At 70.9% G+C, this 56,902-nt stretch carries 53 protein-coding genes; 20 read left to right on the top strand and 33 right to left on the bottom strand.

All coding sequences use genetic code 11. From position 1 onward, the window contains the following. Positions 1–16 precede the first annotated feature (16 nt). The 7 genes from ccsB to hemL all read right to left on the bottom strand — a co-directional run bounded on the left by ccsB (position 17) and on the right by hemL (position 8,217). Positions 17–1,156: a c-type cytochrome biogenesis protein CcsB gene (gene ccsB, locus OO63_RS31000; RefSeq protein WP_030361127.1), complete on the bottom strand. Its 1,140-nt coding sequence runs from the start codon at positions 1,154–1,156 to the stop codon at positions 17–19. Further along, complete coding sequence (gene resB, locus OO63_RS30995) at positions 1,153–3,009, bottom strand: cytochrome c biogenesis protein ResB (RefSeq protein ID WP_030361126.1); 1,857 nt, start codon at positions 3,007–3,009, stop codon at positions 1,153–1,155. The genes ccsB and resB overlap by 4 nt, the downstream gene beginning before the upstream one ends. A 3-nt stretch (positions 3,010–3,012) precedes the next feature. Beyond that, positions 3,013–3,735 (bottom strand): cytochrome c biogenesis CcdA family protein, encoded by a 723-nt coding sequence (locus OO63_RS30990; RefSeq protein ID WP_051811357.1) that lies wholly within the window; start codon positions 3,733–3,735, stop codon positions 3,013–3,015. A 62-nt stretch (positions 3,736–3,797) separates the two neighbouring features. Then, positions 3,798–4,442, bottom strand: coding sequence for a TlpA family protein disulfide reductase (locus OO63_RS30985; protein ID WP_030361124.1), 645 nt, complete (start codon positions 4,440–4,442; stop codon positions 3,798–3,800). 66 nt (positions 4,443–4,508) lie between these two features. After that, on the bottom strand, positions 4,509–5,795 hold the full coding sequence (locus OO63_RS30980; protein ID WP_033264636.1) for a polysaccharide deacetylase family protein: 1,287 nt from the start codon (positions 5,793–5,795) through the stop codon (positions 4,509–4,511). A 392-nt stretch (positions 5,796–6,187) separates the two neighbouring features. Further along, on the bottom strand, positions 6,188–6,886 hold the full coding sequence (locus OO63_RS30975) for a histidine phosphatase family protein (RefSeq protein WP_030361122.1): 699 nt from the start codon (positions 6,884–6,886) through the stop codon (positions 6,188–6,190). After that, positions 6,883–8,217, bottom strand: a complete 1,335-nt coding sequence (gene hemL / locus OO63_RS30970; protein WP_030361121.1) for a glutamate-1-semialdehyde 2,1-aminomutase — start codon at positions 8,215–8,217, stop codon at positions 6,883–6,885. The genes OO63_RS30975 and hemL overlap by 4 nt, the downstream gene beginning before the upstream one ends. A gap of 366 nt (positions 8,218–8,583) precedes the next feature. Between hemL and OO63_RS30960 the strand changes: the two genes are divergently transcribed. Next, entirely contained in the window at positions 8,584–9,021 is a 438-nt protein-coding gene (locus OO63_RS30960) for a hypothetical protein (RefSeq protein WP_016640275.1), read from the top strand. Between the two features lie 60 nt (positions 9,022–9,081). Here the strand turns inward: OO63_RS30960 and OO63_RS30955 are convergent, their stop codons facing one another. Continuing rightward, on the bottom strand, positions 9,082–10,557 hold the full coding sequence (locus tag OO63_RS30955; RefSeq protein WP_030361120.1) for a peptidoglycan D,D-transpeptidase FtsI family protein: 1,476 nt from the start codon (positions 10,555–10,557) through the stop codon (positions 9,082–9,084). A 13-nt stretch (positions 10,558–10,570) separates the two neighbouring features. Continuing rightward, positions 10,571–11,623, bottom strand: coding sequence for a CE1 family esterase (locus tag OO63_RS30950; RefSeq protein WP_030361119.1), 1,053 nt, complete (start codon positions 11,621–11,623; stop codon positions 10,571–10,573). 85 nt (positions 11,624–11,708) lie between these two features. Between OO63_RS30950 and OO63_RS30945 the strand changes: the two genes are divergently transcribed. Then, complete coding sequence (locus tag OO63_RS30945) at positions 11,709–12,677, top strand: LysR family transcriptional regulator (RefSeq protein WP_106983453.1); 969 nt, start codon at positions 11,709–11,711, stop codon at positions 12,675–12,677. Next, positions 12,674–13,549: a serine hydrolase gene (locus tag OO63_RS30940; RefSeq protein ID WP_397622199.1), complete on the top strand. Its 876-nt coding sequence runs from the start codon at positions 12,674–12,676 to the stop codon at positions 13,547–13,549. The genes OO63_RS30945 and OO63_RS30940 overlap by 4 nt, the downstream gene beginning before the upstream one ends. A gap of 109 nt (positions 13,550–13,658) precedes the next feature. On the opposite strand, the gene OO63_RS30935 is transcribed toward OO63_RS30940, so the two are convergent. Continuing rightward, entirely contained in the window at positions 13,659–14,258 is a 600-nt protein-coding gene (locus OO63_RS30935) for a TIGR03086 family metal-binding protein (protein ID WP_030361117.1), read from the bottom strand. A 103-nt stretch (positions 14,259–14,361) separates the two neighbouring features. Between OO63_RS30935 and OO63_RS30930 the strand changes: the two genes are divergently transcribed. Then, on the top strand, positions 14,362–15,195 hold the full coding sequence (locus OO63_RS30930; RefSeq protein WP_051811352.1) for a helix-turn-helix domain-containing protein: 834 nt from the start codon (positions 14,362–14,364) through the stop codon (positions 15,193–15,195). A 92-nt stretch (positions 15,196–15,287) separates the two neighbouring features. After that, positions 15,288–15,830, top strand: a complete 543-nt coding sequence (locus OO63_RS30925; RefSeq protein WP_051811351.1) for a GNAT family N-acetyltransferase — start codon at positions 15,288–15,290, stop codon at positions 15,828–15,830. Positions 15,831–15,877: 47 nt separating this feature from the next. On the opposite strand, the gene OO63_RS30920 is transcribed toward OO63_RS30925, so the two are convergent. After that, positions 15,878–16,417, bottom strand: coding sequence for a hypothetical protein (locus OO63_RS30920; protein WP_397622200.1), 540 nt, complete (start codon positions 16,415–16,417; stop codon positions 15,878–15,880). Positions 16,418–16,659: 242 nt separating this feature from the next. Here OO63_RS30920 and OO63_RS30915 point away from each other — a divergent pair, with 242 nt between their 5' ends. The 3 genes from OO63_RS30915 (at position 16,660) to OO63_RS30905 (ending at position 18,663) form a co-directional block, all read left to right on the top strand. Further along, positions 16,660–17,436 carry an SDR family NAD(P)-dependent oxidoreductase gene (locus OO63_RS30915; protein WP_030361113.1) on the top strand — a complete coding sequence of 259 codons (777 nt, stop codon included), beginning with the start codon at positions 16,660–16,662 and terminating at the stop codon, positions 17,434–17,436. Beyond that, positions 17,436–17,645 carry a hypothetical protein gene (locus OO63_RS30910; protein ID WP_030361112.1) on the top strand — a complete coding sequence of 70 codons (210 nt, stop codon included), beginning with the start codon at positions 17,436–17,438 and terminating at the stop codon, positions 17,643–17,645. The genes OO63_RS30915 and OO63_RS30910 overlap by 1 nt, the downstream gene beginning before the upstream one ends. Positions 17,646–17,835: 190 nt before the next feature. Beyond that, positions 17,836–18,663 (top strand): hypothetical protein, encoded by an 828-nt coding sequence (locus OO63_RS30905; protein ID WP_030361111.1) that lies wholly within the window; start codon positions 17,836–17,838, stop codon positions 18,661–18,663. A gap of 46 nt (positions 18,664–18,709) precedes the next feature. Here the strand turns inward: OO63_RS30905 and OO63_RS30900 are convergent, their stop codons facing one another. Beyond that, positions 18,710–19,903 (bottom strand): RtcB family protein, encoded by a 1,194-nt coding sequence (locus OO63_RS30900; protein WP_030361110.1) that lies wholly within the window; start codon positions 19,901–19,903, stop codon positions 18,710–18,712. 233 nt (positions 19,904–20,136) lie between these two features. Between OO63_RS30900 and OO63_RS30895 the strand changes: the two genes are divergently transcribed. The 4 genes from OO63_RS30895 to OO63_RS30880 all read left to right on the top strand — a co-directional run bounded on the left by OO63_RS30895 (position 20,137) and on the right by OO63_RS30880 (position 24,754). Beyond that, a complete protein-coding gene (locus tag OO63_RS30895; RefSeq protein WP_030361109.1) occupies positions 20,137–21,087 on the top strand; it encodes a hypothetical protein in 951 nt (316 codons plus the stop codon). 124 nt (positions 21,088–21,211) lie between these two features. Continuing rightward, positions 21,212–22,135 (top strand): hypothetical protein, encoded by a 924-nt coding sequence (locus OO63_RS30890; protein WP_030361108.1) that lies wholly within the window; start codon positions 21,212–21,214, stop codon positions 22,133–22,135. A 224-nt stretch (positions 22,136–22,359) separates the two neighbouring features. Continuing rightward, positions 22,360–23,988 (top strand): DUF2637 domain-containing protein, encoded by a 1,629-nt coding sequence (locus OO63_RS30885; protein WP_037631360.1) that lies wholly within the window; start codon positions 22,360–22,362, stop codon positions 23,986–23,988. A 157-nt stretch (positions 23,989–24,145) separates the two neighbouring features. After that, positions 24,146–24,754 (top strand): hypothetical protein, encoded by a 609-nt coding sequence (locus OO63_RS30880; RefSeq protein WP_030361106.1) that lies wholly within the window; start codon positions 24,146–24,148, stop codon positions 24,752–24,754. Between the two features lie 96 nt (positions 24,755–24,850). On the opposite strand, the gene OO63_RS30875 is transcribed toward OO63_RS30880, so the two are convergent. After that, positions 24,851–26,710, bottom strand: coding sequence for a trypsin-like serine peptidase (locus tag OO63_RS30875; RefSeq protein WP_030361105.1), 1,860 nt, complete (start codon positions 26,708–26,710; stop codon positions 24,851–24,853). A gap of 179 nt (positions 26,711–26,889) precedes the next feature. On the opposite strand from OO63_RS30875, the gene OO63_RS30870 reads away from it, so the two are divergent. Then, complete coding sequence (locus tag OO63_RS30870) at positions 26,890–27,396, top strand: hypothetical protein (protein ID WP_157854087.1); 507 nt, start codon at positions 26,890–26,892, stop codon at positions 27,394–27,396. Between the two features lie 33 nt (positions 27,397–27,429). Here OO63_RS30870 and OO63_RS45660 read toward each other — a convergent pair whose 3' ends face one another. The 3 genes from OO63_RS45660 to lysS form a co-directional block, all read right to left on the bottom strand. Continuing rightward, complete coding sequence (locus OO63_RS45660) at positions 27,430–27,585, bottom strand: hypothetical protein (protein ID WP_157854086.1); 156 nt, start codon at positions 27,583–27,585, stop codon at positions 27,430–27,432. A 60-nt stretch (positions 27,586–27,645) separates the two neighbouring features. Further along, positions 27,646–27,849, bottom strand: a complete 204-nt coding sequence (locus OO63_RS30865; protein WP_030361103.1) for a hypothetical protein — start codon at positions 27,847–27,849, stop codon at positions 27,646–27,648. A 136-nt stretch (positions 27,850–27,985) separates the two neighbouring features. Then, positions 27,986–29,734 (bottom strand): lysine--tRNA ligase, encoded by a 1,749-nt coding sequence (gene lysS, locus OO63_RS30860; RefSeq protein WP_030361102.1) that lies wholly within the window; start codon positions 29,732–29,734, stop codon positions 27,986–27,988. Positions 29,735–29,939: 205 nt separating this feature from the next. Here lysS and argS point away from each other — a divergent pair, with 205 nt between their 5' ends. Further along, positions 29,940–31,703, top strand: coding sequence for an arginine--tRNA ligase (gene argS / locus OO63_RS30855; protein ID WP_030361101.1), 1,764 nt, complete (start codon positions 29,940–29,942; stop codon positions 31,701–31,703). A 23-nt stretch (positions 31,704–31,726) separates the two neighbouring features. Here argS and OO63_RS30850 read toward each other — a convergent pair whose 3' ends face one another. Continuing rightward, positions 31,727–32,929, bottom strand: a complete 1,203-nt coding sequence (locus OO63_RS30850; RefSeq protein ID WP_030361100.1) for an aminotransferase-like domain-containing protein — start codon at positions 32,927–32,929, stop codon at positions 31,727–31,729. A gap of 101 nt (positions 32,930–33,030) precedes the next feature. Then, complete coding sequence (locus tag OO63_RS30845; RefSeq protein ID WP_397622201.1) at positions 33,031–34,563, bottom strand: helix-turn-helix domain-containing protein; 1,533 nt, start codon at positions 34,561–34,563, stop codon at positions 33,031–33,033. Between the two features lie 223 nt (positions 34,564–34,786). Here OO63_RS30845 and OO63_RS30840 point away from each other — a divergent pair, with 223 nt between their 5' ends. The 3 genes from OO63_RS30840 to OO63_RS30830 all read left to right on the top strand — a co-directional run bounded on the left by OO63_RS30840 (position 34,787) and on the right by OO63_RS30830 (position 37,256). Beyond that, a complete protein-coding gene (locus tag OO63_RS30840; protein WP_030361098.1) occupies positions 34,787–35,515 on the top strand; it encodes a DUF4232 domain-containing protein in 729 nt (242 codons plus the stop codon). Between the two features lie 117 nt (positions 35,516–35,632). Beyond that, positions 35,633–36,169, top strand: a complete 537-nt coding sequence (locus OO63_RS41735) for a DUF4232 domain-containing protein (protein WP_030361097.1) — start codon at positions 35,633–35,635, stop codon at positions 36,167–36,169. 178 nt (positions 36,170–36,347) lie between these two features. Further along, positions 36,348–37,256: an NAD(P)-dependent oxidoreductase gene (locus OO63_RS30830; RefSeq protein ID WP_030361096.1), complete on the top strand. Its 909-nt coding sequence runs from the start codon at positions 36,348–36,350 to the stop codon at positions 37,254–37,256. A gap of 28 nt (positions 37,257–37,284) precedes the next feature. Here the strand turns inward: OO63_RS30830 and OO63_RS30825 are convergent, their stop codons facing one another. The 7 genes from OO63_RS30825 to OO63_RS30795 form a co-directional block, all read right to left on the bottom strand. Continuing rightward, positions 37,285–38,277 (bottom strand): zinc-binding dehydrogenase, encoded by a 993-nt coding sequence (locus OO63_RS30825; protein ID WP_030361095.1) that lies wholly within the window; start codon positions 38,275–38,277, stop codon positions 37,285–37,287. A gap of 103 nt (positions 38,278–38,380) precedes the next feature. Then, positions 38,381–39,370: a porphobilinogen synthase gene (gene hemB / locus OO63_RS30820; protein WP_030361094.1), complete on the bottom strand. Its 990-nt coding sequence runs from the start codon at positions 39,368–39,370 to the stop codon at positions 38,381–38,383. 290 nt (positions 39,371–39,660) lie between these two features. Further along, the gene (locus OO63_RS30815; RefSeq protein WP_033264632.1) at positions 39,661–41,322 is read right to left on the bottom strand and encodes a bifunctional uroporphyrinogen-III C-methyltransferase/uroporphyrinogen-III synthase; all 1,662 of its coding nucleotides are present in this window, start codon (positions 41,320–41,322) and stop codon (positions 39,661–39,663) included. Then, positions 41,319–42,278: a hydroxymethylbilane synthase gene (hemC, locus tag OO63_RS30810; RefSeq protein WP_030361092.1), complete on the bottom strand. Its 960-nt coding sequence runs from the start codon at positions 42,276–42,278 to the stop codon at positions 41,319–41,321. The genes OO63_RS30815 and hemC overlap by 4 nt, the downstream gene beginning before the upstream one ends. Beyond that, a complete protein-coding gene (locus OO63_RS30805; RefSeq protein WP_051811349.1) occupies positions 42,275–43,942 on the bottom strand; it encodes a glutamyl-tRNA reductase in 1,668 nt (555 codons plus the stop codon). Before OO63_RS30805 ends, hemC begins: the two co-directional genes overlap by 4 nt. Further along, positions 43,939–44,703 carry a redox-sensing transcriptional repressor Rex gene (locus OO63_RS30800; RefSeq protein WP_030361090.1) on the bottom strand — a complete coding sequence of 255 codons (765 nt, stop codon included), beginning with the start codon at positions 44,701–44,703 and terminating at the stop codon, positions 43,939–43,941. Before OO63_RS30800 ends, OO63_RS30805 begins: the two co-directional genes overlap by 4 nt. A gap of 332 nt (positions 44,704–45,035) precedes the next feature. Next, positions 45,036–45,323, bottom strand: a complete 288-nt coding sequence (locus OO63_RS30795; protein ID WP_030361089.1) for a glutaredoxin family protein — start codon at positions 45,321–45,323, stop codon at positions 45,036–45,038. A gap of 141 nt (positions 45,324–45,464) precedes the next feature. On the opposite strand from OO63_RS30795, the gene OO63_RS30790 reads away from it, so the two are divergent. The 3 genes from OO63_RS30790 to OO63_RS30780 all read left to right on the top strand — a co-directional run bounded on the left by OO63_RS30790 (position 45,465) and on the right by OO63_RS30780 (position 49,206). Next, on the top strand, positions 45,465–46,430 hold the full coding sequence (locus tag OO63_RS30790) for an HAD family hydrolase (RefSeq protein WP_030361088.1): 966 nt from the start codon (positions 45,465–45,467) through the stop codon (positions 46,428–46,430). Positions 46,431–46,850: 420 nt separating this feature from the next. Next, positions 46,851–47,624 carry an ECF subfamily RNA polymerase sigma factor, BldN family gene (locus tag OO63_RS30785; RefSeq protein WP_030361087.1) on the top strand — a complete coding sequence of 258 codons (774 nt, stop codon included), beginning with the start codon at positions 46,851–46,853 and terminating at the stop codon, positions 47,622–47,624. Positions 47,625–47,928: 304 nt separating this feature from the next. After that, on the top strand, positions 47,929–49,206 hold the full coding sequence (locus OO63_RS30780) for a DUF5667 domain-containing protein (RefSeq protein WP_033264631.1): 1,278 nt from the start codon (positions 47,929–47,931) through the stop codon (positions 49,204–49,206). Between the two features lie 273 nt (positions 49,207–49,479). On the opposite strand, the gene OO63_RS30775 is transcribed toward OO63_RS30780, so the two are convergent. The 8 genes from OO63_RS30775 to OO63_RS30745 all read right to left on the bottom strand — a co-directional run bounded on the left by OO63_RS30775 (position 49,480) and on the right by OO63_RS30745 (position 56,791). Beyond that, positions 49,480–50,625 carry a lysophospholipid acyltransferase family protein gene (locus OO63_RS30775; protein ID WP_030361086.1) on the bottom strand — a complete coding sequence of 382 codons (1,146 nt, stop codon included), beginning with the start codon at positions 50,623–50,625 and terminating at the stop codon, positions 49,480–49,482. A 14-nt stretch (positions 50,626–50,639) separates the two neighbouring features. Further along, entirely contained in the window at positions 50,640–51,767 is a 1,128-nt protein-coding gene (locus OO63_RS30770; RefSeq protein ID WP_030361085.1) for an NAD-dependent epimerase/dehydratase family protein, read from the bottom strand. 314 nt (positions 51,768–52,081) lie between these two features. Then, positions 52,082–52,180, bottom strand: coding sequence for a 30S ribosomal protein bS22 (locus OO63_RS44085; RefSeq protein WP_003948845.1), 99 nt, complete (start codon positions 52,178–52,180; stop codon positions 52,082–52,084). A gap of 131 nt (positions 52,181–52,311) precedes the next feature. Then, positions 52,312–52,521: a helix-turn-helix domain-containing protein gene (locus tag OO63_RS30765; RefSeq protein ID WP_157164103.1), complete on the bottom strand. Its 210-nt coding sequence runs from the start codon at positions 52,519–52,521 to the stop codon at positions 52,312–52,314. Positions 52,522–52,650: 129 nt separating this feature from the next. Next, positions 52,651–53,466 (bottom strand): phosphatase, encoded by an 816-nt coding sequence (locus OO63_RS30760; protein ID WP_030361083.1) that lies wholly within the window; start codon positions 53,464–53,466, stop codon positions 52,651–52,653. Between the two features lie 190 nt (positions 53,467–53,656). Next, positions 53,657–54,829, bottom strand: a complete 1,173-nt coding sequence (locus OO63_RS30755) for an acetoin utilization protein AcuC (RefSeq protein ID WP_030361082.1) — start codon at positions 54,827–54,829, stop codon at positions 53,657–53,659. Next, positions 54,780–56,036 carry an MFS transporter gene (locus OO63_RS30750; RefSeq protein WP_030361081.1) on the bottom strand — a complete coding sequence of 419 codons (1,257 nt, stop codon included), beginning with the start codon at positions 56,034–56,036 and terminating at the stop codon, positions 54,780–54,782. Before OO63_RS30750 ends, OO63_RS30755 begins: the two co-directional genes overlap by 50 nt. Before the next feature lie 110 nt (positions 56,037–56,146). Further along, positions 56,147–56,791 carry an HAD family hydrolase gene (locus tag OO63_RS30745; RefSeq protein WP_030361080.1) on the bottom strand — a complete coding sequence of 215 codons (645 nt, stop codon included), beginning with the start codon at positions 56,789–56,791 and terminating at the stop codon, positions 56,147–56,149. Positions 56,792–56,902 lie beyond the last annotated feature (111 nt).

Here is a 56,902-nt window from a genome sequence, read left to right as displayed (position 1 = left end):
CCTGTCGGCCGCCGGATCAGACCCCGGCGTACGAGTGCTTGCCGCTCACGAAGATGTTGACGCCGTAGTAGTTGAACAGCCAGCAGCCGAAGGCGATCAGGGCCAGGTAGGCGGCCTTGCGGCCCTTCCAGCCTGCCGTGGCGCGGGCGTGCAGGTAGCAGGCGTACGCCACCCACGTGATGAACGACCAGACCTCCTTGGGGTCCCAGCCCCAGTAGCGGCCCCAGGCGTCGCCCGCCCAGATGGCGCCCGCGATGATCGTGAACGTCCACAGCGGGAAGATCGCCGCGTTCATGCGGTACGTGAACTTGTCGAGCGAGGCCGCGGCGGGCAGCCGCTCCATCACGGAGGTGGCGAAGCGGCCGGGCTTCCCGCCGGCCTGCAGCTTGGCCTCGTAGCTGTCCTTGAAGAGGTACGCGCCGGTGGAGACCGCGCCGACGTAGAACGCGGCGCCGCAGAAGATCGCCGTGGACACGTGGATCCACAGCCAGTACGAGTGCAGCGCCGGGACCAGCTGGTCGGACTCGGTGTACAGGACGGTGACCGCGAGGCCGAGGTCGAGCAGGATCGAGGTGATCAGCGGCAGGCCGATCCAGCGGACGTTCTTCTTCAGGGCGAGCAGCGTCAGGAAGACGCCGACGGCCACCGAGGAGAAGGTGATGTTGAACTCGTACATGTTGCCCCACGGCGCGCGCTGCACCGACAGGGCGCGGGTGACGACACCGCCCACCTCGATGAGGAAGCCGAGGGCGATGAAGGAGACCGCGATCCGGCCGTACAGGTCGCCCTGCGCGTCACCGGCGGCGGCACCGGGGCCGTCCGGCACGTCGCGGCTGCCCGCGGCGGCGCGGGTGACGACCTTCGGGGCCTCCTTGGCGGCCGACTTCGGGCGCTCCAGGGTGGCCGTGCCGCCCTGGGAACGGACCGTGACAGCGGGCGCGGCGGACGCCTTGGCGGCGGACTCGCCGGCCCGCTCCGGCTGCTCGGTGAGCGCGGCGGCCGTACGGGCGACCTTGCTGCGGCTGCCGAACAGCCACTCCGCCATGAGCGCGAAGAAGGCCAGCAGATAGACGGCCATCGCGGAGTAGATCAGCACATTGCTGATGTGCGCGAGGTTCTCGTTCGGCTCGGCGGCGAGGGTGGTGGCGAGAGTCACTTCTCAGCCCCTTCGGCAGGAACAACATCGGGGGTGGGGTCGGGGTCGGACGGAGTGTCGGCCTCGGGGTCGGTCTTGGCCTCGGCGGACTCGGCGTCCGCGTCGGGGGCCAGGTCGGCGTCAGCGGCGGGCTCCGGGTCGGGGTCCGCGTCGGGCGCGCTCGGCGCCTGTTCGTGCAGCTGCGCGGCCAGCGCGCCCAGCTCCTCGGGCACCTTGGCGGACTCGCTGCGGCCGAGGCCCGCCATCTCCACGACGGTGACGCCGTCGGCGCCCGCCGTGGCCCGCACCCACACGCGGCGGCGCTGGATGAACAGGGATCCGGCGAGGCCCGCGATGGCGGCGATGGCGCCGCCCAGGGCCCAGCTGCTGCCGGGCTCCTGCGAGATCTGGAAGGTCGCCCACTGCTTGAGCTCCTTCTCGAAGGTGATCGACCCGGCGCCGTTCGGCAGCTTCATGGTCTCGCCGATCTTGAGCCGCTTCTTCAGCAGCTCGCCCTTCGCGTCCTTGAACTTCTTCATCTTCCGCGTGTCCAGCTGGTACACGTTCTGCGGAACACCGGAGTCCACACCCAGGCTGCCGTGGTACGCCGACAGCGCGAGCCGCGGATTGAAGGGCGCGGGGAACTGGGAGAACATCTGGCCGTTGCCCTCACCGGCGAAGGTCGGCACGAAGAAGGCGTTGAAGCCCAGCTGTTCCTTCTTGCCGTCCTTGTTCCGGTAGCCGTCGAGGATCTTGATGGCGCCGGTGGCCGTACCCATCGAGTCGATGGGAAGGAGCGGCACGGAGACCCGCTGGACGACCTTGCCCTTGCCGTCGCGGACGGTGACGGTGGGCGCGTAGCCGTGGCCGATGAGGTAGACCTTCGAGCCGTCGACCTCGAGGGGCTTGTTGACCTCGATGGCCTTCTTCTTCTCCGGCCCGTGGGCGCCCTCGCTGTAGGTGACGTGCGCCTTGTACGTGCGGGCGGTGCCGCGCTCGGGACCCGACATCTCGTACGAGCCCTCGAAGCGGTCCAGCTTGAAGCTGAACGGCGCGAGTTCGTCGGTGTCGAACAGGCTGCCCGACTTGAAGTCGTCGTACTGCGTGAGGGTGTTGGAGAAGCCGTCGCCCTCCATGATCAGCTTGCCGCCCTCGGACTTGAAGAGCTGTCCGGCGGCGAAGGCGAGCAGGAGCACGATGAGCGCGATGTGGAAGGCCAGGTTCCCGGCCTCGCGGAGGTAGCCCTTCTCGGCGGCGACCGAGCCGCCGACCTGGTGCGAGCGGAAGCGCCGCTGCTTCAGGAGCCGCTGCGCCGCCTCGTGCACCTCGTCGGGCGTGGCCTCGGTGCGCCACGTCGTGTACGCGGGCAGCCGGGTGAGCCGCTTGGGCGCGGCCGGCGGGCGGCCGCGGAGCTGGCCGACGAACTGCCAGGTGCGCGGCACGATGCAGCCGATGAGCGAGACGAACAGCAGGATGTAGATCGCGGAGAACCACACCGAGCTGTACACGTGGAACAGGCCGAGCTTCTCGTAGATCGGCCCGAGCGTGGTGTGGGCCGCCTTGAAGTCCTCGACCTTCAGCGCGTCGGGGTTCTCCTGCGGGATCAGCGAGCCCGGGATCGAGCCGAGGGAGAGCAGCAGGAGCAGCAGCAGCGCGACCCGCATCGAGGTCAGCTGCCGCCAGAACCAGCGGATCCAGCCGATGACGCCGAGCGCGGGCATGCCGGGCCCGGGCGTGGGGCCCGCGGTGTCGTCGAGGGGGGCGGTGGAGAGCTGCGCGCCCGCGGCGCCGAGCTCGCCGAGTTCGTCCGGGGCGCCGGCGGTGTCGCGGTCGGCGCTGGCGGCGCTGGCGGCGCTGGTTGTGGTCTTGCTCATGGATCAGATCCCCACCGAGTAACCGTTGCTCCAGACCTGCATCTGCTGAAGCACGCTGTCCCAGACGCCGGTCAGCATCAGCAGCCCGGTCACGATCATCATGCCGCCGCCGACGCGCATCACCCATACGTAATGCCGCTTGACCCAGCCGAAGGCGCCGAGCGCCTTGCGGAAGGCGACCGCCGCGATGATGAACGGCAGCCCGAGTCCCAGACAGTACGCCACGTTCAGCAGGGCCCCGCGTCCGGCGCTCGCCTCGCTCATCGCGAGCGCGTTCACGGACGCGAGCGTCGGTCCGACGCAGGGCGCCCAGCCGACGGCGAACAGCGCGCCGAGCAGCGGCGCGCCCGCGAGCCCGACGGCGGGCTTCTTGTGGAAGCGGAACTCGCGCTGGCTGAGCCAGGGCATCAGGCCCATGAAGAAGAACCCGAGGACGAGCATCAGGACGCCGAGGACGCGCGTTATGACGCTCTGGTAGTCCTGGAGGTTCTGGCCGAAGTAGCCGAAGAGGGCGCCGCCTGAGACGAACACCACGGTGAAGCCGAGGACGAACAGGGTGGCGCCCGCCGCCATCCGGCCGCGCCGGGCGTCGGCGAGGTCGGTGCCGCTGACGCCGGTGACGTACGACAGATATCCGGGTACGAGCGGCAGGACGCAGGGCGAGAAGAACGACACGAGCCCGCCGAGGACGGCGATCGGCAGGGCGAGCAGCAGCGCGCCGCTCATGACGGTGTCGTTCTGGCCGTACGCGGCCAGCGTCGTGGTGGCGAGGGTGGCGGACAAGGCGCTCACTTCTCCGCGATCAAGGGCTCGACCATCTTGCGCAGCTTCTCCTCGTTGAGGGGCTGCTGGGAGCGCGCCGCGATCTTGCCGTCCCGGTCGACGACGATGGTCGACGGGATGAACTGCGGGTTCAGCGTGCCCTTGGGGAAGCGCAGCATCAGCTTGCCCATCGGGTCGTACAGGCTCGGGTAGCGGACCTTGTAGTCCTTCTCGAAGGAGATCGCCGGGCCCTTCTCGGGGTCACGGGCGTTGATGCCGACGAACTGGACGTCGTCCTCGGTGTCGGCGGCGACCTTCACGAAGTTCGGTGCCTCGGCCCGGCAGGGCGGGCACCAGGAGCCCCAGACGTTCAGGACGACGACCTTGCCCTTGTAGTCGTCGATGCTGAGCTGCTTGCCGTCGAGGGTCTTGCCGTCGATGGCGGGGGCGTCGTGCCGGTCGCTCTTCTTGACGGTGGCGATGCCGTCCTTGCCGGTGATGAAGTTCGTCTTCCCCGAGCCGCCGGAGGTGCCTCCCGAGCCGCACGCCGAGAGGGTCAGCGCGGCCGCCGCGGCGCCCGCCGCCAGCAGCGTCGCACGACTGCGACGGCTGCGGACGCTTCGGCGGAGGCTGCGGTCCTGGCTGCGGGGGGCGCGACGGGCGGCACTCATGTGAAAAGTTTCGCATGCCCGTTCCGGGGATCTTCGACGCCCCCCGCGGTAGCGGAAAGTCCCCTTTCAGGCCGCGTTGCCGGTGTCCTTCTCGGCGTCGCCCTGGCTGGCCGAGGAGCCGCCCGACAGGTAGCTCTTCCAGCCACCGGCCGGCTTCTGGCCGACCTCCAGGCCGCGCAGCTTGGCGAGGACGTCCGGCTTCTGCACGTCCAGCCAGTCCACGAACTGCTTGAAGGACACCAGGCGTACGTCCTTCTTCCCGGCCATGCCCTTCAGGGCCTCCTCGACGGCGTCCATGTAGATGCCGCCGTTCCACTCCTCGAAGTGGTTGCCGATGAAGAAGGGCGCCCGGTTGGACTCGTAGGCGCGCTCGAAGCCCTTGAGGTAGGCCTGGGTGGCCTGCTTGCGCCAGCCCGGGTAGTTGGACGGCGGGGCCTTCGTGGAGTTCTTCGACTGGTTGGCGAGGATGTTGTAGTCCATCGACAGGACCTCGAAGGTGTGGCCGGGGAACGGCACCGCCTGCAGCGGCAGGTCCCAGATGCCCATCTTCTTGTCCGGCCACTTCTGGCGGCCGCCCGGCGAGGACGCGTCGTAGCGCCAGCCGAGCTTCTTGGCGGTCGGCAGCAGGTTGTCCTGGCCGAGCAGGCAGGGGGTGCGGCCGCCGACGAGCTCCTTCTCGTAGTCGAAGGGCAGCGGCGGCAGGTCGTCCCAGCCGGTGTTGGTGCGCCACTTCGTCACGAACGACTTCGCCTGGTCGATCTCGGACTGCCACTGGGCGGGCGTCCAGTTGGCCACGGAGCCGGTGCCCGCGCAGAAGTGGCCGTTGAAGTGCGTGCCTATCTCGTGGCCCTCCAGCCAGGCCTGGCGCACGTACTTCAGGGTGTCCTTGATGTGGCCGTCGGTGAGGTAGCCGATGTCGGAGGCTCCGACGCCGTTGTTCGGCGGCCGGTAGAGCCGCTTCTTGGACTCGGGGAGCAGATACAGCCCGGAGAGGAAGAACGTCATCCCCGCGTCGTGCTCCTTCGCCAGCTTCAGGAAGCGCGGGAACAGACCGTTGCCGACCTCACCGGCGCCGTCCCAGGAGAAGACGACGAACTGCGGCGGGGTCTCGCCGGGCTCCAGCGGGCGCGGCTTCTCGGGCTGGTTCGGCTGCTTGCCCGTGAAGGCCGTGGAACCGTCGCCGATCGGCTTCGCCGGGCGGCTCGGCGTACCCGGCTTCCCGGCGCCCTTGCCGTTGTCCGCGGCCGATCCCGAGTCACCGGAACCGGAACCGCAGGCCGAAAGGCCGATGGCCGCCGCCGCGCCGGCCCCCAGGCCGAGCGCACCCCGGCGACTCAGGGAGGTCCGGCGCATCGCCGGCACTCCGCGTCCCCGGTCCGTGCGGCTGTCGTCGCGCATTCCAACCCCATTCGTCGCGCTTTTGGTCCTCCTGGCTGAAGGACAACCCCTTAGAGGGTGCGACGAAGACACGGGTTCCGAACAGGACCACCAATATGGGGTCTATTACAGAGAAGAGACATTCGGCATCATAGGGTGTTCACTCAATTACCCGCCGCACACAGCGAACACACAGCCAACGCATAGCGAACACCCGACGTGACAGACGCGCCCCGAAAGGAGCGCGGACAGGGGGCGCGCCCCTGAAAGGGGCGCGGGGAACTGCGCGACCAGCCACAACCGGCCCGCAGATTCCCCGCGAATACAAGCCCCCACACCGAGCCCGTCCTACAGGCACAGCGCCAGCGTCACGCTCCGAATGCCTTGCTCTTCCCCTTCACAGGCTTAGCGCCAGCGAGAAGGTGCTTAGGGACAAGATTTCGGGCAGGCTCCGAGTAACCCACAGAGACGATCTTGTCGCCGCGATAGGTGAACGTCGTCAAAGAGGCGAGCGTGCACTGCCGCTTGCGCGGGTCGTGCCACAGCCGCCGCTTCTCCACGAAGCTGCGCACGATCCAGATCGGCAGCTGATGGCTCACGCACACGGCCTCGTGCCCGCGCGCCGCGTCCTTCGCCGCGTCGAGCGCGCCCATCATCCGCACGACCTGCTCGACGTACGGCTCGCCCCAGGACGGCTTGAAGGGGTTGACGAGGTGCTTCCAGTTGTCCGGGTTCTTCAGGGCGCCGTCGCCGACGCCGAAGGTCTTGCCCTCGAAGACGTTGTCCGCCTCGATGAGCCGCCCGTCGGAGGCCAGGTCCAGGCCGTGCGCCTTGGCGATGGGGGTCGCGGTCTCCTGCGCCCGGTCCAGGGGGGAGGCCACGACGTGGGTGATGTCCCTGGTGGACAGGTGCTCGGCGACGCGGTCGGCCATCTGCCGGCCGAGGTCGGAGAGGTGGTAGCCGGGAAGGCGGCCGTAGAGGATCCCGTCGGGGTTGTGCACCTCGCCGTGGCGCATCAGATGGACGACGGTGATCTCGCTGCCGGCGCTCGTGCTGCCCGCGGTCATGCGGTGGCCTCCGGGGAATTCGTGGCTTCGGCCGCCGCGCGCGCGGCGGCCGGCAGGGCGGCGGCGACGCGCTCGACGGCACGCTCGTCATGGGCGGTGGAAACGAACCAGGACTCGAAGGCCGACGGCGGCAGATAGACGCCCTGCGACAGCATCGAGTGGAAGAACGCGGTGAAGCGGAACGACTCCTGGGACTTGGCGTCGTCGTAATTCCGCACCTCACGGTCGGTGAAGAACACGGAGAACATATTGGAGGCGTTCTGCACGCGGTGCGCGACACCTTCCTTGTGCAGCGCCTCGCTCACCAGGCCGCGCAGTTCGGCGGAGACGGCGTCCACCTTCTCGTACGCCGCGTCGTCAAGGAGGCGCAACTGCGCGAGACCGGCGGCCGTGGCCACGGGATTCCCGGACAGCGTGCCCGCCTGATAAACGGGGCCGACCGGCGCGAGATGCCCCATGACGTCGGCGCGGCCACCGAAAGCGGCGGCGGGGAATCCGCCGCCCATGACCTTTCCGAACGTCATGAGATCGGGCACCACCCCGTCAACTCCGAACCATCCGGCTTTACTTGTCCGGAATCCGGTCATGACTTCGTCGGAGATGAACAGCGCGCCGTTCTTCGCGCACGCGGACTTCAGGCCCTCGTTGAAGCCGGGGCGCGGCGGCACCACGCCCATGTTTCCGGGCGAGGCCTCCGTGATCACACAGGCGATCTCGCCGGGGTGGGTGTGGAAGGCCTCGTGCACGGCCTCCAGGTCGTTGTACGGAAGGACGATGGTGTCGCCGGCCTGGGCGCCCGTGACGCCCGGCGTGTCCGGCAGGCCGAGGGTCGCGACGCCCGACCCGGCCGACGCCAGGAGCGCGTCCACGTGCCCGTGATAGCACCCGGCGAACTTGATCACCTTGGCGCGGCCGGTGAAGCCGCGGGCGAGCCGGATGGCGGACATCGTCGCCTCGGTGCCGCTGGAGACCAGGCGGACCTGCTCGACCGGGGCGATCCGGTCGACGATCTCCTCGGCGAGGGCGACCTCGCCCTCGCCCGGCGTGCCGAAGGAGGTGCCGCGGGCGACGGCCTCCTGGACGGCGGCCGTGACCTCGGGACGGGAGTGCCCGAGGATCATGGGTCCCCATGAACACACGAGGTCCACGTACTCGCGGCCATCGGCGTCCGTCAGGTACGGACCGGTACCGGACACCATGAAGCGGGGCGTACCGCCCACGGCGCGGAAGGCGCGTACGGGCGAGTTCACACCGCCGGGCGTCACGGCCGCCGCACGGTCGAAAAGAGTCTGCGAAACTGGGGCGCTATACGGGAAGCTCACATGAACCATGGTGTCAGAGGGTCCGGACATCCTGGCCGGGCCTCCTGTGCGGCGGTTTCCGCGCTGCCGGCCTCGCCGTGGGGCCGTTGTGCGGAAATCCTGTGGACTGGTGTTTCACCCCACGTTTCGGCGGGTGACCGTGGGGGAGGTCACTGACACGATGATCGGGTTGCGCGGCGGGGTCCGCGCGCTCTAGAAAAGCAGTCGGGTGGAGATATGCAGCGCGGTGGCGGACTGGGCGAGGGGACCGACGGCCTGGGTCCCCGGCGTGCCCGGCGGGGCAAGCACCGGCGAGAGGCAGAGGCGGTTCCGGCACCCGAGCAGCGGACGCCGGACAGAGTGCAGGGTGAGCGGGCGGGAAACAGGAGCGGCGGGGTGGGGGTGACCTACAAATACTTCGGCGCTCCCGACGGCGCCACGGCGGCACGGGTTCCCATCTCGATGCGCCCCGAGGAGCTCGGCGGCGACGAGCTGGGCATGGGCGGCATGTTCACCAAGATCAAGCCGGAGACGATGGCCGCGATGGTCCTGACCGGCATCGAGGGCATACCCCTGCACAAGGTCCCCCCGCTGGAGCTGGTCGTCCTCCACCCGGACTACGCCGTCGTCAAGCTCCCCATGACGGTCGTCGACCCGCTGCGCGGCATCGGCGAGGAGTCGGTCGGCGCGGCGGCCTTCATCTGGTCCACGGTCCCCGACCGCGGCGGCCCCCGGGACGCCTTCAACGTCTATCAACTCCTGCACGAGTGGCAGGACTTCAGCCACCGCCTGCACGACGCGGGGCACCAGGCGTACTGCCTGGTGTGGCCCTGAGCCCGCAGGCAGCGGCCACACCGGGCAGCGCGGTCCCGGTCCCGGACAGGCAGGGTCCGGTCAGGACTTCTTCAGGACCGCCTTCATCACCGCCTTGGCGATCGGCGCGCCCAGCTTGCCGCCCGCGATCTCGGAGCGGGTGATGTCCATGTCCTCGGGGTCGACGAGCACGGCGACCGCCACCGGTGAGGTGCCGTCGGACTGCTTGGCGTAGGACACGAACCACGCGTACGGCCGCTGGTCGCGCACGTTCGAGCCGTGCTGGGCGGTGCCGGGCTTGCCGCCGACGGTGACGCCGTCGATGGCCACCTTGTCGCCGGTGCCGTCGGTGACCGTGTACTCCATCATCTCCTGCACCTTGCGCGCCGTCTCCGGCGAGACGGCCTGCTCCAGCTCCTCGGGCTTCGCCTTCTCGACCGTGGAGAGGTCGGCGCCGCGCAACTCCTCGACCAGGTACGGCTTCATGACCTTGCCGTCGTTGGCGAGGCCCGCGGTGACCATGGCCATCTGGAACGGCGTGGTGGTGACACTGCCCTGGCCCATGCCGGTGAGCGCCGTCCCCGGCTTGTCCAGCTTCTCCGGATAGCCGCTCGCGGCCGTCCGTACGGGCATGAACTGCTCCTCGTTGAAGCCGAACCGCTCCGCCGTCTCGCGCATCTTGTCCTTGCCGGTCCGCAGCGCGGCATCGAGGAAGACGTTGTTGCACGACCACTGCATCGCGGTCTTCATCGACGCCTTGTCGCACATGGCGTTCGGCACGACGTTGCCGATCTCCGTCGAGCTCTGCGGCAGCCGGTAGGGGGCCCGCGCACGGGACCGCTCGTTGATGTCGTCTACCGTGCCGTGCTCCAGGGCGGCGGCCGCGGTGAGGATCTTGAAGGTCGAGCCCGGCGGGTACGCCTCGCGGAACGCCCGGTTGTTGAGCGGCTTGGCCTTGTCCTTCTGCAGCTTCTCGAAGGCCTTGCCGTCCTTGCCGGAGATCCCGGAGAACACCGACGGGTCGTACGACGGTGTGCTCGCCATCGCCAGGATCTTGCCGTTGCGCGGGTCGATGGCGACCACCGCGCCCTTGGCGTCCAGGTCGGTCAGGCCCTTGTACGCGGCCTTCTGCGCCTTCGGGTCGATGGTCGTGACCACGTCGCCGCCCTTGGGCCGCTCGCCGGTCAGGGTGTCCAGGGGCGAGCCGAGCAGCCTGCTGTCCCTGCCGGTGAGCAGGTCGTTGTGCACGCCCTCCAGGAACGTCTGCCCCTGGGACTGCGAGAAGAAGCCGGTCACGGGCGCGTACATGGGGCCGTCCTTGAAGACCCGCTTGTACTTGAAGTCCGAACCCGGCGTGGTCACGGAACCGGTGACGGCCTCGCCGCCGACGATGATGTCGCCGCGCGGCTGGCCGAAGTCGGCTATCTTCACGCGCCGGTTCTGGTCGTGCTCGGCGAGGGTCTCGGCGCTCACGAACTGCACCCAGGTCGCGCGGACGAGGAGGGCGAGGACGAGCAGCCCGCAGAAGACGGCTGCGCGGCGGACGGTCTTGTTCATCGGTCGCTCACGTTCATCGGTCGCTGTGCTCCTGGGTCTTGGCCGCCCCGTGCGGGGGCCGGGGGCTCTGGTCGGTGAGGAAGCCGAGGACGGTGCCGGTGGTGTCCAGCGCCTTGCTGGCGGGGCCGAAGCCCTCGGGCGGGGTGACGCGCGTTCCGGGCCAGGTGTGGCCCGCGTCGCGCACGACGAGGAGTTCGGCGGGGACCGTGCCGGGTCCTGGCCGCCACACGGTGCGGTCGTAGCCCTTCCGGGGCCGCTCGACCGGTGGCTTCGTACGACCGGCCGTGGCAAAGGCCTTGACGCTCGAGCGGGCCGACTTGGTTGCCATGATGGGCTCCTGGCCCTTGGGGGCGGGCCCCGGCTTCGCCAGGCCCGTCACCGGCCGCACCGGGTCCTTGGCGCCGTAGACGACCATCACCGGCACCGGCCCCGTCGGCCGCACCTCGTCCCGCCCGGTGGGCAGTTGCCCCGCGACGGACACCGCCCCCGCCACCAGCTTCGGCCGGTCCGCCGCCACCCGCAGCGCCATCGAGCCGCCGTTGGAGAACCCCACGACGTACACCCGCCGGGGGTCGGCCCGCTCCGTGCGGACCAGCTTGTCGACCAGGGCCTGCGTGAAGCGCACGTCGGCGTCGGGGTCCGGGCGGAGGCGGGACGGCGCCGCGCCCGCGCCCCACGTCTTGCGCAGGGCCTCCGGGTAGGCGACCAGCATCCCGCGCGCCTTGGCCGCCTCGTTCAGGCCGGTCAGCTCGCGCATCTCGGCGGGGTCGGCGCCGCGGCCGTGGAAGGCGACGACGAGCGGGCGGGGGCCCGAGCCGGGCTTCGTGGGCTTGTGGAGGAGGTAGTCGCGGGTGGTGCCGTCCACGCGCAGGTGCTCGCGGGTGTCGGGGGCGGCCGACGGATCGGAGGACTTCGAGGACGTGGCGGAGCCGGAGTCGGAGTCGGCGTCGGTGGAGCAGCCCGCGGTGAGGGCGAGGCCCACGACGAGGACGCCGGACCAGCGGCGCGCCGTGCTCCGCCGACGTACGCGGGCGGAGGCGGGCCGTACCGAAGAGAGCGAGGTCATGCACCGAGCAGATCAGCGCCGGGCACCGTATGTCCAAGTTCGATATCACTTACGTACTCATTAATCTGCGATATCGTCCCTGTTCGTGGACCTGATGCGGCACCTGGAGTGCTTTGTGGCTGTTGCGGAAGAGTCACATTTCGGTCGGGCCGCCGAACGCCTCGGCATGGCCCAGCCGCCCCTGTCGCAACGCGTCCAGCGCCTGGAACGCCACCTCGGCGTGCGCCTCTTCGAACGCACCAGCAGGCAGGTCACGATCACCAAGGCCGGGACGCTCCTCCTAGACGAGGCCCGCGAACTCCTCGCCCGCTCCGAGGCACTGCTCGCCACCGCCCGCCGCATCCGCGACGGCGAGAGCGGCCTGCTGCGCGCCGCGCTCCCACCGGACATCGCGGGCGAGACCGTCGCCGCGCTCCTCGCCGACTTCCGCCGCCACCACGAGGGCGTCGAACTGGAACTGCGCGAGCTGACCACCGCCCAGCAGCTCGACCAGCTCGCCGCCCACGACCTGGACGTCGGCCTCATCCACCACCCCTGCGACGTCACCGGCCTCGAACTCGGCCCGGTCCTTCGCCGCGAGGTCGGCGTGCTCCTTCCGCGCGGCGCCCCCGCCGCCGCCCTCACCGAGGTCCCCCTCACCGCCCTCACCGGCTACGACCTGGTCCTCTTCCACCGCAGCGCCGCCCCCGCCCTGCACGACGACCTCCTCACCACCTGCGCCCGCGACGGCTACACCCCCACCGCCGTCCGGCACGGCCAGGGCGCCAGCTTCGTGCGCGGCCTGATCCTGTCCGCGCACGCCGTCGCCTTCAGCCCCAAGGACGCCCACCCCGCCCCGCCCGCGGGCACCGAACCCGACATCGTCTGGCGGCCGCTCGCCGGTGCCCCGCTGGCCTGGCGGCACTCGGTGGCCTGGCCGAAGGGGCGCGGCGACACCGCCGTGGTGGCGTTCGCCGAGGCCGTCACGCGCGCCCTGCACGACACCGCCGCCCTGACCGCCGACGCGCCCCCACGTCCGCTCCATCTGCGTCCGACCGCGGAGTACTGGCTGTGACCACGACCCCCATCCGTCTCCAGGACGCGTTCACCGAGGCCGGCGTCACGGGCCGGCTGCACGCCGTCGACATCGACTCCGGCGCGGAGGTCGGCGTCGGCGCCGACCAGCCCGTCGTCACCGCGAGCGTCCACAAGCTGTGCGTCCTCGTCACCCTGCACGAGCAGGCCGCGGCGGGCCGCGTCGACCTGACCGAGCAGATCGAGTGCCCGCCCGAGGGCCGCACGTCCGGCCCGACCGGGCTCGCCGCGATGCTCGACCCCGTACGGATGTCCCTGCGCGACGCCGCGTACCTGATGATGGCCGTCAGCGACAACACCGCCGCCGAACTCCTCCTGGACCGCGTCGGCCTGGACGCCGTCAACGCCACCACCGCCCGCCTCGGCCTCACCCGCACCCGGGCCGTGCACAGCTTCCGCGAGATGTTCGCGTCCATGCGCGAGGACGCGGGCCCCGGCGGCGCGCAGGCCCTCACCGACCCCTACGTCATCGCCCGCCTGCGCGCCCTCGACCCCGCCCGCACCAACCACAGCACCCCGCGCGACATGACCCGCCTGCTCGGCGCGGTCTGGCGGGACGAGGCCTGCACCCCCGAGCACGGCGCCGCCATGCGCCGCGTCCTCGGCCTCCAGGTCTGGCCGCACCGCCTCGCCGCCGGATTCCCCTTCGACGACGTCCACGTCGCGGGCAAGACCGGCAGCCTGCCGACCGTGCGCAACGAAGTCGGCGTCGTCGAGTACCCCGACGGCGGCCGCTACGCCGTCGCCGTCTTCACCCGCGCCGCCCGCACGGCGGCGACGCTGCCATCGGCGGACGCGGTGATCGGGACGGCGGCGCGGATCGCGGTGGAGGCGCTGCGGGCGCCGTCGTGAGGGCGGGGGCGGCCCGGGCGTGAGGGTGGATGCGGCCCGGGCGTGAGGGTGGATGCGGCCCGGGCGTGAGGGCGGGTGCGGCTCGGGGTGCGCCCCCCTGCGGCCAGGGTCAGCTCCAGTACGGGTCACGGCCCGTCGCCGCGAGCAGCCGGTCGAAGTCCGACGCGTCCTCGCGCACCGGCACCGGCTCCCCGAAGACACCCATCGCGCGGGCCGTGGGGCCAAGGTCCGCGACGGCCGCGCGCAGCGTGTCCACGACGTCCGGCACGCCGCTCGCGGGCGCCTCGCCCGTCCCGTACTCCTGCCCCGACGCGCGCGCCAGGTCCCAGGCGTGCACCGTCAGATCGAGCAGGACCATCGAACCGACCGTCCGCGCGGGCATGCTCATCGCCCCCGTGGTGCCCTCGTCGGCGCCGGGCGCGGACCACGCGGCCACCAGCCGCTCCGTCTCGGCCGCGAACCGCTCGCGCCAGTCGTCGCCCTCGGCCACATAGTCGGGCGTGTCACCGCCGAAGTCGGCGTTCCGCTTGGCTGCCAGCTCCTGGAACTGCACCACGACGTGGAAGAGGTGGTTCACCAGGGCCCGCACGTCGTACTCGGCGCAGGGCGTGCGGGCGCCGAGGCGGTCGTCGGGGAGGTTCCGCACCACGGGCAGGGCGTGGGCGGCCGCGACGGCCAGGAGGTCTCCGGTCTTGTGGGTGGTGTTCATGCGACGACGGTAAGCAGCCGGGGTCCGGCCCGTCTTGAACAAACACGACAACCCCCGGTGCGCGCCCCGGCCCGCTGTCAGACCCCCGCCCTACGATCACGCCATGCCCGGCCCCTCCGCCTCTCCGCCCCCCGGCACGCCCCGCCGCGACACCCGGGGCATCGTCGACGCCTCCGGCCTGCTCACCCGCGTACGCTTCCGGCGCCACACGCCCGCCGAGCCGCTCCGCCCCTACCTGGAGCACTACTGGCTGATCGACTGGGACCTCACCGAGCCGTACGTGACACACGTCGTGCCGCACCCGTCGGTGAACGTCGTCTTCCAGGACCTGCCGGGGCGCGGGCCCTTCGGGGAGGTCGCGGGCATCGGCCTCGGCCTGTTCAGCAAGGAGCTGACCGGGCGCGGACGGGTGTGCGGGGTGCAGTTCCGTCCCGGCGGCTTCCGGCCGTTCGCCCCGGGGCGCGCGATGGCGGACCTGACGGGGCGGGAGGTGCCCCTGGGGGACGTCTTCGACGACGTACGTCCGGACGCGGCGGCCACCGTCCTCGGCCCCGACGACGAGCACGCGCGCGTGGCCGCCCTCGACGCCTTCCTGCTGCGCCACGGCCCCGCCCCCGACCCGCAGGCCGACCTCGCCATGGAGCTGGCCGACCGCATCCGCGCCGACCGCACCGTCCGGCGCGTCGGCGACCTCGCGCGCGAGGCGGGCCTGTCGGTGCGGGCGCTGCAACGGCTGTTCGCGGCCTACGTGGGCGTCGGCCCCAAGTGGGTCGTCCTGCGCTACCGCATCCACGAGGCCCTGGAGCGCGCGGAGTCGGCGGCGGCGGTGGACTGGGCGGACCTCGCGGCGGGGCTCGGGTACGCGGACCAGGCGCATCTCGTACGGGACTTCACGGCGACCGTGGGGGTGCCGCCGACGGCGTACGCGCCGGGGTGAGGCGGGGCGCGGCGCGGTGAGGCGGGGCGGGCGACGGGATGCCGCGGCCGTCGGCGCCGGTGAATGTCAGACCCTCCGCCTACCGTGAGGTCATGGAGAGAACACAGGCTCAGAACGTCCGCCTCGCGCCCTGGTCGGAGGGCGACTTCGAGCTGCTCGTCCGGCACAACTCACCCGAGATGACGGCACACTTGGGCGGCCCCGAGACCCACGAGAAACTGCTCGACCGGCACCGCAGGTATCTGGGCCTGGACGACGGCCGCGGCGGCCGGATGTTCCGGATCACGGCGGGCCCCGACGGGGCGTCGGCGGGCATCGTCGGCTTCTGGGAGACCGTCCACGGGGGCGAGGACGTGTGGGAGGCCGGCTGGGGCGTGGTCCCCGAGTTCCAGGGCCACGGCATCGCGGGCACAGCGGTCCGCCTGGTCGTGGCCGAGGCCCGCCGCGAGGCCCGCCACCGCCACCTGCACGCGTTCCCCTCCGTGGACAACCCCGCGTCCAACGGCGTGTGCCGCAAGGCGGGCTTCACGCTGCTCGGGGAGGAGGACATGGAGTATCCGAAGGGGCACTGGATGCGGTGCAACGACTGGCGGCTCGACCTGACGGACACGGACGGGGCGGGGCAGCAGGCGTAGCCGGAAGCGGCCCCGGGACGGCGCCCGGCCCGGCGAGCCGCGGCGCATCAGAAGTAGTACGAGTCCCCCGTGTCCAGGACCAGCACCGCATGCTCGTTGTTGCGCGGATTGTGGTCGACGGCGCCGCCGTTCCAGACGGTGCCCACCGTCACCGTCACCTCGCGCGGCGCCCCGCGGAGCCGGACCGCCAGATGCAGCCGTTCACCGCGCCCGCCCGCGGGCAGAGCGCCCGTGCGGCACAGCACCCCGCGCTCACCGGCCCGCACACAGGTGTCCGGCAGCCGCATGCCGTCCTCCAGGGGCACCGACCAGACGAGGCGGACCGTGGCACCGGGCACGTCGTCCGGGCCGTGGTTCTCCGGCGTCAGGGACACCGCCGCGAGCCCCCGGGTCATGGCCACCTGCCCGTGATACGCGACATCCGCCTCCGGCACCACGTCCCCATCGGCCACGGCACCCCCGCTCCCCCACAGCACCGCCCCCGCGACCACGGCCCCCACACACAGCACCCGCACGACTACCTCCACACCACCGACGTCCATGGCGCCGACATCCACACCACCGGCGTCCACACCTGACCCATCCATGCCACCCACCACGGCTCCGGACCCGCCGACACCCCACATGCCACCCTGTTGACCACGCGCGCCGCCCGCTCCGCCGCCCCTTCGAGGTCGGCGCCGCCCGTCCGGACCCGGCGGGCCGCGCCTATGCTGACCGAGCAGCAAGGAACGCACGTACGAAACGAACCCGGCCCACCCCGGGCCGACCGGAACCACCCGAGTCGGCCCGAACCAGCCCGCCACGGCCCGACCCCCAGGGAGCCCGCATGTCCGCCGCCGCAACGCCCCGCAAGCCCGGCATCGCCGTCGTCACGGGCGCCAGCGGCGGCATCGGCGCGGCCACGGCCCGCGGCCTCGCGACAGCCGGATACCGAGTCGTCCTGACGGCCCGCCGCAAGGACCGCATCGAGGCCCTCGCCGCCGAGCTGACCGACGCCGGGCACAGCGCCACGGCGTACGAACTCGACGTCACCGACCGCACGGCCGTCGACACCTTCGCGACGGCGTTCCGCGAGATCGCCGTCCTGGTGAACAACGCGGGCGGCGCGCTCGGCGCCGACCCCGTCTCGACCGGCGACCCATCGGACTGGCGCCAGATGTACGAGACCAACGTCATCGGCACCCTGAACGTCACCCAGGCCCTGCTCCCCGCCCTCACCGCGAGCGGCGACGGCACCGTGGTCGTCGTCTCCTCCACGGCGGGCCACGGCACGTACGAGGGCGGCGGGGGCTACGTCGCCGCCAAGCACGCCGAGCACGTCCTCGCCGAGACCCTCCGCCTGGAGATCGTCGGCACCCCGGTCCGGGTGATCGAGGTCGCCCCCGGCATGGTCAAGACCGAGGGCTTCGCACTGACCCGCTTCGGCGGCGACGAGGAGAAGGCCGCGAAGGTCTACGCGGGCGTGGCCGAGCCCCTGACCGCCGACGACGTGGCGGACACGATCACCTGGGCGGTCACCCGCCCGCCGCACGTCAACATCGACCTCCTCGTGGTCCGCCCCCGCGCCCAGGCGTCCAACACGAAGGTCCACCGGGAGCAGTGATGACCTACGCCGCCGACGACCCCGGCACCCCCGGCGGCTCGCCCGACTCCCCCGACCCCCTGGACCGCCTCCTCCACGAGCAGGAGTCCCGCCAACTCGCCCAGGAGAAGAAAAACGAACGCCTGGTGTGGTGGTACCTCGCCTACTTCCTCTTCGGCATCCACATCGTGGCGTTCATCATGATCTACGCGGTCATGCACGCGAAGTAGGCGTCCCGCCTTCCGCAGCACCCTGCCCCACCCCGGACGCGAGTCACCCACACCGGTGAACGCGTCCTATCGCCATGCGAGTTGATGTCCGGCCTGCCTAGGCTCAAGCCGACAACATCACACAGACGGCCCCCGGCCCGGGATGCAGCCCCGGCCGAGGGCCTGACCAAACAGGAAGGCCAACTTCCTCATGGCTGAACACGAGCCTAGCGGCCACCGGTTCATGGACCTCGAAGTCCCCGAGTACGCGTACATGTTCGGGTTCTTACAGATGGACGGGCACCTCTCCGCGCAGTCGCGGGACAGGGGGAGGCTGACGGTCGAGATCAGCGCCCGGGACTCCGGGATCCTGCGGGAGTTCCAGCGCTTGACGCCGTACAACAGCACCATCACGGAACGGACCCGCTCGACCAACTTCGCCGAGACCCACACCTCGGCCACCTGGAGTCTGCACTCCCTCGAAGCCAGGACCACGCTGAACCAACTCGGCCTGCCCTACGGCCGCAAATCCAAAGTGGTGGGTCCACCAAGCGTCGCGTTCTCCCCACGGGATTACGTCCGAGGAATCGTCGACGCCGACGGCTCGATCGGCTACACGGGCCAGGGCCTCCCTTTCATCTCCCTGACGACAGCCAGCACTGCCGTGGCCCACTGCTTCAGCCACCACACCCACGCGCTCACCGGCGCTCACCGCACCTTGACCCGTAACACGCGCGACGGCGTGTACAACATCCTCTACGTCACGGAAACGGCACAGGCACTGGCGGCGAATCTCTACTACCCGGGTTGTCTGGCACTTGAGCGCAAGCAGTCCTCAGCCATGTCAGTCATGCGCTGGGCCCGCCCCGCAGGCTCCAAAGTGAAGGCACCGCGGATCCGCTGGACACCTGACGAAGACAAGAGGCTCCTGGCCGCGCCAACGCTCAAGCACGCCGCATCCGAGTTGGGCTACTCGCCAAGTGCGTGCCAGACGCGCCGCCGGAAGCTCCGCAACGGACTGGTTCCGCAACCCGACTGACAGAGGTGGGTGAGGGCGGCGGTTACAGCCGCCCTCACCCACAGGGTCAGCCCTTTACGCAGATGACCTGCTTCAGCTTGGCCACGGCCTCGACGAGGTCGCGCTGGCTCTCCATCACCTGCTCGATCGGCTTGTACGCGGCCGGAATCTCGTCCAGAACGCCCGAGTCCTTGCGGCACTCCACGCCCCGGGTCTGCTCCTCCAGGTCCCGCACGGTGAAGCGACGCTTCGCCGCATTGCGGCTCATCCGCCTCCCCGCACCGTGCGACGCCGAGTTGAACGCCGCCTCGTTCCCCATCCCCTTCACGATGTACGAGCTGGTGCCCATCGAGCCCGGAATGATGCCGTACTCGCCGGAACCCGCGCGGATCGCGCCCTTGCGCGTCACCAGCAGGTCCATGCCGTCGTACCGCTCCTCCGCCACGTAGTTGTGGTGGCAGGAGATCTCCTGCTCGAAGGTCGGCGCGGCCTTCTTGAACTCCTTGCGGACCACGTCCTTGAAGAGCGCCATCATGAGCGTGCGGTTGAACTTCGCGTACTCCTGCGCCCAGTACAGGTCGTTCCTGTACGCAGCCATCTGCGGAGTGTCCGTGACGAACACCGCGAGGTCACGATCCACCAAACCCTGATTGTGCGGAAGCTTCTGGGCCACACCGATGTGGTGCTCCGCCAGCTCCTTGCCGATGTTCCTCGACCCGGAGTGCAGCATCAGCCAGACCGATCCTGTCTCATCGAGACAGAATTCGACCATATGATTGCCCGACCCAAGCGTTCCCATTTGCTTGATGGCCCGCTCCTGACGGAACTTGACCGCTTCGGCAACCCCGTCGAACCGCCCCCAGAAGTCGTCCCACCCCCCGGTCGGCACCCCGTGGAACTTCCCCGGCTCGACCGGGTCGTCGTGCATCCCCCGCCCCACCGGAATAGCCTGCTCAATCTTCGACCGCAGCCGCGAAAGGTCGTCCGGCAGATCCCCCGCCGTCAGCGACGTCCTGACCGCCGACATCCCGCAGCCGATGTCGACGCCCACCGCCGCCGGGCACACCGCGCCCTGCATGGCGATGACGGAGCCGACCGTCGCGCCCTTGCCGTAGTGGACGTCCGGCATGACGGCCAGGCCCTTGATCCACGGCAGCGTGGCGACGTTGCGCAGCTGCTGCATCGCGGCGCCCTCGACCGTCTTGGGGTCCGCCCACATCCGGATGGGGACGTTGGCCCCCGGCATCTCTACGTACGACATAGCTTCCTCTTTCCCCCGTACAACAACAAAAGACTTGAAGCGCAAATACCGGTGCCAAGGTCGACGTATGGGATAACGGACCGGCATCCACAGCGGCGCGTGCGATACACATTGTGTCCACCGGCCGTCCGTCGGCGGCAACCGAATAACCAGGCCGGACAGGCCCGGTGGTCCGGCCCGCACGGGTCGGCCGGACCCGTCCACGTCGATCCACGTCGAGAGGAGCCAGCACGGTGCAGCGGAGGGTCTACGTACCGGGCACAGCCGCGCTCCTGGTGGCGCTGCTCGCCGGTTGTACCGGTGGTTCGGGGACTGGCGAGGGCGACGACGGCAAGTCGGGCGACTCCGGCAGCTCCACGGCGGCCGCGGAGCCCGGCAAGTACCGCACGCTGCCTGAGCCCTGCGGCGCCGTCGACAGCTCGACCCTTGACTCGATGCTGCCGGGCCTGAAGGACATCGAGGACGCCAAGCAGCGCGAGAAGGCGTACGCGGGCTCCGCCACGGTGACGTACGACACTGACCGGCGTGTGGGCTGCCGCTGGAAGTCCGAGTCGGCGGACGCGACGCATCATCTGCTGGTCGACTTCGAGCGCGTGGTGTCGTACGACGGGACGGTCAGCGATGACACCCGGGCGCAGGAGCTCTACCGGACGAAGCTGCGGGAGGCGGGCATCCCGGAGCCGCCGTCCTCGGGGTCGGGTGAAGGTGACGAGGGTGACGGGGGCGGCGGCGACACGGAGGAGCCCGAGGGTTCGGGCGGGTCCGACGGCCCCAAGGGTTCCGGCAAGCCGGGCAGTTCGGATAAATCAGACAGTTCCGGCTCTCCGCGCGCTCAGGGCGCCCCCGCCGCCGCCCACGCCTCCGCGAAGAAGGGCGACGGCGCCGCGGCGGACGAGGAGCCCGACGGCGGCGCGGCCTCGGCGGACGACGGGACTCCCGCCGGGTACGAGCCGCGCACCCTGGACGACCTCGGCGACGAGGCGTTCCTGGACGACGTGCTGACCACGGCCGCGTCGGCGACCCGGCAGCGGACCGTGACTGTGGTGTTCCGCACGTCGAACGTGATCGTGACGGTGTCGTACGACGAGCAGCCGGCCCGCAGGACCGAGGTCCCGGACTCCAAGGAAATGCAGGACAACGCGCGGGAACTGGCGGAGAACCTGGTCGACAGGTTCGACGGCTGAGGGCCGTTCCGAGGGCGTACGGGCTCTCCGGAAGCCGGGTCACCCGCGTCGCACACCGCGTACGGTGGCTCAACGACCCCATCGAACGGCACGGCCGCCAAGAGCGAACACGAGTGAAGGAACCATGCACCGACCCGCACAGCGACAGCGTCAGCGACTCACCCGCGTCCTGGTGGGCGCGGCCGCCGTACCGGTGATCCTCTTCGCCTCCGCCTGCAGCAGCGACTCCGGTTCTGACGGGGACAAGAAGGACTCCGGCAGCGAAGCCTCCGCGTCGGCCTCCGGCGGATCCGAGGGCTCCGCGGGCTCCGGCGACAAGGCGGCGACCGTGGAGAAGGCCGCGTTCGCCAAGCTGCCCGAGCCCTGCGCGACGCTCTCCAAGAAGACCCTCGGCGACCTCGTGCCCGCCACGAAGAACAAGGCGGGCAAGACGGGCACGTCGGACGACGTCTCGACGCGCGGCAACTGCACCTGGGACAGCCTCGACAACAACGGCGTCGACGGCTCCCAGTTCCGCTGGCTGCGCGTCTCGCTGAACCGCTTCGAGTCCGACCAGTCCCTCGGCAGCGGCGCCAAGCGCGCCCAGGGCAACTTCACCAAGCAGGTCACCGACGCGCAGGCGGCCAAGGACGCCAAGGGCGTCAAGACCACCCCGGTGCCGGGTGTGGGCGACCAGGCGACTCTGGTGAGCTACGACGTCAAGAAGGAGAAGGACACCTTCAAGCAGCAGACGCTCGTGGCCCGCGTGGAGAACGCGGTCGTCACGGTCGACTACAACGGCGCGGGCCTCGCCGGCGACAAGTCCCCCGACGAGGCGTCCCTCGCCAAGGACACCCAGAAGGCCGCGAAGGAGGCCGTCGCGGCGGTCGCGGCGGCGAACGGGGCGGGTGGCACCGACAATTCTGACAAGTCCGGCAAGCCGTCCGGCTCGGCCAAGGACGACAAGGACTCCGCGGACCCCAAGGGCGACAAGCCCGCCGAGGACGACAAGGCCTCGGACGGCTCCGGCGCGAAGCCGAAGACCGACGCGAAGCCCAAGAGCGAGTAGCCCGAGCCCTCTCACCCGGAGGACAGCACCAACTCGGCGCTCACGCCCAGGAGTTACCGGAGCCCGGCCGCCCACGCGGCCGGGCTCCTGTCGTGCCCGGTCACGCCCCGGCTGCCGTACCGGCACACAGGCGCACGCACACATGTGCCAGGCTGTCGCTCGCAACACGCCGGACCGGGACAGCCGGGCGGGCACAGGCAGGGAGGGGTTCGCGGGTGGCCGCGATGCAGCTGACACGCACGCACCGGATACTCATCGGGGTCGTCGTCTTCGGTGCGGTGGTCATCGCCGGGATCGGTTTCGCGGGGTCGTACGCGGCCGTGCGGGAGCTGGCCGAGAAGAAGGGCTTCGGCACCTTCTCGATGGTCTTCCCCATCGGCATCGACGCGGGCATCTGCGTCCTGCTGGCGCTCGACCTCCTGCTGACCTGGATCAGGATCCCCTTCCCGCTCCTTCGCCAGACGGCGTGGCTCCTGACGGCGGCCACGATCGCGTTCAACGGCGCGGCGGCCTGGCCCGACCCGCTGGGCGTCGGCATGCACGCGGTCATCCCGGTGCTCTTCGTGGTCGCGGTCGAGGCGGCCCGGCACGCGATCGGGCGGATCGCGGACATCACGGCCGACAAGCACATGGAGGGCGTGCGCATGACGCGCTGGCTGCTCTCCCCCGTGCCGACGTTCCTGCTGTGGCGCCGCATGAAGCTGTGGGAGCTGCGCTCCTACGACCAGGTCATCAAGTTGGAGCAGGAGCGCCTGGTGTACCAGGCCCGGCTGCGCTCCCGCTTCGGCCGCGGCTGGCGCCGCAAGGCCCCGGTGGAGTCCCTGATGCCGCTGCGCCTTGCTCGCTACGGCGTCCCGCTCGCGGAGACCGCCCCCGCGGGCCTCGCCGCCGCCGGCATCGAGCCGCCCGTCCTGCCGCCCGTCCAGGCCACCGCCCCCACCCCCACTCCCAAGCCGGAGCTGACGAAGGCCGAGCCCCAGACCCCTGCGGCCCTCACCAAGGCGCCGTCCCCGGAGCCCCGCCCGGAGGCCCAGGCCGCCCCGGAGCCGGAGCCCGCCCCCGAGGAGCACCCGCCCGCCGAGGAGCACCCGAACCCCGGCGAGCAGCAGCCCGGCGCCCACGTGAGCCCCTGGTTCGCGGCCCCGCAGCCGCCGCAGCAGTACGCCGAAGGACCGGTGTCGTACGACCCGGAGGCCCCGTACGACGAGTGGTACGAGGAGCAGGCCCAGCAGCAGGGGTACGGGCAGCAGGGCTACGACGAGCAACTGGCGTACGAGCAGCAGCAGTACGCCGATCAGCAGGCGTACGACCAGCAGGTCTATGAACAGCAGGTCCACGAGCAGCAGGTCCACGAGCGGCGGGCGCACGCCCAGGCCCAGACCCAGGCTCAAGCCCAAGCCCAGCAGGCTCAACACGCCCAGCAGGCTCAGCAGGTCCACGACCAGCGGGCCGACGTGGTCGACGACGGCTCCGGTTTCCGCGTCCCCGCGGGCCCCGGCCGCACCCGCCCCCTCGCGGGTGGCGCGCACCTGATCCCCGGCCCGCGCGAGGAGCAGGCCCCCGAGCCCGCCTCCGAGCCGGAGCCCCTGCCGGAGCCCGCCGCGGCGGAGGGCTCCGGCCTCCCGGACGACATGACCCGCGAGGAGGCGTACTTCAACGCCTTCCGCAAGTACGTGAGCGAGATGGGTGACTACCCCAACGCCCGTCAGTTCAGCCTGTATCTGATGGATCTGTACGGCGTGACGGGTCAGTCCGGCGGCCCGTTGACGGAGAGCACCCTGCGCCCGTACCTGCGCGGTTTCCGCGACCGCTATCAGCGCTCCCTCGACGAGGACGCCGAGCACATCGCCTAGGGCGTCCCGCCCCCGCATTCCATCCGTGCTTCGTTTCACCTGGTCAGCGGGGTTCAGCGCGTTCCAGCTTCCCAACTTGCCCGCGGCTTGTGGCGGCCGGGACGGGTCGGCTCACAGACTCAAGTCGTCCGACTCACCCAGCCGTTGGAGTCTCGCCATGACCCGTTCCACCATCAGCTCGCGCCGCCGCATGGCCGGGGTGGCCACCGCCGTCCTGCTGTCCCTGGGGCTGCTGACCGCGTGCGGGCCCGGGTCCTCGGACTCCGACGCGTCGGGCTCAGTCGCGTCCCAGAAGGCCGAGTCGGGTACGAAGCCGTCAGACAAGGGCGCCGAGGGCGCGAAGGGCCGCTCGGAGGTGTCCTCCCGGGCCGAAGGCGGGGAGCCGGGCCTTCTGGGTGGCGGCGACTCCCTCGCCAATCACCAGTTCCAGTGGAGCGTCGACGGCGCCACGGAGCCCCTCAGCTCGGTCTCCGGCCTCGAGTTGGACCAGGTCACGGAGCAGGTCCCGTCCAACAAGCTCATCCCCGGCGAGCCGAGGGCGGGCACGGTGACCGTGGTCCGCGGCGCCGAGCGGTCCCAGCAGTTCACCGACCTGGTCGACGGCAGGACCCAGCCCGCGACGGCGTCCCTCAGCATGCTGGACGCCATGGGCAACCCGACGAAGCAGTACACCTTGCAGGAGCCCCGGGTCGTCAAGGTCGAGAACGCCCAGACCGGCGACACCCAGATCGTCACGATCAGGTTCGCGAGCCTGGCGGTCGGCTAGGGCCTGTCCGATGGGTCGATGCCGCGCGGACCCATCGGACAGGCCCTCGGGCCTCACCGGGCGTCCGTCGACGCCCTGGTGGTCCCTGGTGGTCCGTCAGGACGTCTTCGGCGGGACGACGGTGCGCTCGGCGCCGAGCCGGGTGCCGGTGTCGGCGTAGAGGGTCACCTCGCCGTCGCTCCAGCGGACGATGAGGTCGTCGGGGCGTCCGTTGGCGGTGTAGCTGCCCGCGGTCATCGCCTGGGCGTGCTTCCATAGGGCGTTGGGCGCCTGCATCTGCGTCTTCTTGCCGAGGCCGGTGGTGTTCACGTCCTGGTAGAGGGTGCGCTTGCCGTCGGTCCAGCGGACGATGATGTCCCAGTTGGCGTTGCCGGTGAAGTCGCCGCCGGTGAGCAGGGTGGCGTGCTTCCAGGTGCCGTTGGGCTTCTGGAGCTTGGTCTCCTTCTTGAAGCCGCGGCCGTCGACGTCGCTGTAGAGGGTGACTTCGCCGTCGCTCCAGCGCACGACGAGGTCGTCGGTCCGCTTGTCGGCGGTGAAGCGGCCCGCGGTGATCTGGTCGGCGTGCTTCCAGACGGACTTGGCGTCGGCGAGCTTGATCTCACGGCCGAATCCGGCGGGGCTCACGTCGGGGTACAGGGTGACCTCGCCGTCGGACCAGCGCACCATGAGGTCGGCGGTGTGGTTGCCGGTGAAGTCGCCGCCGGTGACGGTCGTGGCGTGCTTCCAGGTGCTGTTGGCCGCCTTGAGGCGGCGCTCGCCGGAGAACCCGCCGGTGCCGTTGCCGGTGTAGAGGGTGACCTCGCCGTCCTTCCAGACGACGAGCAGGTCGGCCTTGCCGTCGCCGGTGTAGTCGCCGGAGGCCAGCTGCCTGGCGTGCTGCCAGGTCTCGCCGGTGCCGGGGCCGTAGGGCAGCGGCGGCCGCTTCACCGCGGTCACGTTGTCGACGGCGTCCTGGTAGAGCTTGAACACCTCGTTGTCGTAGTACGGGCTGTACGAGACGTCGGAGGTGGCTCCGCCGCCGCCCGCGCCGCCGAGGTTCCCGACGACCTGGCCGGTCTTCTTCCTCTTGTCGTAGTTCATCAGCCAGGGGCTGCCGGAGGTGCCGCCGTGGAACCCGCCGCACTCCATGCGCAGTTGCCTGTATCCGGTGAGGCGCGTCGTCTTGGTCCGGCACTTGATCGCCTGGTCCTTGGGGTCGTGCTTGACCCTCGGGTAGCCGATGACGTCGACCCACACGGTGTACGAGGGCGTCCGCGTGAGGGTGTTGGCGCCGGTGATCTGCTCGACCTGGCGGCCGAGCTTGTCGGGCTTGACGGTCGCGAAGGCGAAGTCGAGGTTCGAACCGGGGCCGGTGTCGGTGTGGCGGGGGTCCTTGAAGACGCGGTCGATCGCCCAGATGCCGTTGGGCTGTCGGGACGCGGGCTTGCCGGTGCGGTACTGGGGCACGAAGGCGTACTTGCTGCCGTTGCCGCAGTGCCCGGCGGTGAGGATCAGATTGCCCTTGGGGCTGTGCACGACGCTGGCCGTGCAGTGGTGCGAGGCCATGCCGTTGTCGACGTAGTAGAGCACGCCGATGGTCTTGGAGCCTTCGTAGTACGTCTCGGAGCTCGCCGCGTACTGCGCGGGACCGGAGGCGCGGGCGGCGCCGCGCTTCGCGGGGTGGGAGGGGCCGGCGTCCGCGTTCGCGGGGCCGGTGCCGGTGCCGGTGCCGATGTCAGAGTCGGTGCCGCCCGGTGTCCCGCCCTCCGCGGCCGGTGGCGGTGTCGCCGACCGCATGCGCGCGGACGTCCAGAACTCCTCCGCGTCCTCCACCGTCCATGAGGCCTTGCTCCGGCCCTTGCTCTGGTCCTTGCTCTGGTCCTTGCTCTCCACCGCGGACGCGGTGGTCGCCAGAGCGGCGAGCAATACGCCACCCACCCCCACGGCGACCGTACGGAGCCGACGAGAAATACGCACAACAAACCTTCTGTTAGCGGGTTTTTGACAACTCACCCGGCACGGACTCGATCACGTTCCGGATAACTGAGCAGTAGCGGTCAAAGAGCTGCTCAGAGACCCCCCTGGGTAGGATCGCGACGAACGGATCCTGCGGCCGGAATGAACTCCGGTCGTCCGCACCTGAGGACTGCAATCCTATGCCACGCATAAACGCCGCCACCGTCGGAGCTTTCACGCTCGCTCTTTCTCTCGCGGCTATTCCGAGCGCTGCCGCGGATGCGGACGGCAAGGGCGAACTGACCGTCGCGCCGGGCTCGGTACCGCCGGGCGCGCGGGTCACGTTGTCCACGGTGAACCCGGAGCTCGACGACGGCGCGACCGTACGGTCCGAGGTGTTCGTGGACGCGGTGGAGCTGAGGTCCACGGGCAAGGTCTCGTTGGAGGCGCACGCCAGGGTCCGCTGCGACGCCGCACCCGGCACCTACGCCGTGCGTTTCGCGGAGCCGGTGCACCCCGGCGAGGACACGAAGGCCGGCACGGTGACGGTCGAGGCGGGCGGCCCCGCCGACGGCTCCCGGTGTGTCGACGCGGCCCAGGAAGACGAGGAGTCGAACACGACGGCCGTCGTCGCGGTCGCGGCGGGCGCGGTCGCCGTGGCCGCAGCGGGCGCCTTCCTCGTCGTACGACGCAGGCGGCGCGCCTAGGACGGCGGACCCCGGACCCAAGTACCCCCGGAATCAAGGGGCGCTGAAGGCGAAGAACACGAAGAAGTGCATCAAGGTGAAGTGCGCCGCGGGCATTTTCGTTCCCGGCCAGTATTCCGGCGGATACTGCAAGTAGAGCGGCGTTCCTGCGAGTGAGTGGAGAACGGCCTTGAGCAGTTCCTGGCTCATCTACAGCGGAGCCGTATTGATGCTCCTGTCCGTGGGAATCCTGATGTCCACGGACGTTCCCTACCGCCGGGCCCGCGCCCTGCCCTGCTCCCCGTAGAACGCGAGGACCGCGCCGACGGCGAGCAGCACCGCGTACCCGGCGGTGGGGATGTCCCACCACTTGTGCACCAGGCCCCAGGGGCCGTCCCCGAAGAGGCGTCCCGCGAGGCCGAGTGCTCCCTGGACGCCGACGATCCAGCCGATGATGGCGATGATTTCCTTCATGGATCAAGGATCTCCGGCTCGACCAGCCGGTACGTCGTGCCGGGGGCCGAATCCGGGGTAGTCCGAAGGATGCACAGGGCGGCAGCGCGCGAAGGGGGGCGGGTCCACAGCGGACCCGCCCCCCGTCGGCTTGCGCCTACGCGCCGAGCAGCTTGCGCACCCGGTCCGCCCCCACCGCGAGCAGCAGCGTGGGCAGGCGCGGCCCGGTGTCCCGGCTCACGAGCAGGTGGTACAGGAGCGCGAAGAACGTCCGCTGGGCCGTCTTGATCTCCGGCGGCAGTTCCTTGGGCCCGGCGTCGGCGGCGAAGCCCGCGCGGACCTTGGGGACGCCGTAGACGAGGTGGGTCAGGCCGTCCAGGGACCAGTGCGAGTCCAGGCCGTCCAGGAGCAGCCGCAGCGACTCGCGGCCCTCCTCGTCGAGGGAGCCGAGCAGCTCCTTGTCGGGCTCGTCCCGCACGACCGTGCGCTGGTCGGCGGGGACGTGCGTGTTGATCCACGCCTCGGCCTTGTCGAGCCGGGGCCGCGCCTCGTCGAGGGAGGCGAGCGGGTCGGCCGGGTCGAGGTCGGACAGGATGCGCAGGGTCTGGTCCTCGGCGCCGGCGGTGATGTCGGCGACGGACGCGAGCGTGCGGTACGGCAGCGGGTGCGGGGTCGTCGGCAGCGGTCCCGCGGCGGTGCCGACGGCGCGCGTGTAGGCGGCGGCGTCGGCGGGCAGCACCGAGCCGTCGGCGACCTTCGCGGCGAGCTTGTCCCACTCGTCGTAGAGCCGCTGGATCTCCTGGTCGAAGGCGATCTTGAAGGACTGGTTCGGCCTGCGGCGGGCGTACAGCCAGCGCAGGAGCGGCGCCTCCATGATCTTCAGGGCGTCGGCCGGGGTGGGCACGCCGCCGCGGGACGACGACATCTTGGCCATGCCGCTGATGCCCACGAAGGCGTACATCGGGCCGATCGGCTGCACGCCGTCGAAGATCTGCCGCACGATCTGGCCGCCGACGACGAACGACGAGCCGGGCGAGGAGTGGTCCACGCCGCTGGGCTCGAAGATCACGCCCTCGTAGGCCCAGCGCATCGGCCAGTCGACCTTCCAGACCAGCTTGCCGCGGTTGAACTCGCTCAGGCGCACGGTCTCCTCGAAGCCGCAGGCCGTGCAGACGTAGGCGAGCTCCGTGGAGTCGTCGTCGTAGGAGGTGACGGTGGTCAGGTCCTTGCCGCAGCCGCCGCAGTAGGGCTTGTACGGGAAGTACCCGCCGGTGCCGCCGCTGCCGTCGTCCTCGCTCGCCGCGCCGGAGCCCTCGGCGGCCTCCAGCTCGGCCTCGTCGGCGGGCTTCTGCTGCTTCTTGCCCTTGGCCGGGTCCTTCTTGGTGCGGTACTGGTCGAGGATCGCGTCGATGTCGGCGCGGTGCCGCATCGCGTGCAGGATCTGCTCGCGGTACGCCCCCGACGTGTACTGCTCGGTCTGGCTGATCCCGTCGAACTCGACGCCGAGGTCGGCGAGGGACGCGGCCATCGCGGCCTTGAAGTGCTCGGCCCAGTTCGGGTACGCCGACCCTGCGGGCGCGGGCACCGACGTCAGGGGCCTGCCGATGTGCTCGGCCCAGGACTCGTCGACGCCGGGGACGCCGGCCGGGACCTTGCGGTACCGGTCGTAGTCGTCCCAGGAGATCAGGTGCCGGACCTGGTGGCCGCGGCGGCGGATCTCGTCGGCGACCAGGTGCGGGGTCATGACCTCGCGGAGGTTGCCCAGGTGGATGGGGCCCGAGGGGGACAGGCCGGAGGCCACGACGACAGGTTTGCCCGGGGCACGACGCTCCGACTCGGCGATGACCTCGTCCGCGTAGCGGGAGACCCAGTCGGTGGTATCGGTGCTCTGAGCCACGATCGGCACGTCCTCTTGTTCCTCGGGTTTCAGGGAATCTGGCGGAAGCCATTGTCCCAGACGGAAGGACTCGGTCCGGGGTTGCTCCGGCCGCGGCGCCGGGGTCGCGTCCGCCGCGGCGGCCCGCTCGCGTTTATGGAGGCGAACGGGTGCCCCTCCCCATGGGACACTTGACGCTCACCCTGATGCACGCCATTTACCAGAACGGAAGCTCATGGCCCCGGTCACGTCCCTCGCCGCATCCGTCCACCAGCGTCTCGCGGACGCCCTCTCGGCAGCCCTGCCGGAGGCCGCCCCCGCGGACCCGCTGCTGCGACGCAGCGACCGTGCGGACTTCCAGGCCAACGGCATCCTCGCGCTCGCGAAGAAGGCGAAGGCCAACCCGCGGGAGCTGGCCACGCAGGTCGTCGAGAAGATCACCAGCGGTGACCTGCTTGCCGACGTCGAGGTCTCCGGTCCTGGCTTCCTGAACGTCACGGTCACCGACCGGGCGATCACCGAGACCCTCGCCGCCCGCGCCGCCGACGGCGACCGGCTCGGCGTCCCGCTGAAGGACAAGCCGGGCACGACGGTCATCGACTACGCCCAGCCGAACGTGGCCAAGGAGATGCACGTCGGCCACCTGCGCTCCGCGGTGATCGGCGACGCCCTGCGGCAGATGCTGGACTTCACCGGCGAGAAGACGATCGGCCGCCACCACATCGGCGACTGGGGCACCCAGTTCGGCATGCTCATCCAGTACCTGATCGAGCACCCCGGCGAGCTGTCCCCGGAGACCGACACCGACGGCGACCAGGCCATGTCGAACCTGAACCGGGTCTACAAGGCCTCGCGCGCGGTCTTCGACGCCGACGAGGCGTTCAAGGAGCGGGCCCGCAAGCGGGTCGTCGCCCTGCAGTCCGGCGACAAGGAGACCCTCGACCTGTGGCAGCGGTTCGTGGACGAGTCGAAGGTCTACTTCTACTCGGTCTTCGAGAAGCTGGACATGGAGGTCCGCGACGAGGAGATCGTCGGCGAGTCCGCGTACAACGACCTGATGCCGGAGACGGCCCGGCTCCTTGAGGAGTCCGGTGTCGCCGTCCGCTCCGACGGCGCGCTCGTCGTCTTCTTCGACGAGATCCGCGGCAAGGACGGCGAGCCGGTGCCGCTGATCGTGCAGAAGGCGGACGGCGGCTTCGGCTACGCGGCCTCCGACCTGTCGGCGATCCGCGACCGGGTCGTCGACCTGGACGCGACGACGCTCCTGTACGTGGTGGACGTGCGCCAGTCGCTGCACTTCAAGATGGTCTTCGAGGCGGCCCGCCGGATGGGCTGGCTGAGCGACGACGTCACCGCGCACAACATGGGCTACGGCACGGTGCTCGGCGCGGACGGCAAGCCGTTCAAGACGCGTGCGGGCGAGACGGTGAAGCTGGAGGACCTCCTGGACGAGGCCGTCGAGCGCGCCACGGCGGTCGTGCGCGAGAAGGCCGAGAAGGTCGGCCTGACGGAGGCGGAGATCGTCGAGAACGGCCGGTACGTGGGCATCGGCGCCGTGAAGTACGCGGACCTCTCGACGTCGGCGAACCGCGACTACAAGTTCGACCTGGACCAGATGGTCTCGCTCAACGGCGACACGAGCGTGTACCTCCAGTACGCCTACGCCCGCATCAAGTCGATCCTGCGCAAGGCCGAGGGCGCGGCCCCCGCCGCCCACCCCGAGGTCGGCCTCGCCCCGGCGGAGCGGGCGCTGGGCCTGCACCTGGACACCTTCGGCGAGCTCCTCGCGGAGGCCACCGCGGAGTACGCCCCGCACAAGCTGGCCGCGTACCTGTACCAGCTGGCGTCGCTGTACACGACGTTCTACGACCAGTGCCCGGTCCTCAAGGCGGACACCCCGGCCCAGGTCGAGAACCGCCTGTTCCTGTGCGACCTCACGGCCCGCACCCTCCACCAGGGCATGGCGCTCCTGGGCATCAGGACCCCGGAGCGCCTGTAACTCCTGGGCGAGCCCCACGCCTCCTAGGCGAGCCCCGCCCGGAGCCGCCGCAGGCCTTCGGCGATCTCCTCGGGCGTCTGCGTCACGAAGCACAGACGCAGCGTCCGGGGGTCCGGGGCGCCCCCGTAGAACGGCGCCCCCGGCACATACGCCACGTTGTGCCCGACCACCCCAGGCAGCCGCTCGGTCGCGTCGTACCCCTCGGGCAACCGCACCCAGAGGAACATCCCGCCCTCGGGCCGATTCCACTCCGCCCCGGCGGGCAGCGCGTCCCCGAGCCCCGCGAGCATCGCGTCCCGCCGCTCCCGGTACACCCCGGCCACCCGCCCCACATGCGCGTCCAGGTCGTACCGCTCCAAGTACCAGGCGGCGGCGAGCTGGTTGACGGTCGGCGTGTGCAGATCGGCGGCCTGCTTGGCGATGGCGCAGGCCCGCCGCAGCGCGGCCGACGCCCGCAGCCACCCGAGCCGCAGCCCCGGCGCCATGACCTTGGAGAAGCTCCCGAGGACCACGGTCCGGTCCTCGGCGCCGGGCCGGGAGGCGATCCACGGCACCCGCTCCCCCTCGAACCGCAGCTCCCCGTACGGATCGTCCTCGATGATCCACAGGCCGCGCCGGGCGGCGACCTCGGCGACGGCGGTCCGCCGCGCCAGCGGCAGGGTCCGCCCGGTCGGGTTCTGGAAGGTGGGCACGGTGTAGAGCAGCTTGGCCCGGTGCCGGGCGACGAGCGCGTCGAGGGCGTCGGGGTCGACGCCGTCGGCGTCCCCGGGGACGGGCACGACGTGCGCCCCGGCGAAGGCGAACACCTGGAGGGCGGCCAGATAGCAGGGGTTCTCGACGAGGACGGTGTCACCGGGCTCGACGAGGGCGGTGGCGAGCAGCGAGAGGGCCTGCTGCGACCCGGTGGTGACGAGGATGTCGTCGGCGCCGGTGGGAAGGCCCCGGGTGGTGTAGCGCTCGGCGACGGCGGCGCGCAGCGTGGGCTCGCCCTCGGTGGTGGAGTACTGCAGGGCACGGCCGGGCGCGTCCGCGAGGACGGCCTGGTAGGCGGCGGCGACGCCCTTGGCGTCGAAGAGTTCGGGCGCGGGCAGGCCGCCCGCGAAGTTGATGACCTCGGGCCGCGCGGTGACCGCGAGGATGTCCCGTACCGGCGAGCCCCCGATCGCGGCGGCGCGCGCGGCGAGCGGCGGCGTGGGGGCGGTGGTGGCACTGCTGGCGGCGGTCATCGTGGGTCCCTCCCGGTACGTGGGTCACGGCAGGGTAGACATGGGAGCGCCGCCCGCAACACCCTTTCCGGAATGCGGACGGCAGGGCTCCACGGGTCCGCTCAGCCCTGATCGGGTGACTGCGGCTCCTCCCTGCTCCACTTCGTGGCACCGATCGGCCACTTGTACTCCGGACGCCCCCGGTCCGAGCTCGTGCGGAACGGCTTGCCTCCGTCGTCGATGCGAAGGACCCCGCTGCGCCCGCCGCTCGACCACTGCAGGTTCAGGGACCACAGGGCGTCGTAGTTCTTGGTGCCGACCTCGATGTAGAAGACCTCGGGGTCGGACTCGCTCACCTTGTAAGGGAAGTTCCGCTGCCCGGACTTGGGGACGGCGGTGGGCTGGGCCCGGTCGAGGTCGACGTCGAAGGACTTGATGCCGACGGGGCCGCCGCAGCCGTTGCCCGACTGGTAGCTGTTCCACTTCAGCGGCGCGCTCTTGCTCCGCACGTCGACGTCGAGGCGTTCCAGTACGACGGTGTCCTCGCCGGTGCCCTGGAGGGTGATCTCGACGAACCCGCCTGCGGCCTGGACCCCGCCCATGGCCCGCACCCAGGTCGGCGCCTCCCGCTCGGAGGGCGGCTGCAGCACCTCGTCCGGATCCCGGTCGATGAGGAAGTTCTGGGCGCACGGGGTCGGGTAGTAGGGGAAGGGCCGTACGCGGGCGGTGACGGGGGTGCCCTTCGCGGCGCCGGACGAGCCGGTGCCGGGCCGGTCGCCGCCGGAGGACGTGCCGCCCCCTCCCTGTCCGTCCTTCCCCTGGCTCCCCTCGCCCTTCCCTTTCGACTTGTCCTTCTTGCCCTTGTCGCCCTTGTCGTCCTGGTCCTCCTTGGCGGAGGGTTTGGCGGACGGGTTCTCGTCCGGGCTCCGCCCCGTCCCGGACGGGGCCTCGTCCGCCGTGGGCAGGGCCCGGTCGACGGCCTTGTCGCGGCCGCCGTCCGAGCCGCCGGACGCGTTCTGCAGCGCGAGCGCGGTGCCGCCGAGCGCGAGGACGACGCCGGCCGCACCGACCACGGCGAGCTGCCGTCGGCGCAGACGGGACAGGCGGCCGCCTCGGCGTGCCCGGGGGGCGGTGGCGCCGGGGGCGGGGGTGCTTGAGACGGGGGAGAGCTCGGGCTCCGGGTGGGGGTCCGGGTCGGGCGGGTCGGGCCGGAACGCGGCGGCGGCTTCGGTGGGCGCGGTGGCCTCGACGGGCGCGACCGGCTCGTCGGCGGCGACGGGCTCACGAGCCTCGGTGGCCCCGGCAGCACCAGCAGCCCCAGCACCCTCACCCGACTCGGCGACCCCGGCCTCGACCTCGGCAACGCCGGAAGCCTCACCTCCCGTGGCGGCCCCCGCCGCCCCCTCGGCCTTCCGCCCGCGCGACACGTCCGCCACGATCCACCGCCGGTGCAGCTCCACCAGCTCGTCGGGGCTCGCCCTGCAGAGTCTGCCGAGGCGCTCCACCGGCGCGAACTCCGTCGGTACGGCAGTGCCGTTCACGTACCGGTGCAGTGTCGACGTACTCACATGCAGCCGTTTGGCGAGGACTCCGTAGCTGAGCCCCGACCGGTCCTTCAATTCCCGCAGCAACGCTGCGAGATCACCCGACCCCACGCTTCCTCCACCCCTGTCCGCCATTCCAGCCGGCCGTTCCAAGGAACCCCTGTTCCCGCAGGTCAGAGCCGGTACGGGCGTTCCAGTGTCCCTCGTTGTCCGGCCGCTCTGGCCACCGGGACGACACGCCGCACAAGCTGGGGTCATCCAAGCACGCCGCTCCCGCCAAGTCCTCGGAGCGGCGCACGTAGCCCCCGTCACATTCCGAAGGAAGAGATCACCCATGTCTGCCTCCGCCCGCCGCTCCCGTACCCGCCTGTTCGCCGCCGCGACGCTCGCCATCGCCTCGCTCACGCTCACCGCCTGCGGCAACGACGACGCGTCCGGAACGCGGGACGAAGGAGCCGCGAACTCCTCGTCCACCGCGAAGGATTCCGCCGAGGACTCCGCCGGGGGCTCTTCCGAGGGCAAGGGGAAGAGCGAGTCGGGCGAGGCGCTCGGCGGCGCCGACTCGGGCGGCTCCGGCAGCGAGGGCTCCGGCTCGTCCGGCGGCGGCGAGAACACGGGCGGCGGCACGGGTTCCGATCCGAACGACCCCGCCAATCGCACCCCGTGCACGGCGGACAACACCTCGGTCGCCGCCGCGCCGGTGTCCCGCCCCCTCAACTACATGCTGATCACGATCACCAACACCGGCTCCACGATGTGCGACCTGGCGGGCTACCCGATCCTCAAGTTCGACGACGCCCAGTCGGTGCCCCCGGTCATCGAGGACAGCAAGCCGCAGGCGGTCACCTCGCTGAAGCCCGGCGCCAAGGGCTACGCGGCGGCGATCCTCTCGGCGGGCGACGGCAGCGGCGGCGAGGGCCGCACCGCGCAGGGCCTCCAGGTCGGCTTCCAGGGCAGCGACAAGTTCGCCGACGCGGCGCTCCAGGCCAAGGGCGTGCACATCGACGACAAGCTGCGCGTCACGTACTGGCTGAGCGACTCGGCGGACGCCCTCGCGTCCTGACGCGCCACCGCACCCTGACGTACCACCGCACCACCGCACCCTGAGGCCCCACCGCCCCACCGCACCACCACACCCAGACCGACGCACCCTCACTCACCCAAGAGAAAAAGGCACCCCATGCGCACCACGCTCCGCATCCGCACCGCCACCACCGCACTCGCCCTGACCGCGGCCGTCTCCGTCCCGGCCTTCGCGGGCAGCGCCGCCGCGAGCGGCACCGGCGCCAAGGCCGCCCCGGTCACCTGCACGGCCGCCACCACCAAGGTGACGGTCAAGAAGGTCGACCGCCCCGTCAACCACCTGCTCCTGCGGGCCAAGAACACCGGCACCAAGACCTGCTACGCCTACAACGCCCCGTATCTGCGCTTCGGCCAGTCGCAGGCCGCGACCGCCGTCCTGCGCGAGAGCATGCCGCAGGCCGTGGTCACCCTGAAGCCGGGCAAGTCGGCGTACGCGGGCATCCGCACGGAGTCCCCCGAGGGCACCGACGGCTTCAGGACCAAGAAGCTCGGCGTGCTCTTCTCCAACCGCGCGATGAACGGCGGCGCCGGCAGCATGACCAAGCCGAAGCTGCCCGCCGGTGGCATGTACGTGGACAGCTCGGCGTTCGTCACGTACTGGCAGACCAAGGCGGCCGACGCGCTGTCCTGGTAGCCCCCGGCGGCCGAACGGCCGCCCCTCACTTACCTTTTGGTGAGTACCTCACAAAATAGTCGGTACTTGTCGGTGAGTGCGGGCACGGCGAGGATCTAGGTGTTCCTCGGAACACCTCAGCGAGAACAGCGAGACCGGCGCTCGGCGCCCTCTCCGAAGCACCCTCGAAGGAGCCCCCGTGCCCGCCACCGACCACACCCCGACCCAGCACCCCGTCTCCGTCCTCGGCCTCGGCCTGATGGGCTCCGCCCTGGCCTCGGCCCTCCTGAAGGCGGGCCACCCCACGACGGTCTGGAACCGCACGGCCGCCAAGACGGGACCGCTCGTCGCACAGGGCGCGACCCCGGCCGACACCCCTGCGGCCGGGGTCACCGCGAGCCCGCTCGTGATCGCCTGCCTGACGACGAACGACAGCGTGCGCGAGCTGTTCGAGCCGCTCGCCGATGAGCTGCGCGGCCGCACCCTGGTGAACCTCACCAACGGAACGCCGTCCCAGGCCCGGGAGTTGGCGGCCTGGGCCGAGGAGCACGGGATCGCCTACGTCGACGGCGGCATCATGGCCGTACCGCAGATGATCGCGGGCCCGGGCGCGTACATCCTCTACAGCGGCGACGAGGAGGCGTACGCACGCCACCGCGACACGCTCGCCGCGCTCGCCGACACCAAGTGGGTCGGCACCGACGCGGGCCTCGCCGCCCTGTGGGACCTGTCGCTGCTCACCGGCATGTACGGCATGGCCATGGGCGTCGCCCAGGCCTATGCGCTGGTCGGCAGCGCGGGCGTGCCCGCGAAGGACTTCGCGCCGTTCCTCTCGGACTGGATCGTCGCGATGACCCAGGGCATCGTGCCGGGCGCCGCCGAGTCCATCGACTCCGGGCAGCACCTGACGGACGTGTCCAACCTGGAGATGAACCTGGCGGTGCTGCCCAACTTCACCGACACGTTCACCGAACAGGGCGTCAGCGACCAGCTGTTCACCTCGCTGACGCCGCTCCTGGAGCGCGCGGTCGCGGAGGGGTACGGCGCCGACGGCCTGTCCCGCATGGTCGACCTGCTCAAGGCCCCCGAGCCGCTCAGGACCCCGTAGGGCGCGAACGGCCCGAGGCGCCAGGGCATCACGGGACCAGCACCACCTTGCCGGTCGTCTCCCGCCGCTCCAGCGCCGCGTGCACCTCGGCGGCGTGGGCCAGCGGGAACGACTGGACGGCGGGGGTGAGCCGTCCCGCGGCGGCGGCAGCGAGGGAGCGCCGCTCCTGGTCGGGCCGCGCCTCGGGGTTCCCGAGGAGTTCGAGGAGCGCGTTCCGGTAGGTGATGCCGCGCTCGGCGAGCACCGCGTCGTCCGGCACGAACTCCACCTGGGACGCGGACCCGATGGACACGAACCGCCCGCCGTCGGCGAGCAGTTCGAACGCGGCGGCGGCCTTCTCGCCGCCCACCCCGTCGAGGACGACGGTGACGCGCCGTCCGCCGATCCGGGCGCGCACCTCGTCGGCCCACCCGTCCTCGCCGTAGTCGACGCCGATGACCTCGGCACCGCCCCCGCCCCCGAGCTTGCGTACGGCGGCGACCTTGCCGGGCCCGCCCGCGGCGCCCACCACGGTGGCACCCATCTCGTGCGCGTACTGCACCACGAGCCGCCCCACGCCCCCGGCGGCCGAGGTCACCAACACCACGTCGTCGGGGCGCAGTTCGGCGACGTCGAGCAGCCCCATGGTGGTGGCTCCCGTGACGACCATCGCGACGGCGGCCTCGAACCCGAGGCCCTCGGGCACCGCGTGCAGCTCGTCGACCTCGGCGACGGCCAGCTCCGCATACCCGCCAGGACCGCCTCGCGCGGTCACCACGTTCCGCCCCAGCCACTCCTGCCCCACGCCGGGCCCCACGGAGTCGACCACCCCGGCGACCTCGCCGCCGAAGATCGCCGGCAGCTCCGGCAGCGGCGGCGCGAGATCGCTGGCCGCGCCGGCCCGCATCACGGTCTCGACGAAGTGCACCCCGGCGGCCCGCACGGCCACCCGCACCTGGCCGGGCCCGGGCACCGGGTCGGGCACGCTCTCGTAGGAGAGGTTCGCGGCGGGCCCGAACTCATGAAGAACAACGGCGTGCATCTGGTCCTCCCGGACGTGGGATCGAGTCGATACCCCTACCCTCGAACCTCAACAGCGGTTGAAGTCAAGAGACTCCAACCGCTGTTCGCACCGCCAAGAACCGCTAGAGCTTGCGCGCCACCTCGGTGGCCCAGTAGGTGAGGATCATCTGCGCCCCGGCCCGCTTGATCCCGGTCAGCGACTCCATGATCGCCTTGTCCCGGTCGATCCAGCCGCGCTCCGCCGCCGCCTCGATCATCGCGTACTCGCCACTGATCTGGTACGCGGCCACGGGCACGTCGGACACCTCGGCGACCTTGGCCAGGATGTCGAGGTAGGGGCCCGCGGGCTTGACCATCACCATGTCGGCGCCCTCTTCGAGGTCGAGCGCCAACTCCCGCAGGGACTCACGGCTGTTGGCCGGGTCCTGCTGGTAGGTCTTGCGGTCGCCCTTCAGGGAGGAACCGACGGCCTCGCGGAAGGGGCCGAAGAACGCCGACGAGTACTTCACCGTGTAGGCGAGGATCGACACGTCCTCGTGCTCGGTCTGGTCGAGCGCGTCACGGATGACGCCGATCTGGCCGTCCATCATGCCGCTCGGGCCCACTACATGGGCGCCCGCGTCGGCCTGGACCTGCGCCATCTCGGCGTACCGCTCCAGGGTCGCGTCGTTGTCGACCCGCCCCTGCTCGTCCAGGACGCCGCAGTGCCCGTGATCCGTGAACTCGTCCAGACACAGGTCGGACATGACGATCAGGTCGTCCCCGACCTCCGCCCGCACGTCCCGCAGCGCGACCTGCAGAATCCCGTCCGGGTCGGTCCCCGCGGTGCCGAGCCCGTCCTTCTTGGACTCCTCCGGGACCCCGAACAGCATGATCCCGGAGACCCCCGCCTCGACCGCCTCCACGGCGGCCTTCTTCAGCGTGTCCCGGGTGTGCTGCACCACCCCGGGCATCGACCCGATCGCGACGGGCGCGCTGATGCCCTCCCGCACGAACGCGGGCAGCACCAGATCGGCCGGGTGCAGCCGCGTCTCGGCGACCATGCGCCGCATGACGGGGGACGTACGCAGCCGCCGGGGCCGCGAACCGGGAAACGAACCGTACGTACTCATTGCCTGAAATCCACCTCACCGTGAATCGCGCTGCGCGCTCGTCCTCAAACGCCGGACGGGCTTTCTCCCACCCACCCGCCCGAACTTGCACTCACTGGCCAACAGCCCGGCACATTTCAGCCCGTCCGGCGTTTGAGGACGAGGCGCGGAGCGCCGATCCGGCGGAGGACCGTCCCACCCGCCACGGGACACCCACCCCCGGGGCCCGGGGCGGAGCCCCCCACGCGGCGGAGCCGCAAAGTGTCACAGCCGGGAAGGGGCGGGACTGGGGAAAGCCCCGCAGGGCCACCCTACGGCGCCGCAGCCCTACGCCGCCGCGCCCCCGGCCTCCGCTCACTCGGCCGAGTAACAGCATCCCCGGCCTCAATCGCGGCAGCCCGCCGCCGCGCCCCGAACTCCGCGAGCGCAGCGGCCAACTTGTGCACGGACGGCTCCGGAGCCATCACATCCACCCGAAGCCCGTGCTCCTCCGCGGTCTTCGCGGTGGCGGGCCCGATACAGGCGATCACGGTCACGTTGTGCGGCTTCCCCGCGATCCCCACAAGATTGCGCACCGTGCTCGACGACGTGAAGAGCACGGCGTCGAACCCACCACCCTTGATGGCCTCCCGCGTCTCGGCCGGCGGCGGCGATGCCCGCACGGTCCGGTAGGCGGTGACGTCGTCGACCTCCCAGCCGAGGTCGATGAGACCCGCGACCAGCGTCTCGGTGGCGATGTCGGCGCGCGGCAGGAACACCCGGTCGATCGGGTCGAAGACAGGGTCGTAGGGAGGCCAGTCCTCCAACAGACCCGCGGCGGACTGCTCCCCGCTCGGCACCAGATCCGGCTTCACGCCGAAGGCGACGAGCGCGGCGGCGGTCTGCTCGCCCACCGCGGCGACCTTGATCCCGGCGAAGGCCCGGGCGTCGAGCCCGTACTCCTCGAACTTCTCCCGCACGGCCTTGACCGCGTTCACCGAGGTGAAGGCGATCCACTCGTAGCGCCCGGTGACGAGCCCCTTGACGGCCCGCTCCATCTGCTGCGGCGTCCGCGGCGGCTCGACGGCGATCGTCGGCACCTCGTGCGGCACCGCGCCGTAGGACCGCAGCTGGTCGGAGAGCGAGGCCGCCTGCTCCTTCGTGCGGGGTACGAGGACCCGCCACCCGAAGAGCGGCTTCGACTCGAACCACGACAGCTGGTCGCGCTGCGCGGCGGCCGAACGCTCACCGACCACGGCTATGACGGCCTGCCCGCCGTCGGGCGAGGGCAGCACCTTGGCCTGCTTGAGTACCTGCGCGATGGTGCCGAGCGTCGCGGTCCAGGTGCGCTGGCGCGTCGTCGTACCGGCGACGGTCACCGTCATCGGGGTGTCGGGCTTGCGCCCGGCGGACACCAGCTCACCGGCGGCGGCCGCGACCGAGTCCAGGGACGTGGAGACGACCACGGTCCCGTCGGACGCACCGACCTCGCCCCAGCAGCGCTCGGACGCCGTACGGGCGTCGACGAACCGGACGTCCGTGCCCTGCGCGTCCCGCAGCGGCACCCCCGCGTACGCGGGCACACCGACCGCGGCCGCGATGCCGGGCACCACCTCGAAGGGGATGCCCTCCGCGGCGCAGGCCAGCATCTCCCCGGCCGCGTAGGCATCGAGGCCCGGATCACCGCTCACCGCGCGCACGACCCGCCTGCCGCCGCGCGCGCCCTCCATGACAAGATTGGCCGCGGCTGAGGCCGAAGGCCCGTCGCCGCCCGCTGACGTGCCGTCAGCGGCCTGCGGGAGAGGTGTGTCCACACCCCCTCGGGCATGCACACGTACGACATCGAGAACATCCGGCTCGGCGATCAGCACATCCGCTCGGGCCAGCGCCTCGACGGCGCGCAGGGTCAGCAGTCCCGGATCTCCGGGTCCGGCACCGAGAAAGGTGACGTGCCCGTGTGCGGGAAGGCCGGGAAGGTTCGAGGTGGGGCTCAAAGTGCTCGCTCCCCCATCAGACCGGCCGCGCCCTTGGCGAGCATCTCGGCGGCGAGTTCCCGCCCGAGTGCCATCGCCTGGTCGTGTGTCCCGGGCACGGGACCGGTGGTGGACAGCTGCACCAGCGTCGAGCCGTCGGTGGCACCGACGACGCCGCGCAGGCGCATTTCCTTGACAACCTGCCCGTCGGCCAGAAGGTCGGCCAACGCACCCACAGGTGCGCTGCAACCGGCCTCCAGGGCGGCGAGCAGGGATCGCTCGGCGGTCACGGCGGCCCGGGTGTACGGGTCGTCGAGCTCGGCGAGCGCGGCGGCGAGTGACGCGTGGGTCGCGGCGCACTCGATCGCCAGTGCCCCCTGGCCGGGGGCGGGCAGAACGGTGTCGACCGACAGGAAGTCGGTCACCTCGTCGATCCTGCCGACGCGGTTCAGTCCCGCGGCGGCGAGCACGACGGCGTCCAGCTTCCCGTCGCGTACGTATCCGATGCGGGTGTCGATGTTGCCGCGGATCGGGACGGCCTCTATGGACGTGCCGTGGTTGCGGGCGTAGGCGTTGAGCTGCGCCATGCGGCGCGGCGAGCCGGTGCCGATGCGGGCGCCGTCGCGCAGCTGCGTGAACGTCAGGCCGTCGCGGGCGATCAGCACGTCCCGCGGGTCCTCCCGCTCCGGCACGGCGGCGAGCGTCAGCTCGTCGGGCTGCGCGGTCGGCAGGTCCTTCAGGGAGTGCACGGCGAAGTCGACCTCACCGGCGAGCAGCGCGTCGCGCAGCGCGGTGACGAACACACCGGTGCCGCCGATCTGCGCGAGGTGCTCGCGGGAGGTGTCGCCGAACGTGGTGATCTCGACGAGCTCGACGGGCCGCCCCGTCAGCTCGGTGACCTTCCTCGCCACCTGCCCGGACTGGGCCATGGCCAGCTTGCTGCGCCTGGTCCCGAGTCTGAGTGCCTTCTCGGTCATGCGCGGCCTCGCTTGGGTTCGTCGTTCTCGTGGAGCTGGTTCTGCTGGCCGCCCGCGTTGCTCAGCAGGTCGGCGCGGGAGACGGCAGCCACCGTCTCGGGGTCGAGGTCGAAAAGGGTGCGCAGGGCGTCGGCGTACCCGGCGCCGCCGGGCTCGCTGGCGAGCTGCTTCACCCGCACCGTCGGCGCGTGCAGCAGCTTGTCGACGACGCGGCGCACGGTCTGCGTGATCTCCGCGCGCTCCTTGTCGCCGAGGCCGGGCAGCCGGCCGTCGAGCCGCGCGATCTCACCGCTGACGACGTCGGCGGCCATGGTGCGCAGGGCGACGACGGTCGGCGTGATGTGCGCGGCCCGCTGCGCGGCGCCGAACGCGGCGACCTCGTCGGACACGATGGTGCGCACGGCGTCCACGTCGGCGGCCATCGGCGCGTCGGCGGAGGCGTCCGCGAGGGACTCGATGTCGACCAGGCGCACGCCGGTGAGGCGGTGCGCGGCGGCGTCGATGTCGCGGGGCATGGCGAGGTCGAGCAGGTACAGCGCGGCGGCGCGGGCCGCGGGCACCACGGCGGGGGCCACCCGGCCCACCCGCACGGGTCCGCCGCCCACAGCGGGGCTGTTCTCGACGAGCGCGGCGTGCTGCTCGTACGCGGTCTCGTCGCCGACGCGGCCGACAGGGCAGCCGCCCGTGTCCGGGGCGGGTGTCACGGTGTCCGGGGCCACGGCTTCGGCGGTCCGCTCGGCCGTCGCGTGCGGCGCGATCACGCAGTCGTCGTCATCGCAGGCCGATCCGTCATGACCGTCCCGTACGTCGTCGCGCACGTCGCCGACGCGTCCCGCGAGCGCCGCCTCGACGTCCGCGGCGGTCAGCACGAGACCCGTCGCGCCGGTGCAGGACACGGCCACGTCGGCACGTGTCAGCTCCTCGGCCACCTGGGACATCGGCACGGCACGCGCGACGACTCCGGTGCCGCCCTCGGTGAGGATCTCGGCCAGGCGCTCGGCCCGGTCCAGGGTGCGGTTGGCGACGACGACCTCGTCCACGCCCGAGCGCGCGAGCGTCGCCGCGGCCAGCGAGGACATCGAGCCCGCGCCGATCACCAGGGCGCGCTTGCCCTTGGCCCAGGCATGCACGGGCTCGCGCCCGGCCAGCTGCTCCAGGCCGAAGGTGACGAGCGACTGCCCGGCCCGGTCGATGCCGGTCTCCGAGTGCGCCCGCTTGCCGACGCGCAGGGCCTGCTGGAAGAGGTCGTTGAGGAGGCGGCCCGCGGTGTGCAGCTCCTGCCCCCGGGCCAGCGCGTCCTTGATCTGGCCGAGGATCTGCCCCTCGCCGACGACCATGGAGTCGAGCCCGCACGCCACCGAGAACAGGTGGTGGACGGCCCGGTCCTCGTAGTGCACGTACAGATAAGGAGTGAGCTCCTCCAGGCTCACGCCGCTGTGCAGCGCGAGCAGCGTCGACAGCTCGGCGACGCCCGCGTGGAACTTGTCCACGTCCGCGTACAGCTCGATGCGGTTGCAGGTGGCGAGCACGGCGGCCTCGGCCGCGGGCTCGGCGGCCACGGTGTCGTGCAGCAGCCTGGCCTGCGCGTCGACGGTGAGCGCGGCCCGCTCAAGGACGCTCACGGGAGCGCTGCGGTGGCTGAGGCCCACGACGAGGAGACTCATGCCGGCATCACGGCGGGAACGTCCCCGTCGGGTCCCTTGCGGTGCTGGTTCTTCGTGACGGCGGGCCCGGCCGCGGCGTCGGCGTCCGCGGCGGACTCCTCGCCGGCCTTGCGCTGCTCGTGGAAGGCGAGGATCTGCAGCTCGATGGAGAGGTCGACCTTGCGCACGTCGACGCCGTCGGGGACGGTCAGGACGGTCGGCGCGAAGTTCAGGATGGACGTGACGCCCGCGGCCACGAGCCGGTCGCAGACCTGCTGGGCGGCGCCCGCCGGGGTCGCGATGACGCCGATCGAGACGCCGTTGTCGCTGATGATCTTCTCGAGGTCGTCCGTGTGCTGCACCGGCATCCCGGCGACGGGCTTGCCCGCCATCGCCGGATCGGCGTCTATGAGAGCGGCCACGCGGAATCCACGCGAGGCGAACCCGCCGTAATTGGCCAGCGCGGCGCCGAGGTTACCGATACCGACGATGACAACCGGCCAGTCCTGGGTCAGGCCCAGCTCACGGGAGATCTGGTACACGAGGTACTCGACGTCGTAGCCGACGCCCCGCGTCCCGTAGGACCCGAGGTACGAGAAGTCCTTGCGCAGCTTCGCGGAGTTGACCCCCGCGGCGGCCGCGAGCTCCTCGGAGGAGACCGTGGGCACCGAGCGCTCCGACAGCGCGGTCAGAGCCCTCAGGTACAGCGGAAGCCTGGCGACGGTGGCCTCGGGAATCCCTCGGCTGCGGGTCGCCGGTCGGTGAGTTCGGCCAGTTGCCACGGTGCTCCTGCGGGTAGAGCGGGGCTGAAGGCGGGCTGGCACCCGAAGTCGTGTCCCATGACCGCCCCGTCGACAGCAGGCTATGTCTTTGTGAACGCGTGCACAAAGATGGTGTCCGATTTGCCCACCCAACGTGACCGGGGTCACGCGCCCCCGGCGCACTTTCCTGGAACCGGCGCACGGCCAGCGACGACACTCAACCGACGGGGGCAAAACCGCACACACTCCTCACGATCCTCGCCCCCGAGACCTCAAAACCGACCCCCGATGCTAAACGACTTTCCGGACAGCTCCGGACGTCATAACCAGCCATCAGGGCCGACACCCCCGTACTACCCCAGCAACTCCCGCCGCAGCCGCCCCTCGTCCACCCGCCAGAACGTGTGCTGCTCCCCGTCCACGAGCACCACCGGAATCTGCTCCCAGTACTCCTTGTGCAGCGCCTCGTCCACGCTGATGTCCTTCTTCTCCCAGGGCACCCCGAGGTCGCCGCAGACCCGTTGGACCACGGCCTCCGCGTCGTCGCACAGATGACACCCGGGCTTGCCGATCAAGGTCACCAGGCGGTCGCCGGGCGCCTTCTTCGCTGCGCCGCCGCTCCGGCGGAAAAGAGGACTCATGCCTCCAGCTTCCTACGCGGTTCCGCCCGCCCGGCACCGCCCCGCGCCGCACCCCGGTGTGACCAGCGCGACACGGATCGTTGACGGGTTCGAATCCCCGCATTCACAGGGGGACCGAACAGAGTGGCTATGCTCGACGGCATGGCCGCTCTCGGTTGGCTCCACCCCCGCAGGCGCTCCGCCACCGCGCGCAGCGTCCTGGCAGGCGAGGCCTCGGCGGAGGCAGCGCGCAAGTCGTCGCAGGAGCTGGAAGAGCTCCACGCCCGGGCAGCGGACGTCCCGCCCGACGAGACGGCGCCCGCCGAGCCCGAGGCCCCCGAGTTCCCGGTCGCCGGCGACGAGAAGGCCGCCGCGTTCTTCGACCTCGACAACACCGTGATGCAGGGCGCCGCCCTCTTCCACTTCGGCCGCGGACTGTACAAGCGGAAGTTCTTCCAGCGCCGCGAGCTCGCCCGATTCGCCTGGCAGCAGGCGTGGTTCAGGATGGCGGGCATCGAGGACCCCGAGCACATGCAGGACGCCCGCGACAGCGCCCTGTCCATCGTCAAGGGCCACCGCGTCGCCGAGCTGATGTCCATCGGCGAGGAGATCTACGACGAGTACATGGCCGAGCGCATCTGGCCCGGCACCCGCGCCCTGGCCCAGGCCCACCTCGACGCGGGACAGAAGGTCTGGCTGGTCACGGCCGCGCCCGTGGAGACGGCCACGATCATCGCCCGCCGCCTCGGCCTGACCGGCGCCCTCGGCACCGTCGCGGAGTCCGTGCACGGCGTGTATACGGGCAAGCTCGTCGGCGAGCCCCTGCACGGCCCCGCGAAGGCCGAGGCCGTCCGCGCCCTGGCCGCCGCCGAGGGCCTGGACCTGGCCCGCTGCGCCGCCTACAGCGACTCCCACAACGACATCCCGATGCTGTCGCTGGTCGGACATCCGTACGCGATCAACCCCGACACCAAGCTGCGCAAGCACGCCCGCGCCCGCGAATGGCGGCTGCGGGACTACCGCACGGGCCGCAAGGCCGCGAAGGTCGGCATCCCGGCCGCCGCGGGCGTCGGCGCCCTCGCGGGCGGCACGGCGGCCGCGATCGCCCTGCACCGCCGCCGCCACTGACGCCGCCCGGCCCCCCGCAGGCGCCGCCCGGCACACCCCAGAGCGACCACTCTCGGTGACCATCTCGCGCGAAGGCCCCGGAATTCGGGCCTCCGCCCTCCGCCGCGCGCGGAAACGACGGCAATCGTTCTGTCTTACCCGCCACGCCCCCCGCCAGTCCCGTTCGTTCAACTCGGCCACAACACGCCCCGCGCCCACCCCGAATGCGCGCTAATCCGATCAACAACCGTGCAATAACCGGTGCTTGATCGACCGCCGATCGGTAACAGAAGCGACGTAATCGATGATTTGAGCAACTGGGTGTAGCGCTGCCTGTACGAAGCGTTATTCTCCTCAGACGCATAACGGACCGTGCACATCGCTACGACGGGTGAACGTTCCAGTACTGCAAGTGATGGAAGCTCTGCCTCTGGGAGTCCCGTGTACCCACACGTCGGGGTTGACGCCTCGGGCCTGGCTACGCTGCGCGCGACGGTCGTGGACCGCCTGCGCGGCTTCGTCCCCACCGCGTACGCCGTCCCCGCCTTCGCCGTCCCGGCACCCGCCGGGCCGTGCTACGCCCTGGCGGACGGCGGTGCGGCTGTGAGCAGACGGACGCGCTCCGCCGCCGCCACGACCACCCACCGCCGCCCCGCGGCGGACAGTGACAGCGCCCGCATGATGGAACTCGTCGAGCGCGCCCAAGCAGGCGAGTCCGACGCCTTCGGCCGCCTCTACGACCAGTACAGCGACACCGTCTACCGCTACATCTACTACCGCGTCGGCGGCAAGGCGACCGCCGAGGACCTCACCAGCGAGACGTTCCTCCGCGCCCTGCGCAGGATCGGTACGTTCACCTGGCAGGGCCGCGACTTCGGTGCCTGGCTCGTCACCATCGCCCGCAACCTCGTGGCCGACCACTTCAAGTCGAGCCGCTTCCGCCTCGAGGTCACCACCGGCGAGATGCTCGACGCCAACGAGGTCGAGCGCAGCCCGGAGGACTCCGTCCTGGAGTCCCTGTCGAACGCCGCGCTCCTGGACGCGGTCCGCCGCCTCAATCCCCAACAGCAGGAGTGCGTGACGCTGCGCTTCCTGCAAGGCCTCTCCGTGGCCGAGACCGCCCGCGTCATGGGCAAGAACGAAGGCGCGATCAAAACCCTCCAGTACCGGGCGGTCCGCACCCTCGCCCGCCTCCTCCCGGACGACGCCCGCTAGCGCCGCCCGCACGGCGCCCCGCGACCCCGCGTGACGCCCAACTCACCATCCGTGACGGCCTGCTGGCCGTCACGGACTTTGCCGAGCCCTTCGCGGTCCGATCATCTTTCGTCCGTAACCCAAGTGCCGCGACGCTCGTTGTGCGGGATGCAGGCTCCCTGTGGTTGCGACCTGACCTTCCCCGAGCTCTCCGAGAGCGGAGGGAGGCTCCATGCGCTCACTCGAACGTGTGGAAGTGTTCAGGGCGTGCAACCCCCAGGACCCCCTGGGGAGTCGACCGTCATGACGAGAGGAGGTGCCGCCAGTGATCGCGAACGTATCGGCACACCGGCGGGCGAACGCCTTCGCCCAGGCCCTGGAGGAGCAGTCCGACCAGGACCCGGCGGCCGAGCAGCCCGAAGATTCCGCCGCGACCTCGGTGGCCGCCCGAGCCGACACCGCGCCCCCCGGCGCGGCTGAGCGCGACCAGATGCTCGCGCTCGCCGACGGACTCGCACGGCTGCCCGCGCCCCAGCTGGACCCCGAGGTCAAAGTGGTCCAGCGGGCCCAGCTGGTGGCCGCCATGGAAGCCATGTTCGCGGAGGGCACGGCGGCGGGCGACGGCACAAGCCCTTCCGTACCGGAGCAGCGCTCCCGAAAAGGCGCCAAGGGCGCCCACCGGGCCAGCCCCCTGCGGAAACTCAAGCCCCGCACCCGCCTGTCCAAAGGCATCGCCGCCGGCGGCCTCACCGTGGGCGTCGCGGCCGGAGCCTTCGGCGGCGTGGCCGCGGCCAGCGGGGACGCCCTCCCGGGCGACTCGCTCTACGGCCTCAAACGCGGCATGGAAGACCTCAAGCTCGGCATGGCCGACAGCGACACCGACCGCGGCCAGATCTATCTGGACCAGGCCTCGACCCGGCTGAACGAGGCCCGCCGCCTGATGGAGCGCTCCCGCTCCGGCCAGCTCGACCACGAATCCGTCGGCGAGGTCCGCCGCGCCCTCTCCGGCATGCGCCACGACGCCGCCGAGGGCCACCGCCTCCTCCTCGAAGCGTACGAACGCGACGGTTCGCTCGGCCCCATCCAGGCCCTGTCCGCCTTCTCCCAGTCCCACCGCGGCAGTTGGAGCGCCCTGCGCGAACGGCTCCCCGTCCAGCTCGGCGACGTCGGCGAGCAGGTCAGCTCCGTCTTCGACGCCATGGAGCAGGAAGTCGAGCCGCTGCGCTCCCTCTTCCCGAGCAGCAAGCCCGACAAGGGCGGCACCCCGGACCAGGGCCCCCGCCAGGGCTCCTCCACCGGCACCCACCGCGAAGGCCCCGCGCCCCGGGACTCCGGCGAATCCGGCCGCGACCAGTCCCCCCGCAAGCCGAAGCCGTCCTCCCCCGGCCACAAGGAAAGCCAGGAAGGCCTGCTCCCCGGCGTCACCGACGGCCTCCTCGACCCGCCCTCCGAGAAGGCACCCTCCTCGCCGTCCGACACCCACGAGGAGAAGAACAGCCCCACCACCAAGCACCCCAAGCCCGGAAAGCCGGACGTCACACTCCCACCCCTGCTCCCCGGCCTGCTCCCAGAACTGGGCATCGAGGGCGAAGACCAGAAGTAGACCCACACCCCAACCACCGTCCGTCGGGCACCTCTCCCCAGCCCGACGGACGGCCCTTTTCCCACCCACCCGCCCCGGCTGTATTTCAGCCCGTCGTGGGGGTACCCCCTGCTCCTTAAGAGCTTGGGGGAGTTTGAGGACGAGGCGCGAAGCGCCGATTCGGCGGAGGACTGTCCCACCCGAAGGGAACACCCACCCCCGGGGTCCAGGGGCGAAGCCCCGGTTTCGGGAAGGGGCGGGACTGGGGAAAGCCCCGCAGGGCCCCCACCACCCCTAGAAGAACACCGACCTCCGCTGAACCAACAACTTGTACAGCGTGTGCTGAATCTGCTCCCGCACCTGATCCGTCAGATTGAACATCAACATCGGATCCTCAGCGGCCTCGGGCGGATACCCATCCGTAGGAATCGCCTCCCCGAACTGAATGGTCCACTTCGTGGGCAACGGCACAGCCCCCAAAGGCCCCAGCCAAGGAAACGTGGGCGTCAACGGAAAGTACGGAATCCCCAACACCCGAGCCACCGTCTTCGCGTTGCCGATCATCGGATAGATCTCCTCGGCCCCCACAATGGAACAGGGCACGATCGGCGACCCCGTCCGCAACGCCGTGGAGACGAACCCACCCCGCCCGAACCGCTGCAACTTGTACCGCTCACCAAAGGGCTTCCCGATCCCCTTGAACCCCTCGGGCATCACCCCGACGAGCTCACCGCGCTCCAGCAACGCCTCCGCGTCCTCCGCACAGGCCAACGTATGCCCGGCCTTGCGCGCCAGCTCGTTGACGACCGGCAGCATGAACACCAGATCGGCGGCGAGCAGCCGCAGATGCCGCCCATGCGGATGGTTGTCGTGCACACCGACCTGCATCATGAGGCCGTCCCACGGCAACGTCCCGGAGTGATTGGCGACAATCAGCGCCCCACCGTCGGCGGGGATGTTCTCGATCCCCTTCACCTCGACGCGGAAGTACTTCTCGTACAACGGCCGCAGCAGCGACATCAGGACCTGGTCGGTGAGCTCCTCGTCGTACCCGAAGTCATCGACGTGGTACTCCCCCGTCAGCCGCCGCCGCAGAAACGCGAGGCCACCCGCGATCCGCCGGTCCCAGCCACCGCCACCCCCACCGCGCGGCTCCGGCACGGAAGCCGACTCCGCCGCCGCGCCCTGCCCCGCACCCCGGGGCCCGGTGGGCCGCGCGTCATCGGCGCCGACCGACCCGACGGCGCCCGCGTCCAGCGGCTCCGCGCCCGGAGCGGCACCCTCCGGCACGTCCGCGTTCAACCGGCCGGGGACCGCCTTGACCTCGCGCACCTTCGCCCCGTCGCCCGGACGGCGCGGCCCTGACCTGCGACGCTGCGGCCGCTGACCGGCCCCGCGCGACCGGTCGTCGTCGAACGGAATGACCTTGGCGTCCGCCATCGTTGACGATCTCCTCAGTTGGCGCTGTGGTGGGCACTGTTGTCGGCTCCGGGTCCGGCCCCGCCCCCGGGCTCCGTACCGCCGGGTTCCGTGCCGCCGGACTTCGAACCGCCCCCCGCGAAGGGCAGCGCCGCGATCCTGTCGACGGCCCCGGCGAGCGCGGCCGGGGGCAGCAGGCCGGGACCCCGGCTGCGTACGAAGTCCGCGAAGGCCTCCGCGGTCGTGTACTTGGGCCTGAACCCCAGTGTCTCGCGCATCTGCCGGGTGGCCACCACCCGGCCGTGGGTGAGCAGCCGGATCTGCTCCGGCGAGAAGTCCGTGGCTCCGAGCGTACGCAGGGCCGTGCCCACCCACGTCACCGCGGGCAGCAGCACCGGCAGCGTCGGCCGCCCGAGCCGGCGGGCGCACTGCGAGAGCAGCAGCAGTCCCTCCCCGGCGATGTTGAACGTGCCGCTGTTCAGCGTGCCCCGCCGCGGGTCGTGCGAGGCCAGGCGAAGGACCTCGACGGCGTCGTCCTCGTGCACGAACTGCAGCCGCGGGTCATAGCCGAAGACCGTCGGAAGGACGGGCAGCGAGAAGTACTCCGCGAGCGGCGAATCCGCGGCGGGACCGAGGATGTTGGCGAACCTCAGCACACACACCGCGACATCAGGCCGCCGTCGCGCGAAACCGCGCACATACCCCTCGACCTCGACGGTGTCCTTGGCGAAGCCGCCGCTGGGCAGCGACTTCGGCGGCGTGGTCTCCGTGAACACGGCCGGATCGCGGGGCGCCGAACCGTACACATTGGTGCTCGACTTCACCACGAGGCGCTTGACCGTCGGCGACTTCTGGCAGGCGCCGAGCAGCTGCATCGTGCCGATGACGTTGGTCTCCTTGACCGAGCCCCGGCTGCCGCCGGCGAGCGCGGTGCCGGTCACGTCCATGTGGACGACCGTGTCGACGCGGTGCTCGGCGAGGACCTTGGTGATGGTGGGCTGCCGGATGTCGGCCTGCACGAAGTCCGCGCCGCCGAGATGGTGCTCGGGCGGGACGGCGTCGACGGCGACCACCCGGTCGACCTCCGGATCGCGCTGGACACGGCGGACGAACCTGCCGCCCAGTTGCCGGGCCACCCCGGTCACGAGCACGACCTTGCCCAAGATCAGCGCCGCCTTTCCCCAGACCGCGAGGCACGAGCATGCTCCCGCCCCGCGGCACGTCCGAGCATCACGTCCGCCCCCACGCTAGCGGGTGGATGTTGCGCTGTGATGACCGCGGGACGAGCGAAGTGACGACGGACACACTCCGTCGCAAAGATCAAGCCGTTCGCCCGGCTTTGAACTGTTGAATCCCCTATGAACGACAAGCCCTGAACCGCCCCGGAAAGTTCTGGCCAGAACGTACTGCGGCCCTCCCATCGGACGATGGGAGGGCCGCAGTACGTTCACTTGCGTTCGCTGACGTCAGCGGTCGCTTACTTCTTGTTGCGACGCTGAACGCGCGTGCGCTTCAGCAGCTTGCGGTGCTTCTTCTTCGCCATCCGCTTGCGCCGCTTCTTGATAACAGAGCCCACGACTACCCTCGCTCACTTCTCGGAACATCCCCACATCGCGGGGACATCGGTGCGGGGCGTCTGGGCCCACACGACCTACGTCGGCCTAGCCTACCCGCCCTGGCGCCGAGCCTGTAATCGAGGGACATCGATCAGGCTGTCTCCACCCCCACGTAAGAGTCGCGAAGGTACTCGTGAACCGCGTTCTCCGGGACCCGGAAGGACCTTCCGACCCGGATTGCGGGCAGATGACCGCTGTGCACCAGCCGGTACACGGTCATCTTCGAGACTCGCATCACCGCGGCGACCTCCGCCACGGTCAGAAACGCAACCTCGCTGAGAGGCCTCTGGTCAGCAGCCATGACACACCTGAACCTTCCGCACATGACGCGCACCGGCTTCCCCTTCCGGTGACTCCTCGTCGCTGTGCGCTCACTCCCCAGAGTAGGGGCGGGTGATGCGAGTGGGGAAGAGGAGCTGCCATCGGCCGTTTACTGTGACAGACACGCTCGATTGAGTACATAGCGAGTAAGCGGTCGGTAGTAATCAGACCGCACAGCGTCATCAAGCGGAACGACGACGGACACCCGCCCCTCCGCCTCTCCGACGAACAGCGCCGGATCGTCCGTATCCGCCAGACCGATCGCCTCAAACCCCAGCTGACCTGCCCCGCAGACCCAGCCGTGGTCCCCGATGACCAGCTCGGGCAGGGGCCCGCCGGACTCGGCCTGGGCGGCCAGGGCCCGCCGAACCGGGAGTGGCGAATGGCTGTGTGCGCCGGTCTCACTCCCGGTGGGACGCACGCCGGGTTCGCGCACCAGCGCGACGCCTCGTACGTAGTCAAGGTTGTACGTGCGTAGGCCGAACCGGGTCGTTATGTCGACACAGCAACCCTGCGCGGGGGTGAGGATCGTGCATCCCGCCGCCGACAGGGCCTCGGCCAACGCGGCGTAGAAACCAAGGAGCCGATGCGGGTGTCCGGTCCCGAGCAGCACGGGAACCCGGCGCCCTGCCGCCTCCCGCAGCCGCTCGGCGAACGCGTCCAGGGCCGCCAACGTCCGCTCCGGGTCGATGACATCGGCCCCCGTGGTGTGCCGGGGGTCGTCCGACACCCCGCACTTGTCCGCCATCAGCCGCAGCAAGTCTGCCGCGCCCCAACTCCATTCGGGGTCGAGCCCGAGAAGTATCCGCGGATCCCGCGCCGCGAAGAGCCGGTAGCTCCGCAGGCTCTCCTCCCGCGACGTGGCCACGGGCCCGGCGAGCCGGGCCGCCAGCAGATGCGCGCGCAACGCTCCGGTGCTCAACACGCCCCGATGCTGCCGCACATACCCCCACGGAACCCCGAAAACCCAAGAAACACCCCACAGTCGGGCTAACCCCACCCACTTCCCCCACAGCTCACAGCCCACAACGCACAGCCCACAACGCGACAACCGCCGCAGCCCGCGCACCTCCCAGCCCACCCGGGCGAGACCTCAGCCCGCCGTGGGGGTCCCCCTAGGCCAACAATCCCCGCAACGGAAACACAGCCCGCCGAGCAGCCAGCACAGCCTGATCCACCCGATCCGCGGGGTCGTACCCCTCGTCCCACCCCCGCCACCCCACAGGCCACCGCCCATCCGTCATCCGCCCAGGCCCAAGCATCCGAGTCCGAGCAAACACCTCCCGCCGCCACCCCTCGGGCACCTCAGCCGAAGGCTCGATCTCCCGCCCGGCCGCGACCGCGACCAAGTGCGTCCAGGACCTCGGCACCACGTCCACCACGGCGTAACCACCCCCACCAAGGGCAACCCACCGCCCATCGGCGTACGCATGCGCCAACTCATGACAGGCGACCTGCACGGCCCGCTGCGCGTCCAACGAAACGGCCAGATGCGCCAACGGATCCTCGAAGTGCGTGTCCGCCCCGTGCTGGGTGACAAGGACCTGCGGCCGAAACTCCGCCAACAGCTCCGGCACCACGGCGTGGAACGCCCGCACCCACCCCGCATCCCCCGTCCCCGCGGGCAGCGCCACATTCACCGCGCTCCCCGCCGCCGACTCCGCCCCCGTCTCCTCGGGCCACCCGGTCCCCGGAAACAACGTCCGGGGATGCTCGTGCAGCGAGATCGTCAAAACCCTCGGGTCGTCCCAGAACGTGGCCTGCACCCCGTCCCCGTGGTGCACGTCCACATCCACATACGCGACACGCTCGGCCCCCAGCTCCAACAGCCGCGCGATGGCCAGCGACGCGTCGTTGTACACACAGAACCCCGCGGCGCTCCCCGGCATGGCGTGGTGCAGCCCACCGGCGAAGTTCACCGCGTGCAGCGCGTCCCCCTGCCACACCGCCTCGGCAGCGCCGACCGACTGCCCGGCGATCAGCGCCGACACCTCGTGCATGCCGGCGAAGGCGGGGTCGTCCTCCGTACCGAGCCCATACGCCCCGCGCGCCGAAGCGGGGTCCGCGGAGGCCGCCTTCACCGCGTCGACGTAGTCCTCCCGGTGCACGAGCCCCAGCGTCGACTCCCCGGCACGCTTCGCCGCGACCACGTCCAGGTCGCGGTCGAGACCGAAGGCGTTGATCAGGCTTCTCGTCAGCGCGAGCCGGACCGGGTCCATGGGGTGCTCTGGACCGAAGTCATAGCCCGTTACTGCCTCGTCCCACATCAGTTGTGCGCGGCCGCTCATGTCCGTCACCGTATCGGTCCGGTCCGGGAGCGAACGACCTGGCCGACCAGAAGGTCACAAGCACCAACACCATGGGAACGACCATCGCCCCGCGGTAGTTCCACGCGTCCCCGAGCCCGCCCACCAACGGCGAACCGATCAGGAACCCCACGTAGTTGAAGATGTTCAGCCGCGCCACCGCCGTGTCCGACGCCCCCGGGAACAGCCGCCCCGCCGCCGCGAACGTCTGCGGCACGATCACGCACAACCCGATCCCCAGCAGCGTGAAGCCCAGGATCCCCGTCCAGGCCCCCGGCGCCACCGCCACCACGCCGAACCCCACCGCCCCGATCACCGCACCCCACCGCACCACGGCGACCGCCCCGAACCGCCGCACCCCCAGGTCCCCGACTCCCCGCCCCAGCAGGTTCATCACCATGTACACGTTGTACGGGACCGTCGCCAGCTGCTCCGAACTCCCCAGCACATCCTGCAGATACTTCGCGCTCCAGTTGGAGACGGTCGAGTCCCCGATGTACGCACACGTCATCACAAGACACAGCGGCCACAAGACCTTGAGCCCCACACCCCCACCAGCACCCTCTGCCGCACCTCTCTCGGCCTCCGTACCCCCACCGACCTCAACACCCCCACTGCTCTCTCCATCACCACCCGCGTCGACGTACCACCGGCTCCCCACCAACGCGGCCGGCAACAGCACGATCACCACCGGCAGATACGACACCAGCAGCGACAGATCCCAGTGCGCCCCCACCCACGCAAGCGAGGCTCCCACGATCCCACCGAGGCTGTACGCCGCGTGGAACCCGAGCATGATGCTGCGCCCGTACGCCCGCTGAAGGCTGACTCCCAGCATGTTCATGGAAGCGTCCAGCGCCCCGACGGCAAGCCCGAACGCCCCGAGCGCGACGGCGACTTGCCACACCGAGTCGCCCGCACCGGCCCCGAGCAGGGACAGCAGTACGACGGGCTGTGACCACCGCAGCACCCGGCTGGGCGGCGCATGTCGCACCAGCCGCTCGGTGCACACGCTCCCGACCCCCGCCAGGATCGGCACGGCCGCCAGGAACACGGGCAGCAGGCCGTCGGATATCCCGTACTGGTCCTGCAGCGCGGGTATCCGTGTCACCAGCAGCGCGAACGTGACTCCCTGCACCAGGAAGCCGAACGCAAGGGAGGCCCTGCCGCGCCGCAGCGTTTCCGTCATGACCGCGAAGCGTAGGTCCCCGGTCTACCCGTGGGTAGATAGATCACCCCACGACTTTCCCCAGCCGCTCCCGGAGGGCCTCCCGGTCCGTCTCCGCCCCGGGTGCGCGCTCACGCAAGCAGGTCGGGCAGCGCACGCAGCTCGCTGAAGAGCCGGGTGGCATCGCGGAGCCGTTCCGCCGGGGTCATGGCGGTGAAGCCGCAGACGTCCATGCCGGCCGCGAGCGCCGCCTGCACTCCGAGCGGGCTGTCCTCCACGACGACGCACTTGTCCGGAGCGACGCCCATCGACTCCGCCGCGTGCAGGAAGAGGTCCGGGGCCGGCTTCCCGCGCCCCACGTCCTGCGAGCTGAAGATCCGCCCGTCGTCGAACCACTTGTCGAGCCCGGTCTTCCGGTGCCCGACCCGAATCCGCTCATGGCTGCCGGACGACGCGAGGCAGAAGGGCACACCCTCGGCGGTCAGTTTCTCCAACACGTCCATGGCCCCGGCCATGGGCTCGAGGTCCCGCTTGAAGGCGGCGAAGACCCGCTCGTGAAAGACCTCGTCGAAGTCGTCGGGCAGCCGCTGCCCGGTCCGTTCCAGAACCAGGTCGTGTACGCGGTGCATGGCGCCGCCCATGTAGTCCCGCAGGGATTCTTCGTACGAGGTGGGGTGCCCGACTTCCGTCAGATACGCGGCGAGCATCTTGTTGGAGATCGGCTCGCTGTCGACCAGGACTCCGTCGTTGTCAAAGATGACCAATTCGTATCGCATGCCTAGACCCTAAACGCAGAAAACCCCCGCACCAGAAGGTGCGGGGGTTCCCCTTAAATTTAGTTCGGCGGCGTCCTACTCTCCCACAGGGTCCCCCCTGCAGTACCATCG

The organism is Streptomyces alboflavus (assembly GCF_000716675.1).
GTDB classification, from domain to species: Bacteria; Actinomycetota; Actinomycetes; order Streptomycetales; family Streptomycetaceae; genus Streptomyces; species Streptomyces alboflavus.
This window is presented reverse-complemented; position numbering and strand designations above follow the sequence as displayed.

Coding starts and splice junctions, on each gene's coding strand:
- resB (WP_030361126.1), bottom strand. CDS start 3,009: ATGAGCAAGACCACAACCAGCGCCGCCAGCGCCGCCAGCGCCGACCGC.
- OO63_RS30990 (WP_051811357.1), bottom strand. CDS start 3,735: ATGAGCGGCGCGCTGCTGCTCGCCCTGCCGATCGCCGTCCTCGGCGGG.
- OO63_RS30985 (WP_030361124.1), bottom strand. CDS start 4,442: ATGAGTGCCGCCCGTCGCGCCCCCCGCAGCCAGGACCGCAGCCTCCGC.
- OO63_RS30980 (WP_033264636.1), bottom strand. CDS start 5,795: ATGCGCCGGACCTCCCTGAGTCGCCGGGGTGCGCTCGGCCTGGGGGCC.
- OO63_RS30975 (WP_030361122.1), bottom strand. CDS start 6,886: ATGACCGCGGGCAGCACGAGCGCCGGCAGCGAGATCACCGTCGTCCAT.
- hemL (WP_030361121.1), bottom strand. CDS start 8,217: ATGGTTCATGTGAGCTTCCCGTATAGCGCCCCAGTTTCGCAGACTCTT.
- OO63_RS30955 (WP_030361120.1), bottom strand. CDS start 10,557: ATGAACAAGACCGTCCGCCGCGCAGCCGTCTTCTGCGGGCTGCTCGTC.
- OO63_RS30950 (WP_030361119.1), bottom strand. CDS start 11,623: ATGACCTCGCTCTCTTCGGTACGGCCCGCCTCCGCCCGCGTACGTCGG.
- OO63_RS30935 (WP_030361117.1), bottom strand. CDS start 14,258: ATGAACACCACCCACAAGACCGGAGACCTCCTGGCCGTCGCGGCCGCC.
- OO63_RS30930 (WP_051811352.1), top strand. CDS start 14,362: ATGCCCGGCCCCTCCGCCTCTCCGCCCCCCGGCACGCCCCGCCGCGAC.
- OO63_RS30925 (WP_051811351.1), top strand. CDS start 15,288: ATGGAGAGAACACAGGCTCAGAACGTCCGCCTCGCGCCCTGGTCGGAG.
- OO63_RS30920 (WP_397622200.1), bottom strand. CDS start 16,417: ATGGATGGGTCAGGTGTGGACGCCGGTGGTGTGGATGTCGGCGCCATG.
- OO63_RS30915 (WP_030361113.1), top strand. CDS start 16,660: ATGTCCGCCGCCGCAACGCCCCGCAAGCCCGGCATCGCCGTCGTCACG.
- OO63_RS30910 (WP_030361112.1), top strand. CDS start 17,436: ATGACCTACGCCGCCGACGACCCCGGCACCCCCGGCGGCTCGCCCGAC.
- OO63_RS30905 (WP_030361111.1), top strand. CDS start 17,836: ATGGCTGAACACGAGCCTAGCGGCCACCGGTTCATGGACCTCGAAGTC.
- OO63_RS30900 (WP_030361110.1), bottom strand. CDS start 19,903: ATGTCGTACGTAGAGATGCCGGGGGCCAACGTCCCCATCCGGATGTGG.
- OO63_RS30890 (WP_030361108.1), top strand. CDS start 21,212: ATGCACCGACCCGCACAGCGACAGCGTCAGCGACTCACCCGCGTCCTG.
- OO63_RS30885 (WP_037631360.1), top strand. CDS start 22,360: ATGCAGCTGACACGCACGCACCGGATACTCATCGGGGTCGTCGTCTTC.
- OO63_RS30880 (WP_030361106.1), top strand. CDS start 24,146: ATGACCCGTTCCACCATCAGCTCGCGCCGCCGCATGGCCGGGGTGGCC.
- OO63_RS30870 (WP_157854087.1), top strand. CDS start 26,890: ATGCCACGCATAAACGCCGCCACCGTCGGAGCTTTCACGCTCGCTCTT.
- OO63_RS45660 (WP_157854086.1), bottom strand. CDS start 27,585: ATGAGCCAGGAACTGCTCAAGGCCGTTCTCCACTCACTCGCAGGAACG.
- OO63_RS30865 (WP_030361103.1), bottom strand. CDS start 27,849: ATGAAGGAAATCATCGCCATCATCGGCTGGATCGTCGGCGTCCAGGGA.
- argS (WP_030361101.1), top strand. CDS start 29,940: ATGGCCCCGGTCACGTCCCTCGCCGCATCCGTCCACCAGCGTCTCGCG.
- OO63_RS30850 (WP_030361100.1), bottom strand. CDS start 32,929: ATGACCGCCGCCAGCAGTGCCACCACCGCCCCCACGCCGCCGCTCGCC.
- OO63_RS30840 (WP_030361098.1), top strand. CDS start 34,787: ATGTCTGCCTCCGCCCGCCGCTCCCGTACCCGCCTGTTCGCCGCCGCG.
- OO63_RS41735 (WP_030361097.1), top strand. CDS start 35,633: ATGCGCACCACGCTCCGCATCCGCACCGCCACCACCGCACTCGCCCTG.
- OO63_RS30825 (WP_030361095.1), bottom strand. CDS start 38,277: ATGCACGCCGTTGTTCTTCATGAGTTCGGGCCCGCCGCGAACCTCTCC.
- hemB (WP_030361094.1), bottom strand. CDS start 39,370: ATGAGTACGTACGGTTCGTTTCCCGGTTCGCGGCCCCGGCGGCTGCGT.
- hemC (WP_030361092.1), bottom strand. CDS start 42,278: ATGACCGAGAAGGCACTCAGACTCGGGACCAGGCGCAGCAAGCTGGCC.
- OO63_RS30805 (WP_051811349.1), bottom strand. CDS start 43,942: ATGAGTCTCCTCGTCGTGGGCCTCAGCCACCGCAGCGCTCCCGTGAGC.
- OO63_RS30795 (WP_030361089.1), bottom strand. CDS start 45,323: ATGAGTCCTCTTTTCCGCCGGAGCGGCGGCGCAGCGAAGAAGGCGCCC.
- OO63_RS30790 (WP_030361088.1), top strand. CDS start 45,465: ATGGCCGCTCTCGGTTGGCTCCACCCCCGCAGGCGCTCCGCCACCGCG.
- OO63_RS30775 (WP_030361086.1), bottom strand. CDS start 50,625: ATGGCGGACGCCAAGGTCATTCCGTTCGACGACGACCGGTCGCGCGGG.
- OO63_RS30765 (WP_157164103.1), bottom strand. CDS start 52,521: ATGGCTGCTGACCAGAGGCCTCTCAGCGAGGTTGCGTTTCTGACCGTG.
- OO63_RS30755 (WP_030361082.1), bottom strand. CDS start 54,829: ATGAGCGGCCGCGCACAACTGATGTGGGACGAGGCAGTAACGGGCTAT.
- OO63_RS30750 (WP_030361081.1), bottom strand. CDS start 56,036: ATGACGGAAACGCTGCGGCGCGGCAGGGCCTCCCTTGCGTTCGGCTTC.
- OO63_RS30745 (WP_030361080.1), bottom strand. CDS start 56,791: ATGCGATACGAATTGGTCATCTTTGACAACGACGGAGTCCTGGTCGAC.